Genomic DNA, 57,671 nt, shown 5'->3' on the forward strand with positions numbered 1-57,671 from the left:
CGGAACTGGCCCGCATCCTGAACGATCGGCTGGGTGAGGAGTCTTTCCGGCAGGCGATTGACCCCGAAGTGCGCGTGGCCGGTCACCTGGACGACCGGCCGAACGGTGACTGGCTGAAGTCGTGCCACACCGTCGGAATTAACGTGCGGACCGTCGGCAGCTTCTGGAACATGCTCAAGTACGCCCTCACGCTTCCCGATCACATCCGCGGGATCCACCTGCTACCGATTTGGGAGCCGGGCGTGGCAGGTAGCCTCTACGGTATGGCCAGCTGGAACCTTAACCCGGAGTTTCTGGACCATGATACATTGCGCATGTTTCCCGGGCTGCGTTCCGTGGAATCTCAGCTGCAAGTAACCCTTAACCTCCTCCACGCCCTGGGAAAGGTGGTGGGCGTGGATGTCATGCCCTATGCCGACCGCTACAGCGAGATCGTCCTGGCCAACCCCGCTTTCTTCGAGTGGCTGATCCGCGACGACCTCACCATTACCGATCACCGCATACACCTGCACGAGACCGCCGGAGCCGCCATACTCGACTGGCTGGAAACCACCGACCCCGGCACCCGCGTACACCGCCCTACCTTCTTTCGGGAAACCTCCGAAGCCGAACGCCTGAACGTACTCTTCGGCCCACCCGCCGACTACGACACCCGGCGGGAACGGCGGGCGGACCTGGTGGATTTTCTATACCACCGTGGCCTGGAACCCGTACCGGTCACGACGGCCCCGCCCTACCACGGACTCGAGGTGGACCCCTCGCCCGAAGCCCAGACCGTCGACGAGGCCGGCCACCGCCGGCGCGAGAATCTTTCCACCCGGCCCGGGGCCATGAGCCGGGTATTGGGATCGCTGGCCCGCTTCAAGTTTTACGGCCGCAAGGACGACAACCGCGACTGGGCCATCGATTTTGATCGTCCGCGCGCGGAGGTCTGGGACTACTTTACCGACAAATACGCCGAGCTACAGGCCCGCTACGGCTTCGACTTTATGCGCGGGAAGATGTCGCAGGTACAGATGCGACCGCAAGGCGTGCCGGGAGTGATCGACACTTTTTACGATCCGCTGCGCGCCGTCAAACACCGTATCGCGCGCGACGCGCCCCACTTCGCCTACTTTGCAGATGGCTCCCTGGGAGAATCAGGCACCGGTTCTTACGGCGATGGTTTAGAGCACCTTACGGCATCCGAAGCAGAAGTTACTTCAGGTAATTTGCAGCGTCTGGCACCCGGGACATCCGAGTTTCTCGACGCGCTGACCTCCTATCTGGAGATCGCCGAAGTCACGCCGGTCACGCCCGCTTCCACGGTGATTACGGGCAAGGAGGATGACCCCCGCTTCGATCACCTTTACCACCACGGGGAGGTGGCACGGCTGTTCACGGGTCTGTTCAACGGACGCCTCCCGCTCTACTTTTCCCTCGGCTACGAGCAACGCGACCGCCATTTTTCGCCCGCTCCTGATGCCTTTTACACCAACCGGTACGTCACCCTGGAGCGCGTCGGACCAAAGTCGGTCTCCGGCTCCTGGCGTTGGGGCGATAACCTCGAGCTGTTCCGGGGCCTGCAGTCGGTCCACCGCTTTGCGGAGGAGCATGCGGTGCTGCTGGGCGCGGACGCGGGTGCAGTATCCGTCGGCGATGACGGCGGGGTAAGCTGGTTCAAAACCCCACCTTCGGGCGACTCCACCTACCTCTTTCTGGTAAATTTTGCGTCTGAGGCCCGAACCCTGCAGGTAGTGATGCCCACGGGCGAAGGGGCGATTGAACTGCTCTTTCACTGGCCGGATAATATCCTACAGCCGCAGCACGAGTTGAACCAAGAAACCGCAAGCTTCACGCTGAGCTCAGGTGAAGTCCGCTGCTACCGGCTGCGGCGAGCCCACTCGTAGGAGTCGCCACGCAACCACCAACTGAGGAATTGCTTCCCGCTGAACCCAAATCACCGCCGGGCAGTTAGGCCGAAAACCTTTCCTGTGCCCTATTCCCGCCTGCGGCTCATCCTCGGCGACCAGCTGAACGAAAATCACTCCTGGTTCGCCAAGGTGGATGAGGAGACCGTCTACTGCCTTTTCGAGACCTACTCCGAAGCCACCTACACCCGGCACCATATCCAGAAGATCACCGGCTTCTTCCTGGCTATGCGGGCCTTCGCGGCTCGGCTGCGGGACCTCGGCCACGATGTCCTCTACTTCACCCTCGACGACACCCGGGAGGCCGGCTGGGAAACGATTACCGATGCCGTTGACGCGGTGCGCCAACGGGAAGGTGTAACCACCTTCGAGTACCAATACCCCGATGAATGGCGGCTGGACCAGGAATTGATAAAATATTCGGAAAAAGCTGGAGGAGTAGTTTGTGATTCCGAGCATTTTCTTTCCCGCCGCCACGACGTAGCCGACCTTTTTAAAGGAAAGGACCGCTACCTGATGGAGACCTTTTACCGCGAGATGCGTCGCCGGCACGATATACTCATGGACGCCAACGGGGAACCGGCCACGGGACAGTGGAACTACGACGAAGACAATCGTGGTCGGCTGCCGGCGGAACTTTCCATCCCGGCAGCCTCCACCTTTGAGCGGGACGCCGGAGAGGTGGTGGAACTCCTTGAGCGACACGACATTCCCACTATGGGGCGCATGCCCGGTGGCAGGTTCACCTATCCGGTAACGCGGGAGGAGTGTCTGGAGGCCTTGAAGGATTTTTGTGGTAACCGATTGGTATACTTCGGCACCTACCAGGATGCGATGACGCGGCGCGATCCCCTCCTGTACCACGCCAATCTGAGTTTCGCCACGAACACGAAACTGCTTTCGCCCCGTGAAGTGATCGACGCCGCCGTACGGTCCTGGAAGCAAGACCCGGAGCGGATCACCTTCAACCAGGTGGAAGGCTTCGTGCGCCAGATCCTGGGTTGGCGTGAATACATGCGCGGGGTTTACTGGGCCAAAATGCCTGAATTCGCCACCACCAATGCCCTTGAGCACCGGGCGGCGTTACCCGGTTGGTACTGGACGGGGGATACGAAGATGAACTGTTTGAACCACGCCATCAACCAAAGCCTGGACCGCGCCTACGCCCACCACATCCAGCGGCTGATGATCACCGGAAACTTCGCCCTGATCCTGGGGGCGCACCCCGACGAGGTAGACGCCTGGTACCTTGGCGTTTACATCGACGCGATCGAGTGGGTGGAGATCACCAACACCCGCGGCATGAGCCAGCGCGCCGACGGCGGACTGATCGCCACCAAGCCCTACTGCAGTTCGGCCAACTACATCAACAAGATGAGCGACTACTGCAAGGACTGCCATTACAACCCCAAGAAGCACACCGGAGAGAAGGCCTGCCCCTTCAACAGCCTGTACTGGGATTTCCTGGACCGTCACCGCGAACGCTTCGAGGGCAATTACCGTATGGCCTTCATGTACAAGACCTGGGAGCGGAAGGGTGCTGCGCAACAGGCCGCCATACTGGAACGGGCCGCCTGGGTCAAGGAGCACGCCGAGGAACTGTAACCCCTGCCCTCCCCAACTTTTTCCTACCTTCACGACCCACAAAAATCTACCGAATGAACCTCCACGAATACCAGGGCAAATCCATCCTTACCAAGTTCGGCGTTCCGATCCAGAACGGCTACGCCGCCGACTCGGTGGACGAAGCCATGGACAAGTACGATCAACTCGCCAAGGAAACCGGCAGCCCCTTTGCCGTCGTGAAGGCACAAATTCACGCCGGCGGACGCGGCAAGGGCGGCGGCGTGAAGCTGGCCAAGAACCGCGAGGAAGCGAAGCAGCACATCTCCAACATCCTGGGCATGCAGCTCAAGACGCCCCAGACCCCCGGCGGCATGGAAGGCCCCGGCAAGCAGGTCAACAAGATCCTCGTCGCCGAAGACGCCTACGCCCCCGACTTCGACGCCAACAAGGAGTACTACGTTTCCATCCTGATGGACCGCGAGCGCAAGCAAAACGTCATCATCCACTCTACCCAGGGCGGAATGGACATCGAAGCCGTCGCCGAAGAGACCCCACACCTCGTCCACAAGACCTACATCGATCCCGAACTGGGCATGCAGGGCTTTAACGCGCGCGAAGTGGCCTTCAACCTGGGCCTGGAAGGCACCGCCTTCAAGAACATGACCAAGTTCATCACCAAATTATACCAGGCCTACCTCGGTGCCGATGCCAGCCTGATCGAAATTAACCCCTGCCTCCACACCGGTGACGACCGGATCGTGGCGGTCGACTGCAAATTCAGCCTCGACGACAACGCCCTCTACCGCCACAAGGACCTGGCCGAGATGCGCGACACCACCGAGGAAGACGCCACCGAAGTAGAAGCCCAGAGCTACGGCCTGAACTTCGTCAACCTCGACGGCAACGTAGGCTGTATGGTGAACGGTGCCGGCCTGGCCATGGCTACCATGGACATCATCAAGCTCTCCGGCGGTGAACCCGCCAACTTCCTCGACGTAGGGGGTACCGCCGATGCGGCCCGCGTAGAGCAGGCCTTCCGCATCATTCTGCGCGACGACCGCGTAGAGGCTATCCTGATCAATATCTTCGGTGGTATCGTACGCTGCGACCGCGTCGCCCAGGGGGTAGTAGATGCCTACAAGAATATCGGCGACATCAAGGTGCCGATCATCGTGCGCCTGCAGGGCACCAACGCCGACATCGCCAAGGAACTGATCGACAACTCGGGACTGAACGTCCGCTCGGCCATCTCCCTGCAGGATGCCGCCGAGGAGGTCAGTGCGGTTCTGGCCTGAACGCCGCCGACCCGACCCTGAAAAAAGGGCCGCCGGAAATTCCGGCGGCCCTTTTTCTATTTTACTTCTTCCTCCGGGCGGATGGGAACGCTGATCTCCCGCACCCTCAACCCCAATTCGTCAAGGCCCGGGGTGTCGCTGTCAATCGGCACGTCTCCCACCAGTGAATCGGGCAGGGTTCCGGGCCCGAGCCGTTCGGGTGTGTAGGTCAGGCGGACCAGAATGTTCTTCAGCCGCCCACCCCGCCAATCGCTGACGGTACCGCCGTAATCCCAACCGAAGCCGCGAAAAACGAAGCCGCGACCGTTCATCCTCCGCAGATCTTCCAGGGTACTACCGATGATCAGACCGGTGGTAGCGTGCGTCCAGTTCGACCGCGGGTTGGTGAAGCGGGCCCGGGCTGGCTGTTTGTCCTCGCCAAGCTCGATGTACAGTTCGTCGTATTGGCCGGGGAAGAGTACGTAGCCCGGTATAGTGGTGCCTTCACCGGCCGGCAGATCACGGCTTTCCAGGTTATCGGATCCGTAGAGGTTCTCTACCCGCGACATGGGCATCCCGGGGGTGATGCCGCCTATCCGCTCACCGGGCACAAAACTGCGGTCGCTCTCCACGGGAAGGTTGGAACGCCCCTGAAAGATCGGAGCGAAAGGCTGGTCGGAGGCGGGAGGGTCACCACTCTCCATACAAGCGGCCAGGAGCAAGCCCACCGCCAGATAACATAAGCCCTTGTACATGCGCGATTTCGGCTTTTCATGGTAGACCACGCAAGGCGCGGTAAAGTTTAACGCACGATCACCCCTTTGCTACCTTAATGATCAAGTCGTTAGCTTCGACGAGGGTTTTCTCCTTCAGGGGTATTAGGGTAACCTCGCCCGACACCGGACTGGTGATGGTAGACTCCATCTTCATAGCTTCGATCACGAAGAGAGGATCGCCGGCCTCAACCTGATCGCCGACCTTGACCAGGATCCGGCTAAGGTTGCCTTGCAGGGGCGAACCCACCTCATTTTCTCCACTGGCCTTCTGGTGTACCGCCACCTTGCTTTCCAGCGACCGGTCGCGCACGGTGATACTGCGTGTCTGACCGTTCAAACTGAAGAACACCAGCCGGTTGCCCAGTTCGTCGGCGTTCGTCATGTTGAGGTACTTGATGGCAATGCGCTTGCCGGCACCGATGCGGACGAGGATCTCCTCGTTGGGCTTGAGGCCGTAGAAAAACGCCGGGGTCGGAATATTGGCTACCTCGCCGTACTCCTGCTGGAACTCTTTGAACTCAGCGAACACCTTCGGGTACAACTGCTGGCTGAGCAGGTCCATCATCCGGGGCTCCTCCTCAAATTCCTCGCGGTAAGCCTTGGCTACCGCCTCGAAATCCACCGGCTCCAGGTGAGCATTCGGACGGTCGGTGTAGGGCTGTTCGCCCTTCAGGACCATTTTCTGTACTTCCGGATCGAAACCGCCCTCGATCTGGCCGAGGTCGCCCCGCATCAGGCTTTTCACGCTGTCGGGAAAGTCCAGCTTGGCGCCCCGCTCGCGGATGTCGGCCTCGGTGAGGTTGTTGCTCGTCATGAACATGGCCATGTCTCCGACCACTTTCGAGGAGGGGGTCACCTTCACCAGATCACCGAAGAGCCGATTGGCGGCGGCGTAGTTCTCCCGGATGGTCGGAAATTGCTCCTCCAGTCCGAGCCCCCGGGCTTGTGGCCGCAGGTTGGAGTACTGTCCGCCCGGAATTTCCGTATCGTAGATCGTGGCGGTGCTAGCGCGCAGTTCCGTCTCAAAGGGGTAGTAATAGTTCCTGACCGTCTCGAAGTAATCGGCGTAGCGGTTGAGCAGGGGCAGGTCCACGGGGTTCTCCCGCGGGTGGCCCTGCATCATGGCCACGATGCTGTTGTAGCCCGGCTGGGAGGTCAGTCCGGAGAGGCTGTTGATGGCCACGTCGACGATGTCCACGCCGGCATTGATGGCCTCCAGGTAGGTGGCGCTCTGGATACCGCTGGTGTCGTGGGTGTGCAGGTGAATCGGCAGGGAGACCTCTTCGCGCAGGGCGGTGATCAGTTCCCGCGCGGCCAGGGGTTTCAGCAGTCCGGCCATGTCCTTGATCGCCAACAGGTGGGCTCCGGCACTTTCAAGCCGCTTGGCCAGGTCGATATAGTACTGGAGGGTGAACTTGGTTTTACCCGGATTGGTGAGGTCGCCGGAGTAGCAGATACAGGCTTCGGCCAGACTGTTGGTGTTTTCCCGCACGGTACGGATCGACACCTCCATGTTCTTCACCCAGTTCAGGGAGTCGAAGATGCGGAACAGGTCGATGCCACCGGCGTACCCCTTCTCCCGCCCCTCGGCGTCGTAGAGCATGGAGCCACGGGCCGCTTCTTCGATGAACTTGATGATGAGGTTGTCGGGATAGGCCTTGTACCCTACGGCGTTGCTACCGCGCAGCAGCATCTGGAAGATGGTGTTTGGTATGGCGGTACGCAGTTTGCGCAGCCGCCGCCACGGATCCTCCTTCAGAAAGCGGAGCGCCACGTCGAAGGTTGCCCCGCCCCAGACTTCCATACTGAAGAGGTCGCCCGGCTGATTGTAGGCGTAGCTCCGCGAGACGTTGAGCAGGTCGATCATCCGCATCCGCGTCGCCAGAAGGCTCTGGTGGGCGTCGCGGAAGGTGGTATCCGTATACTGAATGCGATTTTCCGATTTCAGCCAGTCGACGAAACCATCGCAACCCAGCTCCAGGAGCCGGTCACGGCTACCCGCGGGCACCTTGCCGTAAGGATCGAAGGGGGGCACCACCGGCTTGAGGAAGTTGCGCCCCGCTTCCTTGTTCTTTACGTCCGGATTGTCGTTGACGATCACGTCGGCCAGGTAGCGCAGGAGGCGCGTACCGCGGTCGCGGAAATTCGGCAGGTTCATCAGTTCCGGGTGATCGGGAATGAAGCGGACCGTAGCCTTTCCCTCCTGGAAATCCTGATTTTCCAGCAAATTGAGCAGGAAGCCAATGTTGGTTTTGACCCCCCGCACGCGGAACTCCCGCAGGGCCCGGTGGAGGCGCTCCGCCGCGCCCTTGAGGGTACGGCCCGATCCGGTCACCTTGACCAGGAGACTGTCGAAGTAGGGTGAAATGATGGCCCCGGGGAAAGCCGAGCCGGCATCCAGTCGAATGCCCATGCCGCTGGCCGAACGGTAGGCGATCAGCGTGCCGTAGTCGGGCTTGAAGTTGTTACTCGGATCCTCGGTCGTTACCCGGCACTGAATAGCGAAGCCGTTGGCCTGGATGTCTTCCTGACTGCGAATGAAGATGGTGGGATGGTCGAGGCGGTACCCCATGGTGACGAGAAACTGCGTCCGCACCAGGTCGATGCCGGTAATCTCCTCCGTTACGGTGTGCTCAACCTGGATCCGGGGGTTGACCTCGATAAAGTAGATGGATTCGTCCTGGTCGACCAGAAACTCCACCGTACCGGCACAGTAGTAGTCGACCGCCCGGCCAAGCTTGAGGGCGTATTCGTAGAGTTTGTCCTTGGTCTCCTGTGAGAGGTTGGCGGCCGGGGCCACCTCCACCACCTTCTGGAATCGGCGCTGCACGGAGCAGTCACGCTCGAAGAGGTGTACCAGGTTGCCGTGGCGGTCGCCGAGCAACTGCACCTCGATGTGCCGGGGATTCTCGATAAATTTCTCGAGGAAGATGGTGCCGTTGCCAAACGCCTTCTCGGCTTCGCTGCTGGCTTCCACCACTTCCGATCGCAGTTGCTTTTCGTTGCGGACCACCCGCATTCCACGCCCGCCCCCTCCGGCCGCCGCTTTGATTATGACGGGATATCCGATCTCTTCCGCCTCGGCCACCGCTACCTCCGGGTCCGAAATGTCGCGGTCGCTGTCCTGGATCAGGGGCACGCCCACCCGCCGGGCTAATTCCTTGGCAGCGACCTTGTCGCCCAGTTGGTCCATGCTGTCTGGCGATGGCCCCACGAACTCAATGCCCGCGGCCAGACATGCCCGGGCGAAGTCCACATTCTCCGACAGAAACCCATAACCCGGGTGTATGGCATCCACCCCTTTCTCCTGGGCAAGTTGGATGATGGCCTTGATATCGATGTAGGGGCGCAAGGGCTCGTCGTCGGGACCGATCTGGTAGCTCTCGTCCGCTTTATAGCGGTGCAGGCTGTACCGGTCCTCGTAGGTATAAATCGCTACCGTACGCATCTGCAGTTCGCTGGCGGCGCGCAGGATGCGGATGGCGATCTCGCCGCGGTTGGCAACTAGGATTTTTTTGAAACGCTTTCTGTCTTGGGTAGCCATGGGTCTTCTCTTGGGGTGGGGGAAGATAAGCAGGTAGCCCGGACTCCCCCACCTCGCCGGGCGCACATTCCAGAACCTTTTTACGAGTTTGTAATTTTATTTAGACAAATTAAAAATAGTGGCCGTTTGGCTTGGCCTTTCCGGGTAGGCTGTCCTACTTTTGCGCTTAATAAGACTGAATACAAATAACCAGCAGTATGACCCGTATTTCCCTGCTTCCGCTGGCCTTCCTGGCCCTGCTTTTCGTTGGCTGCGCGGATGATGAACCCAGCACTGTATCCTTAGACGTTCCTGAGACTTACTCTTTTTCCCGCAACGGTGCCTCCACCGTCAGCTTTGACGGGCAGTCTACGCGCATCGCCATGGCCGAAGAACTGGTTTCCGCCTTTCAGGATCCCACCAACGAGGAAGCTACCCTCGACGCCATGTTCCGCAACGAAGGACCGAACGGCGAAGACGTCTCCCCCTTTGCTTCCGCCGAATTGAACGCGGCGACCAAATCTATCCGCAGCAAAGTGGCCGCCAGCCGCGATTACTTCTTTGCCGACGCCACCACCGCCACCGCCATCCGCGATGAATTCGACGGCTGGATAGCCGCCCAGGTTAATGAGGTATTCCCCCGCTGGAACGAACTGGCTGCGCCGGGCGTCGCCGGACAGATCCCCAACGGCTCTTCCGCCCGCTACGTTTCCGCCGAAGGACTGGAGTACAACCAGGTCTTCGCCAAATCCCTGATCGGTGCCCTGATGCTCGACCAGACCCTCAATAACTACCTCAGCCCCCAGGTCCTCGACGAGGCCGACAACCGCGCCACCAATGACGCCGCCGCCGTGGAAGACGGCAAGCCGTACACCACCATGGAGCACAAGTGGGACGAGGCCTACGGTTACGTCTTCGGTGCATCCGTCGACCCGGCCGAGCCGCTCGCTACCCTGGGCGACGACGACAACTTCCTGAATGAGTACCTGGACCGGGTCAACGACGACCCCGACTACGCCGGCATCGCTCAGGATGTGTTCGACGCCTTCAAGCGCGGACGCGCCGCCATCGTCGCCGGAGATTACACGGAGCGGGATGCCCAGGCCGAAATCATTCAGGAGAAACTCAGCCGCGTAGTGGCCGTACGTGCGATCTACTACTTGATGCGCGGTGCCGAGACCCTCGACGGCTCCACCTCTCCGACCGACGCCTTCCACGCCCTCAGCGAGGCATATGGCTTCATCTATTCCCTGCAATTTACCCGCAATCCCGCCACCGGAGCCCCCTACCTCGACCGCCAGGAGGTGCTGGCCATCCAGCAGACCCTGCTCTCCGACGGTGAAAACGGGTTATGGGACGTTACCGCATCTACGCTTCGCGACCAGGCCGCCACCATCGCCACCGCCTTCGGTCTTTCCGTTGACCAGGCCGCAGACTAATACAGCATGACTCGTTACCTACTCTGCCTTGCCTTGCTCGCCGTCGGCTGTACCACCGACCCCACCGAACCGGCGGAATCCGCTTCCTTCGACCGCCAGGCCATGCTCGTACACTGGGCCGATGACATCATCGTTCCGGCATTTCAGGACTTCAAGCGCGACGCCACCGACCTCGAGTCGGCCGCGCGGGCGTATGAAAGCACCCCATCCGACGAAACCCTGGCCACGGTACGCTCGGCTTTCGCCACCGCATACCTGGGGTGGCAACGGCTGAGCCCGTTCATGACCGGGCCCGGTGAGGAGCATCGCCTGCGGGAGCAACTTAACATCTACCCCACCGATACCACCCGCCTGCTGAGCGGCAGCACCGGCTCCCTGGAATTGCCTTCCAATGTTGACGTACAGGGCTTCCCCGCCCTCGATTTTCTGCTGTTCGGCACGCAAGACCCCGCCGATCGCCGGGCCGAGGTCACCCGCCTGAGCGCCCGGATCACGGAACTGGCTTCGGTGGCCCTGGCCGACTGGACGGGTGAATACCGCGACGCCTATGTGGCCGCCTCCGGCAATAGCGCCACGGCGTCCGTCGACCGTACCGTGAACGACTTTATCTTCTGGTACGAGAAATACCTGCGGGCCGGTAAAATTGGCATCCCCGCCGGCGTCTTCTCCAGCGACCCCCGCCCCGCACTCGCCGAGGCCCCCTACCACGGCAACCTTAGCCGGGCACTCTTCCTGGAAGGCCTGGAAGCGGGCAACGATTTCTTCAGCACCGAAGCAGGCCTGGCCGACTACCTCGACGCCCTGCGGGTAGAACGTGGCGGTGAGTCTCTCAGCAGCCAGATTCGCGCCGGTTTCGGTACGGCTGCCGACCGCGCCGCCGAATTGAACGCCGACATCGCCACCCAGGTCCGCAACGACCCCACGGCGGTGCTGCAACTCTACGACGCCCTGCAGGCCAACGTCATCCTCCTGAAGGTCGATATGTTGCAGGCCCTCGGGATCAACGTAGACTACGTGGATGCGGACGGAGACTAGCGCGGCACCCCTGGTCGTCTTTCGATTCGGTTTCGGCCTGATTATGCTGCTCAGCATCATCCGCTTCTGGGCGAACGGCTGGATCGAAAAGCTTTACCTGTCTCCCGACTTCTTTTTTTCCTATCGCTATTTCGAGTGGGTCAAGCCCCTCGGCACCTGGACTTACGCACTCTTCGCAGTGGTCGCTCTGGCCGCGGCCTGCATCATGGTGGGGTACCGTTACCGCGCGGCGATGGTCGTCTTCTTCCTCGGCTTCACGTACATCGAGCTGATGGACAAGACCACCTACCTCAACCACTATTACTTCATCAGCCTGCTGGCCTTCCTGCTGATTTGGATCCCCATCCCCCCCGGTTTGGCGGCGGCGCGCGGGTGCCGTGTGAACCGCTTCTACATCCATATCCTGCGGCTCTTTGTAGCCGTGGTCTACTTTTACGCCGGTCTGGCCAAGCTAAACAGCGATTGGCTGTTGCACGCCCAACCCCTCGCCATCTGGTTGCCGGCCCGCTACGACCTGCCCTTCCTCGGCGACCTGCTGCAACAACGGTGGGTACACTTCGCATTTGCGTGGGGCGGCGCACTCTACGACCTGGCCATTCCCTTTCTGCTGCTCTGGCGCCGCACCCGGGTAGCGGCCTTTCTGTTGGTGGTAATCTTTCACGTCCTCACCCGGGTACTCTTCCCGATCGGGATGTTCCCTTACATTATGATCGTAAGTGCGCTGATCTTTTTCGGTCCCGAGCTACACGAGCGGATATTGGCTGTACTGGCGCGCGGCCGATCCTGGGTTGCCGGTCGCCGCTCCCTTTCCGCGCGGGTCCCGGTGTGGCGGTTGCTCCCCATTACGGGCGTGCTGCTCTTTCACCTGCTATTCCCCTTCCGCTACGTATTACAGCCCGGTGAGTTGTTCTGGACCGAGGCGGGCTACCGTTTCTCGTGGCGCGTCATGCTCATGGAGAAGGCCGGCCTGGCCACCTTCCGGGTGGAGGATGGTGCGAGCGACCGGCGGGCGGTGGTCGACAACCGCGAATTCCTGACGGCTTTCCAGGAAAAACAAATGGCTACCCAACCTGATTTTCTCCTGGAGTTTGCCCAGTTCATCGCCCGGGAATACCAGAATCGCGGTTTCCTACAGCCGCAGGTGTACGTCGACAGCTACGTGGCCCTCAACGGCCGCCGGAGCCAACCCTACGTAGACCCCGAATTGGACCTCACCACCGTATCCCGCAACACGCCCGTGCAGCAGTGGCTGCTCCCCTTTCAAGACACGATCTATGGCTTTTGACCGCTTACTTTTGATGGTCTGCTTGTTGGCGGCTGCCGGGGTAGCTACGGCCCAGCGCAGCGTGGAGTTGATCCTTACCGATACAGCCGGCGTATCCTTGCCCGACACCGAGCTGTTCGTCGCGGAGACCGCCCGGCTGTTTACCACGGATGCCGACGGCAGTGCCAGGATCGCCCTGCCGGTCAGCGGTCCGGCCACGGTGACCGTCTTCGCCGTAGGCTACGCCACCCGCCAGGTAGAGGTCAACGAGGCCCCCGATCCCCTACGCCTCGTGCTGCAGCCCCTTAGTCTTAACCTCAGTTCGGTTACGATTGTAGCCGAGACCCGGCGCCGCGAAGCCCTGACGCGCCTGCGCGCCGTGGAGGGCACGGCAATCTACGCCGGCCGCAAAACGGAAGTGGTCAGTCTCGACGCCCTGACGGTTAACCAGGCCACGAACCAGGCCCGCCAGATCTACGGGGAAGTATCCGGGCTGAATATCTACGAAAATGACGACGCCGGTCTCCAGCTCAACATCGGTGGCCGGGGCCTGGACCCCAACCGCTCGGCCAGCTTCAATACCCGCCAGAACGGCTACGACATCAGCGCCGACGTGCTTGGGTACCCGGAAAGCTACTACACGCCGCCGGCCGAAGCCCTGGAGCGCGTTGAAGTGGTGCGCGGAGCGGCCAGTCTGCAGTACGGAACCCAGTTCGGGGGGCTCGTCAATTTCAAATTCCGGGAACCGGAGCGCACCCGCCCCGTGAGCCTTGTCAGCCGGCAGACGGTCGGCTCCAACGCCCTTTTCACCTCCTTCAACAGCCTGAGCGGCCAACTGGGGCCGGTGGGCTACTATGGGTTCTATAACTTCAAGCGGGGCGACGGCTTTCGGCCCAATTCCGACTTTCAGTCGCACAATGCCTTCCTGCACCTCGACTGGTCGCCCGCCTTCCTGCCTGGCACAAAAATCAGCGCCGAATATACCTACCTGGATTACCTCGCCCAACAACCCGGCGGCCTCACCGACGCCCAGTTTTACCGCGATCCCTTCTCCAGCAACCGGCAGCGCAACTGGTTCGCCGTCGACTGGAAGCTCTACAACCTGAGCGTGGCGCACCGCTTTTCGGCCCGTACCAACTTTAGCCTTAACCTGTTTGGCCTCGACGCCGGGCGCCGGGCGGTGGGCTTCCGTACCAACCGCGTAAGCCAGACCGAAGACCTCGACGCGCCCCGCGACCTGCTCATCGGCCGCTTTCAGAATTACGGCGCCGAAGCACGTCTGCTGCACCGCTACCGCATCGGCCAGCAGGAAGCTATCGCGCTCATCGGTGCCAAGGTGTACCGCGCCAACAATTCCGCCGTCCAGGGACCGGGCACTGCGGCGGGCGACGCTGATTTCGGACTGGCAACCGACCGCTTTCCCAGCTACCCCAATCAATCGGATTTCACCTTCCCCAACCGCAACCTGGCCGTTTTTGGCGAGCACATCTTTTACCTCTCCGACCGGCTGAGCATCACCCCGGGTGCCCGCTACGAATACATCCGCACCGAGAGCCGGGGCAGCTACCGGCGTTTTGACTTCGACCTCGCCGGCAATCCGATCCGCGACGAGACCTTCAGCGACGACCGCGTCTTTGCGCGGAACCTGCTGCTCCTAGGCGTGGGCCTGAGCTACCGACAGCGGGAAGGTCAGGAGTGGTTCGCCAATTTCAGCGAGAACTACCGCTCGGTCACCTTCAACGACATCCGTACCGTCAACCCCAGTTTCCAAGTCGACCCCAACATCCGCGACGAGAGCGGTTACACGGCCGATGCCGGCTTCCGGGGCCGCCACGGCCGGTGGTCGTACACCGCCAACGTATTCGCGATCCGCTACGGCAACCGGCTCGGGGAGGTCCTCACGCCTGAACTACGCACCGACGCCAATGGCGAGGAAGTGGAAACGGGGCGCATCGTCCGGCGGCGCGGCAATATTGGCGCGGCGTTCCTGTACGGCGTCGAAAGTCTGCTCGAATGGCGGGTACTCGAACCGCCCGTCGGCGCCGACGGGTCTTCCCCCTACTACCTGACGGCCTTCGCGAATACCAGCGTGACGGATTCCCGCTACACCGAATCCGAGATCGCCGGCGTCAGCGGCAACGAGGTGGAATTTATTCCCCGACTGAATGCCAAGGCCGGACTGCGTTTCGGTTACGGCAATTTGCTGGGCTCGCTGCAGTACAGCGTACTGTCGCGGCAGTACACCGATGCGAGCAACGCCCTGCAGGACCGGGCCGATAACCAGAGCGGAATCGTCGGCAGCATTCCCGCCTACGGGGTGGCCGACCTGAGCCTGAGCTACCGGTGGCGTTTCGTTACCCTGGAATCCGGCGTGAACAACCTGACCAACGAAGTATACTTCACGCGCCGCGCCACCGGCTATCCGGGGCCGGGCATCATCCCGAGTGCGCCCCGGACGTATTACCTGACCGTGGCCTTTACCCTGCCCGCCGGCAAGTGATTGTCAAAGTTGCCTACTGAAGGACCGCCAGGTCCTCTTCCCCGAATTCAACGAGGATGTTATCCCCCAGGGTGGTAGACAGCACCATGCCGCTGTAGGTCACGTAGATCGGCCAGTTCTTGTGCTGGCGGTCGACCAGCACGGCCACTTCGATTTTGCTCGGCAGCACCCGATGCAGGGCACCGAGGGCGTAGAAGAGGGTCCTGCCCGTATTGGCTACGTCGTCGACTACTAGTACGGGTTTGCCGTCCAGCTCCTGCAGATCGTGATCGACCGTCGCGCCGGAGGCCAGAGGATCGGATGGATCGATGCGCAGGTTCCAGAGGTGGAGGGGGGCATCCGAGATGCGCCGTAGGTCATGCTCGAGGCGGCGGGCGAGCTCCATACCCCGACGGTTGATGCCGAGGATATAGAGCTCGCTTTCTTCCGTATTTCGCTCGAGGATTTCCATGGCCAAGCGGGTCACCTTGGCGTTGATCTGCGTGTGATTGAGTAACTGCATGTAGGGATTATTCCTGGATCATTTCCAGCAATTTACGCACCTGTTCGACAATGGAAACCTTGCGCTTGCCTTCTGTGGTGCGGTTGGCGGGCTGCAACTTGAGGCGGAAGAGGTACAGGCTGCGGGGCCCGAGAATGAATGGCTCGTCGGCCACATATTCCTTCGGTGCCGGCACCGCACTGGTGTGGGTGTCGACGAGCAATTCCCAGCGGGTAAATTCCCGGACGCCCGGCAGGTTAAATTCCACCCCTTCCCAGTATCCGTTGAGGATCATGAGAAAGATGTCGTCCTTGATTCTCCGACCGCGCTCGTCGTATTCGTCCATTCCCTCCCCGTTGAGGATCATGCCGATGCTGCGCTGGTTGCCATCGGCCCAGTTCTCGGCCGTCATTTCGTGTCCGGCGGGATTGAGCCACAGGATATCGCTGATGGCGGTATCCTTGATCTTGAGTCCGCTGAAGAAACGCCGACGGTGAAAGACCGGGTTCTCGCGGCGGAGGGTGATCAGGTACTGAGTGAAATCGTGCAGCGCCTTCTGGTCCTCGTCCCACTCCCAGTCAAACCAGCTGATGGGGTTGTCCTGGCAGTAGGCGTTATTGTTGCCCATCTGGGTGCGTCCGTATTCATCGCCCATACTGATCATCGGCACCCCCTGGCTGAAGAGCAGGGTGGCGAGCTGGTTGCGCTGCATACGCAGGCGCAGGGCCTGAATTTCCGGATCGTCGGTCGGGCCCTCTACGCCGCAGTTCCAGCTGCTGTTGTGGGATTCGCCGTCGTTGTTTTCCTCGCCGTTCGCCAGGTTATGCTTTTCGTTGTAGCTGTAAAGGTCACGCAGGGTAAAGCCGTCGTGGGCCGTGACGAAGTTGATGCTGGCCGCCGGCCGGCGGCCGCTCAGTTCGTACAGGTCGCTGCTGCCCGTAAGCCGGAACGCCAGGTCGGCTACGCCAGCGGCGTCGCCTTTCCAGAATTCACGGACGCTGTCGCGGTACTTTCCGTTCCATTCCGACCACAGTACCGGGAAGGCCCCTACCTGGTAGCCGCCGGGACCTACGTCCCAGGGCTCGGCGATGAGTTTCACCTGACTGATAATCGGGTCCTGGTGGATGGTGTCCAAGAAGGTGCTCAGTTTTCCTACTTCGTAGAGGCCGCGGGCCAGGGCACTGGCCAAATCAAAGCGGAAGCCGTCGACGTGCATTTCCGTGACCCAGTAGCGGAGGCTGTCCATGACGAGCTGCAGGGAGCGGTTGTGGACCATGTTGACCGTGTTTCCGGTACCGGTATAGTCCATGTAGAATTCCTTGCTGTCCTCCACCAGACGGTAGTAGGCCTGGTTGTCCAGTCCCTTCATCCCGAGCATGGGACCAAAGTGGTTGCCCTCGGCGGTGTGGTTGTAGACCACATCGAGGATCACCTCCAGTCCGGCCTTGTGCAGGGCCTTGACCATATCCTTGAATTCCTTTACCTGCTCACCGGCCCGGCCAGAGGCGGCGTAATCAGCGTGGGGGGCAAAGAAAGACTGGGAATTGTAGCCCCAGTAGTTGCGCAGGCCCTTGTCGACCAGGTGGCTGTCCTGCACGAAGTGGTGGACGGGCATCAGTTCCACGGCTGTAATGCCGAGTTTCTTCAGATAGTCGATGATCACGGGATGCGCCAATCCGGCGTAGGTGCCGCGCAATTCTTCCGGTACGCCCGGGTGTTGCTCGGTGAGGCCCTTGACATGCATTTCGTAGATCACGGTCTCGTGCATGGGTCGTTCCAGCTGCTCGTCGCCTTCCCAGTCGTAGCTGGTATCGATCACTACTCCTTTGGTAATGTAGGGGGCGCTGTCTTGCGTGTCCTGGACCAGGTACCGCTCGGGATCTTCGTCCGTGATGGGGTACGGAAACACGGCGCCGTGCCAGTCGATGGTACCGTCGATCGCCTTGGTGTAAGGATCGATAAGCAGTTTATGCGGATTGTAGAGTTTGCCTTCCTTGGGATTCCACTCGCCGTGGGCCCGGAATCCGTAACGCCATCCGGTCTCGAGATTGGGGATATAACAGTGCCATACCTGGTCGGTCTGCTCCATCATCTGTATCCGATAGGCTTCCACATTCGGTGTCTCGCGTCGGTACAGGCAAAGGTCCATGCGCGTAGCTCCCTCACTGAAAACGGCGAAGTTGGTTCCCTTTTTGGACCAGGTCGCACCCAGCGGATAGGGTCGCCCCGGCCAGATCTCGATATCCTCGAAAGACCCGTAGGGCTTTTTGATCTGTTGTTCCGCGATGGTCTTCTCTTTAGTCATATAGCTTTATTTGTCAGCAGTTGCTGGAACCGCCGACCCGGGGAGTAATCGGATATTTCGTAAAAGGGTTTTCAGGATAACCCCACCTGCTACCTCCGCGTTCACGCGCGTGGTTAGCTAACGCAACTTAGCCTACTAGTAACTGCCACCGGCCAGCATGACCAGCGTACAGCCGTGGACCACCTCAATGCCGTTCTCCCGGGCCAATCGGCCGAGTTCGGGATTTTCGGTGCCGGGATTAAAGATGATCCGACGGGGCGCCACGCGCAGCAGCCAGTCGTAGTATTCCGGCTGGTGCTGGGGGCCGACGTAAAGCGTCACGGTGTCAATTTCCGGAACGTCAGGCTTGCCGTGCAGGATCTCGCGGCCCTGGACGCGACCGTGTTTGACGCCGACGGGGACGATCTCGTGGCCCCGGGAAGCGAGGCGTTCGGCGGCGAGGTAAGCATATCTGGAGGGGTTGGGCGTGGCGCCCAGAATCAAGGTAGTCTTCACGGTCAGGGTTACATTCAGTACGTATTCCCGTAAGCAACAGTGCAAGGCACCCGCTTGTGCTGCTTCCGGGAGAAAGCCCGGCACCCGCACGCCGCTGGCCGCCCGAATGCTACTTGCGCATCAGTTCCACCTGGGGCCAGATGTCGCCGACCAGGCTCACGAGTCCGTAGATGAGCAACTGGATGCCGATGGCCATGACCAGAAAGCCCATGATGCGGCTGAGGGCCGAAAGACCCGCCCGGCCGAGCAAACGGAAGAGCAAGGGCGCGTACTGCAGGGTGATGAACACCAGCACTGCCATGACGACCACCACGCCGACAATAAGCAGGCTAACGTCCCAACCCGGCTCGCCCGCCGATAGACCGATCAGCAGCGAGATGCTGCCGGGTCCGGAAAGCATAGGCATGGCCATCGGGGTAAAACTGATGTCCTCCTTGGCCTGGGCCTCCTCCTCAATCTGGTGGCTGATGCGGCGGCGCTCGAACTTGCTGTTGAGCAATCCGTAGCCGCTGTTGATGATGATCAGGCCGCCGGCAATCTGCAGGGCGTTCAGGGAGATCCCGAAGAAATTGAGAATGACTGAGCCGGCAAAGAAGAAGGTGATCAGGATCACCATAAAGTACAGAGCCGTACGCCGGGCGGTATTCGACCGCTCGGCGTGGCTGTAATCGTTGGTCAGGGTGAGGTACATAGGTACCGCACCGAAGGGGTTAACCACCGAAAACAGCGAACCCAGCGTAGCGAAGAAGAAGCTAATCATACGGCCAAGAACGCCTCGCCGTCGGGCAAGTTGCCTACCCGCCCCGCCGCCACCGAAGGGACTGCTCGTTAAGGATTTTGCAGGTCACGGGGTCGGCCAATACTTGCTTGCCCAGGTCGATGGCCCGTCGCAATTGCGTTTCGTTCAGTTGACGGATGGCGGCTTTTTTGGGATCGAGCACCCGCTGCCACTTTTCGGAAAATAAGTTGTCGTAGACCACCCGCAGGAAACAGTGGTTGTGAACAATGGGGTAGCCGCCCAGGCGTGCCGCCGCGGGGAAATGGTAGTTGGCAAGCTCGAGTAATTCCCGCCGAAGTTGGTCTGTGCGATCGCGCTCCATAGTCGGTTACCTGATGACGGGGGAAAAAGCCCTCCGGACACCAACGCCGGAATAGGAAGCCACCGTCTACCCGGTAAAGTCCGGCGTGCCCAAACTGTTCATCATCACCTTGCTCCTCGCTTCCGCCTACGGCCACACCTGCAGTTGGGTAAACTCCAACACCTTCTGCGGGCAGGCGGAGAAACTCGCCGCAGAAGGCGCTGCGGGACAGGCCATTGTCCGGTTGCAGGGCGAAGCCGTACGGTGGGAGGAAAAGGTTGACGGCACCTTCTACGCCCCGGTATTCCGGGTGCGCATCCTACGTTCGGAGGCGGGCCCGTTCCGCACGGGGGAAGTGATCTACCTCTGGTCGGGCGACGCGTGGGACTGCAACGGTCCCATCGACTACCTCGAGCCGGGGGAGGAATACCTGGTGGGATTCCCCGCGGTGCCCACCGACCGCACATCGGTGACGGAACTGGCTCCGAATACTCCTGAAGGGCTATACACCCTCTGGGGCTTCGGCGGGCTGGTTCACCGCATCTACGAGCGCGACGGGCAAGACGTGGTTCATCCGGTGGAGTTCGACGGCAAGGCGGTGACCGTCGACCGGCTTTTGGCGCACATCGCTCCCTGCCACGGCGGCATCGATCCACAACTCGCGCTGTTCCCCAACCCGGCCAAGGAATGGGTGCGAGCCACCTTCCCCGAACAGCGGGTACTGGGCGCCGACGTATTCGACGGGCGGGGACGGCTGGTCGCTACCGGTCTTTCCGCTGTCGGGCCCACCACCCTACTGACGATCGACGTACGGAACTGGCCGGCGGGCATGTACTACCTCTCCCTCAGGTTGGAGGACGCGCTGTACCGCCGCCGGTTTTTGGTGCACTAGAGTCGCTCGTAGATGCCCGCAATACCCTGGCCGCCGCCCACGCAGGCGGTCACCATGCCGTACTTCAGGTCGCGCCGCTTCATTTCGTTGAGCAACTGGATGGATAGCTTCGCACCGGTACAACCCAGGGGGTGTCCAAGTGCGATGGCCCCGCCGTTGACATTGACAATCTCCGGGTCGATGCCCACTTCACGGATTACGGCCAGGGCCTGGGTAGCGAATGCTTCGTTGAGCTCCACCAGACCGATGTCCTGCAACTGCAGTCCGGCCTGCTTGAGGGCCTTGGGGATGGCTACGCACGGACCGATGCCCATGTAAAGGGGGTCGACGCCGCCTACCGAACAGCTCACCAGGCGGGCGATGGGCTCCAGGCCAAGTTGCTTGACCATCTCGCCACTCATCACGATGACGAAAGCTACGCCGTCGCTGGTCTGACTGCTGTTGCCGGCGGTCACTACCCCGCCCTGCTGGAATACGGGGCGCAACTTGCTCAGCGCTTCCATGCTGGTGGACCGGCGTACGCCTTCATCGACGGCCACGGTATGGCTGCTGGTCTGCCGCTTGCCGTCCTGCACGAACACCTCCTCTACCTCAATGGGCAGGATCTCGTCCGCGAAGCGCCCGGCATCGATGGCGGCCGCGGCCCTTTCGTGGCTGCGCACCGCGAACTGGTCGGCTTCCTCCCGGCTCACGTTATACTTTTTGGCCACCGCCTCGGCGGTGATGCCCATGCTCACGACGTAGTCGGGAGTGGTACTGGCCACCTCGTAGCTAGGGGCCAGCTTGTAGCCCGTCATCGGGATCTGGCTCATGCTCTCGGCACCGCCGGCCACGAAACATTCCCCCATGCCGGCCTTGATCTTGGCCACGGCCATGGCGATGGTCTCGAGTCCGCTGGCGCAGTAGCGGTTGACGGTGACGCCGGGAACGGATTTACCCAGGGCGCGCAGACTGATCTGGCGGCCGACCTGCAGGCCCTGCTCTCCTTCGGGATTGGCACAGCCCACGAGCACGTCGTCGACTACCTGGGGGTCGATCTTCTCGTTGCGTTCGAACAGGCCCTGAATGACCCGTACGGCGAGGTCGTCGGACCGGAAATTCTTGAATCCGCCGCGACCGGCTTTGCCTACCGCGCTGCGCAGGCCGCTGACTATATATGCTTCTTTCATGGTATTGACTTCTTTGGTTAGGAGGGCTAGTTGCGCAGCGGTTTGTTGGTTTGCAACATATGCTGGATGCGCTCCAGGGTTTTCTGTTCGCCGCAGAGGCTGAGGAAGGCCTCCCGCTCGATGTCGAGCAGGTACTGCTCACTTACCTGCTGGGTTCCGGTCAGGTCGCCGCCGCACAGAACCCACGCCAGCTTTTTCGCGATCTTGATGTCGTGGTCGCTGGCGTAGCGCCCGCGCCGCAGTTCGTTGGCGGCGGCGTAGAGGGCTGCCAGTCCGCCCCGCCCGAGCACGGTGATGTCCTCGCGCTGCCGGGGCATGGTGTAGCCGTCGTCGGCCAGGTCCAGCACCATACGCTTGGCTTCGGTGAGGTTACGGTCCTTGTTGATGACCACCTTGTCGCGGCCCTCGATGAGGTAGCCGTAATTGTAGCCTTCGTAGGCGCTGGTGGAGACCGATGCCATGGCGATGGTCTTGAAGCGGTCGATCAGGGTGGGGATCATCACGTCGCCTTCGAAGAAGCTGTCGCTCGTCCGCAGGGCGAACTCCTTGGTGCCCGCGCCGGCCGGGATCACGCCGATGCCGGCCTCAACCAGGCCGATGTAACTCTCCGCCGCCACGGCCGCGCCGTCGCAGTGCATGAGGCTCTCGCACCCGCCGCCGAAGACGTAGCCCTGGGTGGCGGCCACTACCGGGATGGCCGAGTAGCGCAGGCGCATCACGCTTTGCTGAAAAAGGTTAACGGCCATGTTCAGTTCCTCGAATTCCTGCTGGTAGGCCAGTTGGGCGATCATCATCAGGTTGGCGCCCACGCTGAAGTTGTCGGCGTTGTTGCCGAGCACCATCCCGCGCCAGCCTTCTTCCTCGAGTTTGGTGATGGCTTCCTGGTATCCGCGCAGTACGCCTTCGCCGATGCTGTTGTAGGCACTGGTAAATTCCAGACAGGCTACCCCGTCGCCGATGTCGTGCAGGGTCACCTCGCTGTTTTGGTACACGGGCTTCTGGTCGCGCAGGTTATCCAGGATGATGAAGGCTTCCGTACCGGGTTTGACGCGGTACGACTTGCTCTGCTGGTCGTAGTACTTCAGTTGCCCGCCTTCCTGCTTGTAGAAGCTGTCGTGACCGGCCGCCTGCATATCCCGCACCCACTGGGGGATGGTGGCACCGTCGGCTTCAGCGGCGTCGATGCCCGCCTGCAGTCCCACGGTATCCCAATATTGGAACGGCCCCATCTTCCAGGCATAGCCCGCCCGCATGGCGTCGTCGATGCTGTAGAGGTTGTCGCTGATCTCGGGGATCCGGTTGGCGGAGTAGGCGAACAGGCCGGCCAGCATGCGGCGGACGAACTCCCCGCCTTTATCGTCGGCTTCAAAGAGGGCCTTGACACGCCGTGGCAGATCGTCGATCTGTTTGGCGGTCTTCAGGCAGGCCAGGTCTTCGCGCGCCGGCGGTTCGTATTCGAGGGTTTTCAGGTTGAGCCCGAGGATCTGGCGGTTGCCCTCTTCGTCAAGGACCTTCTTGTAAAAGCCCTGTCCGGTCTTGTTGCCCAGGAAATTATTGTCAATCAGAAATTGGTAATACTGGGGAATCTCCAGTACGGCCGCGGACTCGTCGTCGGGGGCATTTTCTCGAATGCCGGTCATGACGTGGGCACCGGTATCGTGACCCACCAGGTCGCCGAGGCGGAAGGTGCCCGTCTTGGGTCGACCCAGCGCCGGGCCGGTCAGTTTGTCTACCGTTTCAATGCGCAGCCCGAGCTCGTCGGTCAGGGCATAGCTCTTCGAAAGGCTGTACACGCCAATGCGGTTGCCGATGAAGGCGGGCGTATCCTTCGCCATCACGGTAGTCTTGCCGAGGTACAGGTCGCCGTAGTGCATGAAGAAATCTAGTACCTCCTGCTTCGTATCCGGACCGGGGATGATCTCGAATAGGCGCAAATAGCGCGCAGGGTTGAAAAAGTGGGTACCACAGAAGTGCTGCCGGAAGTCTTCGCTCATACACTCCTGAATCTGCCGGATCGGGATGCCGGAGGTATTGGTGGTGACCAGGCTGCCCTTACGGCGCACCTTGTCTACCTGCCCCAGCACCTTTCGCTTGATGTCCAGTCTTTCCACCACCACCTCGATAATCCAGTCGTAGTCCCCGAGCTTGTCCATGTCGTCGGTGAAGTTGCCGACGGTGATCCGCTTGGCAAAATCCTTATCGTACAGCGGAGCGGGCTTCGACTTGATGGCCGTCTGCAGGGCCTGCGCGGCAACGGAGTTGCGGACGGCGGGATTGGTTTCGGTCTCGTCCATGTCACGCGGCAGGATGTCGAGCATCAGAACTTCCAGTCCTACATTGGCAAAATGGCAGGCGATACCGGAGCCCATGACGCCGGAGCCAAGCACGGCGGCGCGGCGGATGTGTTGGGAGGTGTGTTGGGTCATATCATGATCGTTTAGCGAAAATTCGCTGGCTAAGGTAAATAAAAAGGTGCCTACGACCCAAAAGTTGTCCTGCGACGTGATCACAGAGGGATCTTTGCGCATCGACATACCAGGGATACCCCGGCAATCCGCTACAGGAATCCCGGCGCACCCGGCAAGGCCAGGCGTAAAATAAGGTATGGATCAATGTACCCCGCTAAACGCTTAATCCCGACGCACCAGGGTCTGGTGCAGGATGACGCCCTTCTCGGCCTTCTCGTCCCAGGGCAGGTCGAGGCACTCGGCCGTGTTGCCGGCGCAGCAGTCGCGGCACTGGGTGTGCCGGGCGTCGATGTAGCGCTCCACCAACCCCAGGCCGGGGGCGTAACGCTCGTAGGCGGTGCGCAGGTCGATCAGGTTGTCGACCGCCGCCTGGTCCACCGTAACCACGCTGTCGAGTTGCAGGCCGGTGGGTAGCGTCAGATTTTCACCGACGGTTGTGTAGACGTAGTTCCAGCCGTTGTATACGTCCAGGAACTCCGGTCCCACTGATACGTCACGCGTAGCGTCGAAAGCCGCGTGGCCGTCCCAGGTCACGCCCTCCCGCAGGGGCAGCACCAGCTTGGTGAACGTCAGGTTATCCTCACTGCGCACGACCGCGCTACCCATGCGGCTCACCGTGAAGGTTTGCTTGAAGACGTACGACTGGTTCTCATCTGCCCGCTCCCAGCGTTCTCCGCGATAGACTGTCGCGCCGTCAGCGCCGACAAAGGTTTCCACCAGGGTTTCCCGGGCTTCCAGGCTTGCCGTATCGTAGCGGATGCCGGAGACGGTCGGCGTCAGCACGATGCTGTCGACGCGGTAGTAGGCGGGGCGGTTCAGCTCCAGGGGGTAGTAGGTCTCCAGGGCCGAACCGGTGGCCGGGGTGAGTACTTCCTCCTCGCAGCCGGTGGCCAACAACAGCAGCAAAGTCGGGAACAACAGGGTCAGGATATTTCTCATGCGGTAGGTCTGCTCGGGGCAACACGGTAGCGGTAGACAACGGCACCGATAACGCCCAACAGAATCAGAACGCTGCAAATGAGGGAGATGGTACGCCCGAGGGCATAACTCCGCGGCGCAAACCGCATGGTGATGGTATGATCGCCGGCCGGAACCCGTAGCGCGCGCAGGGCGTAATTGGCGCGGATCAGTTCGGCCGGTTCGCCGTCAATGGTCGCTTCCCAGCCGAGGTCGGGCCCGTACCAGATCTCGGAGAAGACCACGAGTTGCTCAGCCGGTGCGCTGTAGCGGTACTGCAACTCATTGGGTTGATAGCTCGTCAGTTCGATGCTTCCCGCCCCCGTAGGTTCCAGGGCGGCGAGCGCGGGTGCGAAGGACTCATCCACGATCGCGGTATTGCGTAGGTCCTCCACCGTGCCCAGGGCGGCAAACTCGGCGTCCGGCCCGTTCACAAACGCAATGTCACTGACCAGCCAGGCATTTCCGTAGGCATCCGGGTTGCGTTGGGCGGTAAGTTGACCGTCCTCCCCCGGTACCAGGAAGTATTTGGTGTTCAGCATGTTGATGACGTCCATGTCGCGGGGCGCCAGGTAGCCGTCGATCAGGTCCTGGTACCGCCGCATCTTGACCGCTGAGTACCCCCCGAGGCTTTTATGAAAGAAGCTGGTAAAGGCGTCCTGATCCAGGGGCCGCGAGAGGTTGAGTACGCGGTAGTTGGGGTCGGGGTCCTGCAGTATCTGTTGATCCGCGGGACTGGGCTGAATGGGATTGGCTACCGCCCGGTTGGGCTGAAAGTCATCGTGCGTGAGGTACCGTCCGTTGATGCCAACAAAGTCGACCAGGCCCAGCAGGGCAATGCCGATAGCGGCCCAAGTGAAACCAAGGGTGCCCTTCCAGAGCAGGTAAAGCACGCCGTAGGTAAGTCCGACGAAGAGCAGGCTGCGCATCGCGTCCGAAAAGTAGGCATCGGCGCGGGTAGCCTCGAGGGCGCCCACCAGTTGGTTGACGTCGCCCTGCCCCCCGGTAAAGCGGGCGATCTGTGCGGCGTCCTGGGCTCCCGAATAGTCGAGCGTCATACCCAGGATGACCACGAAGGCGCCCAGACCGGCGGCGGTAAGTCCGGCCCTTTTAAGCTGGCGACCGGGGAGGTCCGACGGATCACCCGACAGTCGCCACCAGCGGTGTACGCCTAGCACGCCCAGGGCCACCATGAGAAAGGTCGTGATGCTGAGGGCGGAGTTCGGCGTCCGGAAATTATTGAGCAGCGGGAGGTTGTCGAAAAAGAAGCGGTTGATCCACCCGGCGTTACTGCCCAGGCTGAGCAGGAAGATGAACAACGTGCCCCCCGCCAGCCAAACCCGGGCGGTGGTGGAGGCGGTAAATAGGCCGAAGATGAACAGCGCCCAGGCCACCGCACCCAGGTAAATGGGGCCTTCCGTAAACGGCAGACTGCCGTGGTAAAGCGGCGCGGGGAAGGTGGCCGGCACGCGGAAGCCCGAACGCGTCATGGCCTGCCCGAACTCGGTGTCGCGGTCGATCTCCTGTCCGCTGCCGCCGCCCGCGGCCAGTGGTGCGTAGGTGGCCAGCATATCCTTGAAGCCATTGCTCCACTGCATGGCGTAGCCGTAATCCAGACCACCGGCGGGATTGGTGGTGCCGCCCTCACCCCCCGCGGAATTGGCCGATAGTACCGCGCCGCCGCGCATGGATTGCGGCAGGTATTCCGTAGTGGTGAGCAGGTTACTGGCCCCCGCCCCGATGGCCAGCGCCAAACCTATCAACAGCACGCCCATCGCTTTAGCAAATTCTCCGAGGGTGCCCCGCTGCAGGTGGCGAATGAATTCGGCCACCCCAAGGAAAGGCAGGGTGAGACCAAAATAATACAGCATTTGCGGGTGGTTGACCAGGATCGCCAGGCCCATTCCCAGGGCAAAAATTGCCCCCCCGATGAGGTAGCGGCGCCGGAACGCCAGCAATACCCCGGCGGCCACCAACGGCAGGTACATGATCACGCCGAGTTTACTGACGTGGCCAGCGTCGTACAGCACGATATTGTTCGTGGCGATGCCCACCGTGACGGCGCCCGCCAGACTGAGCCAGGGACTCACCCCGAGCAGGATCATCATCAAGTAAAAGGTGAGCATGCCGCAGAAGACGTAGCCCGCCGGCCCGCCCAGGAAGCCGAAAAAGGCGCGGTGTGCCCATTTGAGTTGATTGCCCTCCGTCACCTTCGCGATCTGGTAGGTGGGCATACCACCAAACATGGCGTTGGTCCAGTTGGTCCGCTCACCGGTGGCCTCCCGGAATTCGGTGAGCTCCCGGGAAGCACCGCGGAACTGCACGATGTCGCCCTGTTGCAGCCCTTTACCCTGAAACTGGGGCAAGAACATGACCAGCACGGTCAGGTAAAAAACGACAACGGCAATCAGGTGCGGCAGGAAAGTCTTGGGCTTCATGCGGGGGGCTTAAAGGAAGTCGACGTCCACGTCGTACGGGTACGTGATAAGGTAATTCATGGCTTCATCAACCGGGTAACGCTCAAAAACGATCTGGTAGAGCATCTCCGTAATGGGCACGCGCAGGCGGAGGCTTCGGGCCAGGTGACGGGTGATCATCAGGGTGCGCACGCCCTCGGCGAGTTCCTGACTGGTGGCAGTCACCTCCTCCAGGCTTTCGCCGGAACCGATCCGGTAGCCGAACATGTAGTTTCGACTTTTTTTGGAGGTGGCCGTGGCGATCAAATCACCGATACCGGCCGTGCCGAAGAAGGCCCGCTTGTCGCTGCCCAGCGCCTGACCAAAGTGGACCATCTCCACCAACCCGCGGGTAATGAGCATCGCCTGAATATTCTTACCCAGGCCCACGCCCTTGAGGATCCCCGAACCCAGGGCAATGACGTTCTTTAGTACACCGGCGAGTTCCGCGCCCAGCAGGTCATGGGTACCGAACACGTGAAGCTGCTTGGATTTAAGCACCAACTTTGCCCGATTGATCACCTCATCAAATTTGCTGGCAATCACCGAGGCGGAAGGCTGTCCGTCGAGCAGTTCCCGGGCCAGGTTAGGCCCCGTGAGGGCCCCTACCCGTACCACCACGCTCTCCTGACGGATCACGTCAGTCATGGTATGCACGTTCTTGCGTTCGATGCCGGTGGTGGGGATGTGCCGCTCGTCCAGGCCCGTCACGTCCAGTCCCTTGGTACCGTGGATCAGGACGTGGCTCGGCCGCAGATGATCGGTGATGCTCTGCATCATGTCGCGGAACTTGTCCGACGGGACGATGGGCAGGATCAGCTGGCAGCGATCGGCCACTTCGGCAAAGTCGTTCACCAGCCGGATACGCGCGTTGAGCGGAACCCCGAAACGGAACCGCTCCCGGTTCAGTCGCTCGGTCAGTTCCGGATTCCGGCTGTATACAAGTACGTCCGTGTTGCGGGCCAGCAAGTTGGCCATGGCGGTACCGAAGGTACCGGCCCCGATCACGCCTACGGGTTCCGCTTTTGGCATATTGTGGATTATGGGTTGCGAAGGTAAGGTGTGCGGAGCAGCTGGGCTACCCGGCCCGCCGCGGCCGTGGCGAGGTCATTCGTCGCCGTCGTCCCAGAGCTGGTCTTCCTTGAACGACTCGATCTCGCGCCGCTCCCGCTTGGTGGGCCGGCCGAGGCCCTTTTCGCGGAACTCACCCTGGGTCTTGCCGACGAACCAGTCCTTATACTTGTTCATCTCTTCCTCGGTGGTGTGGTTGACGTAGCAGGTGACGGCCAAGGGGGCGCCCACCCGCTTGTTGAGCAACTTCACCACTTCCAGGTCCAGATTAAAGCCCTCTTTCTGCACCTGCAGGCGATCGCCGACGGCGACATTGGTACTTGGCTTGACCGGCTCGCCGTTCAGGCGCACCTTCCCCTTCTTGATGACGTCCGCGGAGAGCGTCCGGCTCTTGAAGATGCGGACGGCCCAAAGCCATTTATCGATTCTCACTTTATCCATACATACGAATAACGGGACCCCCGGCAGGGACGATCCCTTGCTTTTGCGCAAAGGTAGGGGAAGGCGACAGGAAGCCGAAAGGACTTGGGAGTAGCCTATTCCTCCAGTTCGTACTCGATGTCGAGTTTGCGCAGCGCGCGGAAGGCGGAACTGGTGTTGAAGCTCACCTCGATCTCCACCGGTGAGCCGGCCAAGAGAATATCCGTGTATTCGGTAGCCAGGTTACTGTCAAGGTCATCGGCAATGTCTTCCAGGGTACGGGAGATGGCGCGGCGGTCGGGACGCAGGGCGTCGCACTGGATCAGCTTGATGGTCATGACCGCAAGATACGCATGTCCGCAAAATAAACAAAATGTTTCAAGTTATTCCCTTTGCCTGTTCCCACTCGCGGCGCAGGATCCGGTACTGTATTACGTCCCACGCCTGGCCCTCTTTCTGGAGGAACTGCTCGAGGCGTGCCTCGCGGATCAGGCCACTTGCCTGGAGTACGCGTCCGGAGGCCTCGTTGTCGACGCGGTGATTGGCGTGCACCCGCTGGATCGGCAGGTGCTCGAAACCGTAGTCGATCACGGCCGCGACCGCTTCCCTTACGTATCCCTTTCCGCGGAAGGGTCGACCCATCCAGAAACCAAGCTCGGCATAGCCGTAACGGGGATGGAGGTGGATGCCCGTCGCACCCATCAATTGCTCCGAGGCCCGGTCCCGGATCGCGAAGACCAGAGCGGTGCCATCGTTCCACCCGGCGTCGACTGCGTGCAACCATCCGACCAGATCAGCCTCGGAATAGGGGTATGGGACCGAGACGGTAAACTCAGCGATCAGGGGATCGTTGGCCAGCCGAATCACGGCGGCGGCATCGCCCAGGGCCGGAGGGCTGAGCAGCAGGCGACGGGTGGTAAGTCGTGGTCGGTCCATGGGAATACGGGTATGTACCCACCAAATTACACCGCATTGGCGCCTGATGCGGCACCGGCGCGCCGCCGCCCCGGATTTACCAGTGGCCGGCGTACCTTTTCGGTAAATTCCTATCCCATGCGACGCCGCCGTTTTCTGGCCACCACCGGGGCCCTGGCCCTCGGTTCTACTTTCTCCCCACTGCTCGCGCGGACGCGCCCGCTCATCCCGGAAGTCCACCTCATCCGGAACAACGTGGGGTACTTCACCGACCGCGGCGGCACTATCGGTTTTTTCCGGCCGGACGGGGGCGTGGGTGGCGTGGTCGTCGATTCCCAGTTTCCGGAGCAGGCCTCCGCTTTCCTAACCGAAGTATTTGAGGCATACAAGGAACTGGACCTGCTCATTAACACCCACCACCACGGCGATCACACTGGCGGCAACGGCATAGTAGCGCCTCTGGCCCGGGCCTACGTGAGTCACGAAAGGGCCAAACTAAACCTCCAGGTTAATGAGGCGAAACGGACGGAAGGCGAAGCCGTGCCCCTGCCCGATACAACCTTCGCCGATGAGTGGTCCATGGCCCTGCCCGGCAGTACGGAAACCGTGACCGCCCGGCACTTCGGCGCGGCCCACACGGGCGGGGATGCGGTCATCCACTTCGAGAATGCCAACGTGGCCCACCTGGGCGATCTGTTGTTCAACCGCCGCTTTCCGTACATCGACCCCGGCGCCGGTGGAAATATGACGAACTGGATAAGCGTCCTGCGCAAGATCCGCAAGACCTACGACCGCGATACGGTATTCATCTTCGGCCACGCCGCGGAATCCTACCCGGTAACGGGCGACCGGGCCGACGTCAAATCCTTCGAAGACTACCTGCTGGCCCTGCGCGACTACGTCAAAACGGAAAAGCGTAAGGGAACCTCCCTGGAAGCCCTGAAGCAAAAGACCGTGACCATCCCCAACGCGCCGGAATGGCGGTTCGGCGAGCGGCTGCGCGACGTGAACCTGGAAGTGATGTACTCGGAGGTATAGGACTCACCCGTTCTAACATTTAGCCTGCAATTCTCACCACGCCACAATTTCCGTCCGGTCGACCAAGGCACTACGCGTCGGTATTCCTATATTGCCCATGTAAAGTCAACCGATTGCATGCAAAATCCGATTGTCGCCGAAAATTTCCTCCTGGAGTCCGACGCCGCCCAGGAACTCTACCACGGCTACGCCGCCGGCGCCCCGATTATTGACTACCATTGTCACCTCCCGCCGGAGCAAATAGCGAGTGATCATCGCTTCACCAACCTGACGGATATCTGGTTGCGGGGCGACCATTACAAGTGGCGGGCGATGCGCGCCAACGGGATTGCGGAGGAAGGCATCACCGGATCGGCCACCGACCGGCAGAAGCACCACAACTGGGCCGCTACCCTGCCCTACACCATGCGCAATCCGCTGTACCACTGGTCGCACCTCGAACTGGACCGCTACTTCGGCGTCGACAGCCTGCTGGGGCCCGAGAACGCGGACGCCGTTTACGAGCACTGCAGCGAATTGTTGCAGGGGCCGGACTTTTCGGTCCGCTCCCTGGTAGACCGGATGAACGTAAAGGTGATCTGTACCACGGATGACCCCACCGACTCGCTGGAGCACCACCGGCGGATACAGGACGAACCCTTTAGTTGTCGGATCCTGCCGGGGTTCCGGCCCGACAAGTCGATCCTCATCGCGGCGGAAGGGTACAACGAATACATCGAACTCCTGGCGGAAGCAAGTGACCGTGAGATCGGTTCCTACGATGACCTCCTGGAAGCGCTGCAGCAACGGATGGACTACTTCCACGGGATGGGCTGCCGCATCTCCGACCACGGGCTAAACGAACTCTTCGACGTTTCCTACACCGACGGGGAGGTGCGAACCATCTTCGCCGGCCGTCGTGCCGGCCGCACGGTAAACCTGGAAGAAGCCCAAAAATTCCAGACCGCCCTGCTGGTCGACCTGTGTCGGGCCTACCACCGCCTGGGCTGGACGCAACAGTTCCACCTCGGCGCGCTGCGCAACAACAACCAGCGCATCCTGCGCCAACTCGGGGCCGACGCCGGCGTGGACAGCATCGGTGATTTCTCGCAGGCCCGGGGCCTGGCGCGCCTGCTCAATACGCTGGACAACAGCGATCAACTGACGAAAACCGTAGTGTACAACCTCAACCCCGCCGACAATGAGGTCATAGCCACCATGGTGGGCAACTTCAACGACGGCAGCGTAGCGGGCAAAATGCAGTACGGTTCGGCCTGGTGGTTCCTCGACCAGCTCGACGGGATGGAGAAGCAAATGAACGTGCTGTCGAATATGGGCCTGCTGAGTCGCTTCGTGGGCATGCTCACCGACAGCCGGTCTTTCCTTTCGTTCCCCCGCCACGAATACTTCCGGCGCTTGCTCTGCAACATGTTCGGGCAGGACATCGAGCGCGGCCTTCTGCCCGATGATCGGAAGTTTATCGGTACTATTATCGAAGATATCTGCTACAACAACGCTAAAAACTATTTCAATTTCCCCGCATGAAAGTTGTCACCTTCGGAGAGATCATGCTCCGCCTTACCCCTCCCGGCCATCTGCGCTTCTCACAGGCCGCCAGCTTCGACGTAGTCTACGGCGGCGGCGAAAGCAACGTGGCGGTCGCCCTGGCCAACTTTGGTCTGGACGCCCATTTCGTGACCCGTCTGCCCAATAACGACATCGGCGACTGCGCGCTCATGGAGCTCCGCAAGCGCGGGGTGCACACCGAACACATCATCCGCGGCGGGGAACGCCTCGGCATCTACTTCCTGGAGATGGGTGCCGTACAGAGGGGCAGCAAGGTGGTCTACGACCGGGCCTACTCCGGGATGGCCACCATCGAAAAGGGAATGATCGATTGGGAGGAGGTCTTCCAGGACGCCGACTGGTTCCACTGGACGGGCATCACGCCGGCCCTCTCGCAGGGTGCCGCCGATGCCTGCCTCGAAGCCATCCAGGCCGCCAACCGGCTGGGCGTACCCGTGTCCACCGACCTCAATTACCGCGCCAAGCTTTGGAAGTACGGTAAGGACCCCCGGGAAGTGATGCCCGACCTGGTAGAGGGCTGCGACGTTATCCTCGGCAACGAGGAAGACGCCGAAAAGCACTTCGGCCTGCACCCCGAGGAAGTGGACGTGACCGCCGGCGGTGAAATGGACGGCAAGAAATACCTGCCCGTGCTGCAGGAACTTATGAACCGTTTCCCGCGCTGCAAGATGACGATCACCACCCTGCGTGGATCGGTCAGCGCCAGCCACAATTCCTGGTCGGGGGTCCTTTACGACGGCGAAACGCTTTACGAGACCGAAACCTACCAAATCACCGATATCGTAGACCGCGTGGGCGGCGGCGACAGCTTCATGTCGGCCCTGATCTACGGCCTGCTCACCTTCAAAGATGATAAGCAGAAAGCCCTCGACTTCGCGGTTGCGGCCTCCTGCCTCAAGCACACCATTTACGGTGATGCCAACCTGGTGACGGTAGACGAGGTAACCAAACTTATTGAAGGCGACGGCTCCGGCCGGGTAGCCCGTTAATCTTATCTTTCTCGCCGGGAGCCGCGGTTATGCGGCTCCCTACCCCGATATAAGAAAACCCACCATGGCCACCCACTCCCGTCTACACACCCTTTCCGTCATCCACGACCAGGGCGTCATGCCCCTCTTCTACCACCAGGATGCCGCGCTCGGCAAGCAGGTCCTGCGGGCCTGCTACGATGCCGGCGGCCGATTGCTGGAATTTACCAACCGCGGCGATTTCGCCCATGAGGTATTCCGCGAACTCAACCAGTACGCCCGCCAGGAACTTCCCGAATTGGTCATGGGCGTCGGCTCCGTAAACGATGCCCCCACGGCCGCCCTCTTCCTGCAGCTCGGCGCCAGTTTCATCGTGTCGGCATCCCTGCGGGAAGATGTAGCCCTGGTCTGCAACCGCCGTAAGGTGGCCTACCTGCCCGGTTGCGCTACGCTGACCGAGATCGGCCGGGCCGAGGAATTGGGGTGCGAGATCGTAAAACTATTCCCGGGCAGCGTGTACGGTCCGGAATTCATCAAGTCGGTCCGCGGCCCCCAACCCTGGACCAGCATCATGCCCACCGGCGGCGTCACCACGGAGAAGGACAACCTGCACGACTGGTACAGCGCCGGTGCGGTCTGCGTCGGACTCGGTTCTCAGCTCATCGGTAACGCCGTACTGAAGGAGCGGAAGTTCGACGAACTGACCTCCGCCGTCCGCCAGGCGCTGGCCGACGCCAAAGAAATTAGACAATGATCGCTCTATTACGTGTGCTTCCCATTCTGCTGTTGTTGGTATTCACTGGCTGCGCCGATGAGGAAAAAACCAGCGTATTGCGTCTAGCCCACGGCCTCGATACCGGTCACCCCGTGCATTTGGGGATGGTTTTCATGGCCGAACGGCTGGAGGAAAAATCCGGCGGTGAGCTCACCATCGCGATTTACCCCAACCAGCAGCTCGGCACCGAACGGCAGGCCCTGGAACTATTGCAGATCGGCAGTCTGGCCATGACGAAGGTATCGGCGGCCGTACTGGAAAACTTTTCCCCGGAAGCCACCGTCCTTTCCCTACCCTATCTGTTCCGCGACCGCGAACACGTTTACCAGTTCCAGGACAGCGAACTCGGTCGCAAGGTGCTCACCACCAGCGAGCAGTTCCGCTTACGGGGGCTGGTGTACTTCGACGCCGGCCAGCGCTCCTTCTATACCAAGGACCGGCCCGTACACACTCCTGACGACCTGCGCGGCACCAAGATCCGCGTGCAACTTAGCGCCACGGCCATCAACCTGGTCAAGGCCCTCGGGGGGTCTCCCACCCCAATTTCCTACGGTGAACTCTATACCGCCCTGCAGCAGGGCGTAGTGGACGGGGCGGAGAATAACCCACCCAGCTTCTATACCAGTCGCCACTACGAGGTCTGCAAGTATTATACCCTTGACGAGCACACGGCTACCCCTGATGTTCTGCTCATCGGCACCGGGGCCTGGGAACGGCTGAACCCCCAGCAGCGGACGTGGCTGCAGGAAGCCGCCGACGAGGCCGTTGTGTATCAGCGCAAGGTTTGGCAGGAAGCCGAGCAGGAAGCCCTGGAGGCGGTCGAGGCCGCCGGAGTGGAGATCATCCGCCCCGACAAGACGCCCTTCATCGAGCAGACCGCCCCCATTCTGGAGAGTTACCGCGACCAACCCGCCATTTACTCCCTAATCGAACGAATCATTGCAATGGCCCCCGAGAATGAAGGATAAGGTAGACAAGATACTCGGTCACACGCTGGCCCTCATGCTGGCCGTGATGACCGTCGACGTACTCTGGGGCGTCTTTACCCGCTACGTGATCGGTGACCAGGCAAGCTGGTCGGAGGAGATGGCCCGCTTTCTCCTGATCTGGATCGGCATCCTCGGTGCCGCCTACGCCACCGGACAGAATATGCACCTCTCCATCGATCTGCTGAAGAACAAACCGGTCAAGCTTATTGCCGCCCTGATCATCCTGTTCGCGCTGGGCGTGATGGTGATCGGTGGTACGCGGCTCGTGTTGCTCACCGCCGAATTGGGACAGACCTCCCCGGCCCTCGGCCTGCCCATGTCGCTGATCTATCTGGTGGTCCCGATCAGTGGCCTGCTCATCATCTATTACCGTCTTCACGACTTTAAATCCAACTGATGGAAGTTGCCATCCTCGTTCTCACCTTCGTCGTGCTTATTGGTCTGGGCATGCCCATCGCCTGGTGCATCGGCATCAGTGCCACGGTGACCATGCTGGTCAGCATTCCCACCCTGCCGGCGCTCACTACGGTGGCCCAGCAGACGGCGACGGGGCTCGACAGTTTCGGATTGCTGGCCATCCCCTTCTTCATCCTGGCCGGTCAGATCATGAACCAGGGGGGCATTGCCCGACGGCTCATCGCTTTCGCCCGCTCGCTGGTTGGCAGTCTGCCCGGCGGGCTCGCCCACGTCAACATCATCGCCGCCATGCTCTTCGGGGCCATCGCCGGTTCCGCGGCCGCGGCCGCCTCCGCCATCGGGGGCACGGTCGGCAAAGCCATGGAAAAGGAAGGCTACAGCAAGGAGTTTGCCGCCGCGGTCAACATCACCTCCTCCACCACCGGGCTGATCATTCCGCCCAGCAACATCCTCATCGTCTACAGCCTCGCCAGCGGCGGCGTCAGCATCGCGGCCCTCTTCCTGGCCGGCTACCTCCCCGGCCTCCTTGTAGGTTTCCTGCTTATGATCGTGGCCGCCATAATGGCCAGGCGCAAGGGCTACACCACGCGGGGCATATTTTCCCTGCGCGAGGTCGGCCGCACCTTCGTTCGTGCGCTGCCGAGCCTACTGCTGCTCGTGATCGTCATCGGCGGCATCGTAGTGGGCGTATTCACCGCCACGGAAGCTTCGGCCGCCGCCGTACTGTATTGCCTGGCGCTGTCCTTCATCTACGGTGAGGTAAAAGTCAGCGAGTTGCCGCAGGTTTTCCTGAGCGCCATCGGCACCACCTCCATCGTCATGATCCTGATCGCCACCTCGATCTCCATGTCGTGGATTATGGCCTTTGAAAATATCCCCCAGGACATCACGAGTTTCCTGCTGGCCACCAGCAATAACCCGATCGTGATCATGATCATCATCAACCTGATCCTGCTCTTCGTGGGCGTCTTCATGGACATGACGCCGGCGGTGCTGATTTTCACCCCCATCTTCCTTCCGGTGGCCGTCCAGATCGGCATCGATCCGGTCCACTTCGGCATCATCATGATCCTCAACCTCTGTATCGGACTGTGTACCCCGCCCGTGGGCTCCGTACTTTTCGTCGGGGTTGGCGTGGCCGGAACCACCATTCAGAAGGTCATCCGCCCCCTGCTGCCCTTTTTCGCGGCAATGCTGGTGGCCCTGCTCATCGTCACCCTCGTACCCGAATTGAGTACCTGGTTGCCCGCCAAGTTCGGATTCTAGGGCGCGTACGCGGGTGCCGTATCGAGATACCCACCGGGGTGCCGGGACCGGCGGTGCTTACCAGGGCACCGGTTGGCCGTCCTTGTAAAAGCCCCCCGAAGGACCGTCGTCCGGTAGGATGACCGCCCAGAGAATGCTACTCGCACCTTCCGCCACACTGCGGTTGGCCTCCGGACCGCCCATATCCGTCCTTACCCAACCGGGGCAAACGGCGTTGACGAGGATGGCGTCGTCGCGAAGGTCATCCGCGAGCTTGTACGTGAGCATATTCAGGGCCGTCTTCGTGATGGCATAAGCCGGGGTGCCGGGCCACGACTCCACGAATGATCCACTTGAACTCGACACATTGACTATGCGTCCGCCACCTCCTTTCCGGATCAGTGGGTAGAGGGCCTGGGTTACCCGCCAGGGGCCAAGGGCATTCACCCGCCAGGCTTCCTCCACAATAGAGAAATCAGCCGTGAGGGTATTTTGAAAGGTGTCGTAGTGGATACCGGCGTTATTGACCAGTACGTCTATCGTACCGTGCGACTCGCGCAGGTGCCGGGCCAGTGCGGCAATGCTCTCCGGATCAGCGACGTCCAGCGGGTGGTATTCCACCGGTAGTCCTTCGTCGCGAAAGGCCGCGGCTACTGTTTCGCCGGCTGCGCTCCGGCTGGTCAGCACCACGTGGTATCCCCGGCCGGCCAGCTGCCGCGCCACTTCCTTTCCCAGGCCCCGGTTCGCTCCGGTGACGATTGCAATCTTCATGCGCCCGAAGGTAAATAGTACGAACAAAAGCCGCCGGTACTCCGTAAGGGACGTATAAATAAACAACACATGAAACGTACCGCATCCGCCGTATGGCAGGGCTCCGGAAAGGAAGGCTCTGGCTACCTCAACACCAAAAGTGGTGTGCTAGAACGCACCAGTTACTCCTACAAAAGCCGTTTCGAAGACGGCAAGGGCACAAACCCCGAAGAGCTTATCGCCGCCGCCCATTCGGGCTGTTTCACCATGGCGCTCACCTTCAAACTGGGCGAAGCCGGCTACACGGCCAAGGAGCTTCACACCGATTGTTCCATCGACTTCCAGAACCAGACCATCGTGGAAAGCCACCTGAAGGTCCGCGCCGAGGTTCCAGGCATCGAAAAGGAAGAGTTCGACAAGATCATCCACGACGCTAAGGAGAACTGTCCCATTTCCAAAGTCCTGGATACCGAAATCACGTTGGAGTACACCCTCAATTGATCCTTCGCCCCTCAGCGAAAACAGAAAGCCCCCCACCAGTCGTCCTGGCGGGGGGCTTTTACATACATCCGGTTGAGTAAGACCGGTAAATAACAATAGGCCTGAAGCTTTATCAACCCGCGGGATCAACCCGTGGGTGGTGTAGAGGACTCCTGTTATCAGAGGTTTACCCAGGGGATATATGTTCGAACTTATTAATCGCCCTTCAGCGACGAGGCCCGGATACGGAGTTCTCCGGGGATGATTATTTCCCCCATATCCATTGGCTTGTCGCGACTGTCAATTTGTTTAAAAAGCAGTTCGGCGGCGGCGGCCCCCATCTTTTCACTGTTTTGTTCCACGCTGCTCAGGGCCGGACTCATCAGGCTGGTGAAAATCTCGTTGGCGAAACTGACCACGCATAATTGGTCGGGAATGACTATCCCATTTTCCCGGCAGTAGTGGAATACCCCAAGTGCGGCGTAGTCCGATGCGGAAAATATGGCGTCGGGAGGGTTCGGCAATTCCAGCAAGCGCTTGGCGGCGGCGTAGCCCTGCTCTTCGTTGATGCAGTTCAGGTCGACGTACTCCTCCCCGACCTCCTGTTGCGCGGCGGCCAGAGCGGCACGGTACCCCGCATACCGGTTCGTGAAGACGTTGAGGCTCTGCGGGCCTCCGAGGTGGGCAATGCGGCGCGCTCCACCCTCAATGAGGTGTTCGACGGCCCCTCGCGCGGAACCATAATCATCCAGCACCACCCGGTGCACGGGAAAATCACCGGCCACCCGGTCGAAGAAGACCAGCGGGAACTGTTGCTTCTGCAGATTGGCGAAGTGTACGGCCTCAACCGTCTCGACGGTCACACTGGCAATAATACCGTCGACGCGCGCCGCCGTAAGGGCAGCCACGTTTTCCATCTCGGTGCTCAGTTTTTCGTTGCTCTGGGTGATGATCACCTGGAAGCCCCGCTCGCGGGCCACTTCCTCGATTCCGCTGATGGCCTTGGCGAAGAAGTTGCGGCCAATCCGTGGCACAATTACGCCGATGGTGCGCGTGGAGCCTCCACGCAGCCCGGCCGCCACCCGATTGGGATGGTAGTTCAGCAGTCCGGCCGTTTCGGAGATCAACCGGCGGGTTTCCTTGTTGATGCGCGGGTCGTTTCTCAGGCCGCGGGATACGGTGGACGGACTGAGCTTCAATCGCTCCGCTATGTCGTATATGGTAACTGCTTTCTTTCTCATAGTTCCGGGGAGGTCAGTAAGGTAAGATATACCCCCAATACTTCCCGAAATTTGACCTAATGTGGTTTTCGGATCCGGTTTTGTCCATATCCGGGCCGGGTCTTATATCCCCGCAGACATTATGTCGGCACTTACTCGAAATACAGGGTAAGCACTTCCGGTTGCTCCCGCCTGTACCGGGGGCCGGGGGGCAAAAAAAATGCGGGCAGCGAGATTGACCCCTCGCTACCCGCTTCCAAAGCTAAAACGGTGTGAATGCCTAGGCCGCTACCAATCGGCAACAGCTTCGGCAAGGATATAAAGACAAATAGATTGGATATTGATTACCTAGTCGACGTTATCGTGAAGGAAGGAGTTGTTGCGGCGCAGGGGCATCTCATCGTCGTCGGTGATGCTCCAGCGGCTCATTTCCTGATGGTCGCTGCTCTTGGTCTGGTCGAGCTGGATGTTGCGCCGCAGGTACGCGGGCTGGTTTTCCAGTTCGTTCACCACTTTCGGGTTGCTCAGTTTGGGCAGCTCGGTACGCTGGCGCAGGGCCTCACGGCGTTCCTGGTCGCGCAATTCCATTTCGCGGCGCTGGGCTTCCCGGCGGGCGTCCTCTTCTTCCTGCATAAAGTTCTGGGTGAAGCTGCCCCCGTCGCGGCGGCGGGCCCGTAGCCGGGCCTTGGCTTCTTCCATGTCCTCGAATTCGAAAGTATTGGCCTGGCTGGGTTTGCCGTAGCCGGCGGGATCTTCCTCACCGGTGATCTCCTCCAGGGAGGTACGACGGCCGGCGGGGGCCTTTTTCTCTTCTTCCAGGTGAACCACCTGCCGCTCCGGTGCAACGTTGCGGTTGGCGGCCTTCTTATCGCCGAATCCGGTGGCGATCACGGTAACGCTGATCTTGTCGCCGAGCGACTCGTCGAAGCAGTTACCCCAGATCAGGTCGGTGCCGTAGCCGGCTTCCTCCTGTACGAATTCGGTGATCTCGAAGATCTCATCCATCGTCACCTCACGGGTGCCGCTGGTGATGTTGAGCAGGATGTGGTTGGCACCGCGGATGTCGTTATCCTCCAGCAAGGGGCTGTGCAGGGCCTGGTCTACCGCTACGCGGGCCCGGTCGTCGCCGTCGGCGCTGGCGGTACCCATGATGGCTACACCGCTGTCGCGCATGACGGTGTTCACGTCCTCGAAGTCAACGTTGACGTAACCGGCCACGGTGATGATCTCGGCGATGCCCTTGGCGGCCGTGGTCAGGATATTATCGGCTTTGGAGAAAGCCTCGCTGAGGTTCAGGTTACCGTGGATCTGCCGCAGTTTGTCGTTGGAGATGACGATCAGGGTGTCAACGTTCTCCTTGAGCTCCTGCAGGCCGTCCATTCCGTTGTTGGCCCGTCGGCGCCCCTCGAAGGTGAAGGGCAGCGTGACGATTCCGACCGTGAGGATATTCATCTCCCGCGCGGTGCGGGCGATGATGGGGGCGGCTCCGGTTCCGGTACCACCGCCCATTCCGGCGGTGACGAAGAGCATGCGGCAGTTGTTGTCGAGGTACTTGCGCACCTCCTCAATGCTCTCTTCGCAGGCCAGTTTGCCGACGTTGGGCTTGGAGCCGGCTCCGCGGCCTTCCGTCAGGTTGGGACCGAGTTGCACTTTGGTCGGTACGTTGCTCAGTTCCATGGCCTGGTGGTCGGTATTGCAGATGGCGAAGTCTACGCCGACAATGCCCTGGTTGTACATGTGATTGACCGCGTTGCTGCCGCCGCCGCCGACGCCGATCACTTTAATGATGGGAGATTCTCCCTGTGGAAAGTCGATTGTCATGGTATATATCTTTTTCTCGGTCAGCGCCGAGGATTAGTTAGGTTGAAAATGGAGGGGAAGGATGCTTCCGCCGGGTTAAAAGTCGCGGTCGGGCTCGGCCTCAAACCATTCCTTGGTACGCTTGAAGACGTTATCGAACCAGCTGGGGCTGTTCACTTCCTCCTTGATCTGCTCCTCCAATTCGAGTTCCGTTACCGGTTCCTCTTTCTTGACGGGCGGGGGTACGATGCGGCCGGCGTCGATGTCGGCGAAGCCCTGCAGCAGCAAGCCGACGCCGGTGGCGTAGATGGGACTGGTGAGGCGCTCGGTGTAGCCGTGGGCAAGGTGCTCCACGGGCGATCCGATGCGCGCACTCATACCCGTATGCAGTTCGGTAAGTTTGTCAAAGTCACGCAGCAGGGCGCCGCCACCGGTCAGAACAATGCCGCCGATGAGCTGGCTGCCGTCGAAGCCCGCACGACGGATCTCCCAGAGTACGTGGTCGAGGATCTCCTCCGCCCGCGCCTGGATGATGAGCGCCAGGTTCTTTTCGCTGATCTCCTTGGGCTCGCGGCCGCGGAGACCCGGAATGACGATCACCCGGTTCTCGTATACCTCACTGGCCAGCGCGCTGCCGTAATTCACCTTGAGCTTTTCGGCGTGCTGCTCCATGACCGTGCAGCCTGCCTTGATGTCTTTGGTGATCACGTGACCGCCGAAGGGGATCACGGCCGTGTGCCGGATGATGCCTTCCTGGAAGATGGTAATGTCGGTGGTACCGCCGCCGATGTCCACCAGGGCCACGCCGGCCTGCTTCTCATCCTCGTACAGTACGGAGGCGGCGCTGGCGATGGGCTCCAGGGTGACGTTGGCCATGTGCAGGCCCGACCGCTCCACGCAGCGGTTGATGTTGTTGCTGGCGGTGATCTGTCCGGTGATGATGTGGAAGTTGGCCTCCAGCTTGGAGCCGGACATGCCGATGGGATCCACGATGCCCTGCTCATTGTCGACGGTATACTCCTGCGGGATCACGTGCAGGATCTTGTCGCCGGGAGGGAGTACCAGTTTGTGCATGTCTCCGATCAGGCGGTCGATGTCGCGCTGCCCGATTTCGGAGTGGGAGTTGTCGCGCATCAGCATGCCGCGGTGCTGCAGCGATTTGATGTGCTGTCCGGCGATTCCGACGTGTACCGTCTGAATAGATTCGCCGCTGGCCTGCTCGGCCAGGCGACGCGCCTCGGTGATGGCCCGCACGGTCTTCTCGATGTTGGAGACCACGCCGCGCATGACGCCCTCCGAATCGACCTTCCCGGTGCCCAGGATTTCCACCCGGCCGTGTTCGTCGCGCCTGCCTACGAGGGCGCAAACCTTGGTGGTGCCGATGTCGAGGGCGGCAATAATTTGTGTTTGAGTGGTATCAGTCATTATATCCAATAGTTTAGCAAAAAAGTGAAGGAGCGATTAGGGTCATAGTCACTCCCCTGAGATTGTTAATTATGCTTTTTTGGCTACTACCTGATCGGCGTAGCGCAGGTCGAAGCTCCGGTATTTCCTCCAACCCTCGTAGGGAAGACCTTCGCGGTAAAAGATTTTAAGTCGCTCCAGACGCTGGGGCGTTATTTTTTTGTCGTAGCGCCCCAGGTAGATCACCTGGTCGCCCACCTTTGGGGCCAGCACGAGCTCGCCGCTGTCCGTCACGTCGATCTGTTCGATCAGGGCCGAAAGAAACGCATCTTCTCGCAGTTGGTGGCCCAGTGCCATCAACTGATTTAGGGGATGTTCGGGATCTTCCGCAAAGTCATCCGACCACGGCACCACGCTCCCCGTCACCACCGGCACCCGTACCGTATAGTTGGTGCTGAGCGGCAGGCGTACCCCCTCCAGATCGAGGTAGTAATTCTGACCATTATCGGCGATGATCCGCAGCAGGGGAACACGCTGGTACACGGCGATATTCAGCACCATGTCCGCATCGACGTAGGCCTCAGCGTCGCCTACGAAGGCCTGCTGTTCCAGCACCTCTTCTACGCGCTCCACGTCGATGTCCGACAGCTTCAGCTGGTCAAGCGGCTTGGTAAAGCTGGCCGCCAGCAGGTCCAGCAGTTCGTCGGCCTCCACCAGATTGGCGTTCTCGGCCAGGGGGTGTACCATAGGCCGGATGGCCAGGATGTGCCCGGCCTCGCGTTCGGAGATAGCAGACACGGCAAGGACCGCCGCCCCCAGGGCAACGAAGATCCAGCCGTAGGTCCGGATTCCGATGAAGATTCCGGCGAAGAACCGTCCAATCTTTCCCGTCACGCGATTAGTAGCCATGGTCCTTGTTTTTGCGGTGCTGCGCCACAACCCGCGGCACCAAAGTATCAATGTCACCCGCTCCGAGCAACAGCAATACTCCATCCTTTAATTCAGCGGTGGCCTCCAGCATCTGGGTGTTGCTCAGCAACCGCCGCTTTTCGTTTTTCATGAGGCCGTAGACCAATTGGCTGGTCACGCCCTCGATCGGTTCCTCCCGTGCCGGGTAGATCGGTACGATGATGGCCTCGTCAAGCAGGTCAAGCGCCCTGGCGAAGCCAGGCGCAAAATCTTGCGTCCGGCTGTACAGGTGAGGCTGGAATACCCCGCGGATCGTCCGGTTGGGGTACAGCTCCCGGGCCGCCGTGATGGCCGCCTGCAATTCCGTGGGGTGGTGGGCGTAATCGTCGATGACCACCAGGTTGCCGTTCTTCAGTACCGTCTCGAAACGACGGGCAATGCCCTGGAAGTTGGCCAGGCCCTCCCGCAGGTCGTCTTCGGCTCCTCCCGCAAGGCGCGTCACGGCACAGGCGGCAATGGCGTTCTCGACGTTGTGGCGTCCCGGCAAGGTGGTGCGCAGATTGGAGATGAGGTGACCGTCCGGTTCGCGCAGGTCGAAGTGGAAGGCTCCATCCACGACGCGGATGTTCTGCGCGCAGAAATCACCGCGCCCGATTCCGAAGGTGGAGATCATGACGTTGTCCAGACCACGGAAGTGCTCCTCCACGTCGTAACGCACGATGAGTTGCCCCCCGGGCTTGATCCGTCGGGCGTAGGCGCGGAAACCCGTTTCAAGCATCTGCGCGTGATCGCCGTAGATGTCCAGGTGGTCCGGATCAGTGGAAAGCACCACGGCGATTTCCGGGCTGAGGCGCAGGAAGCTGCGGTCGTATTCATCGGCCTCCACCACCACCCAGTCGCTATCACCGTGCACATAGTTTCCATCGAAGTCGCGGGCGATCCCTCCCAGGAAGGCCGAGGGGTCCAGCCCCGCCGTCACCATCAGGTAGGTGGTCATCGTAGTCGTGGTAGTCTTGCCGTGGGTACCGGCAATGCCTACGCACCGCATGTCGAGGCTGATGAGGCCCAGCACTTCCGACCGCTTCATCAGGGCGTACCCACCCTCGCGGGCCTTGACCAGCTCGGGAAAATGCGGTGGCACGGCCGGCGTGTACACGACCAGCAGGTCGTCGGCCGGATCGGGCATGGATTCCGGGGCGGCGGTGTAATGGATGTCCATTCCGGCCGCCGCCAGCTTTTTGGTCAGTTCGGTCGGGGTACGGTCGTAGCCCGACACGGGTATGCCGCGGTAGTGGAAATAGCGCGCCACGGCCGACATACCAATGCCACCGATCCCGATGAAATAGACCCGTTTGACGTCAGACAGTCGCATGTACGGAGTTCTTGTTGGTGGTGGAGGGAATGAGGTTCAGGGCTTCGGTGGCGATACGGTTCACGGCACCGGGTTTGGACAGGGCGCGGGCGTTGCGGCCGAGCCGGTCTCGCCGGGCGGGGTCGTCGAGCAGCGCAAGGGCTTCGGAGACCAAGCGGTCTTTCACCTGACCGTCGGGGACCAGCAGGGCGGCCTCCGAGCGCGTCAGGGCTTCGGCGTTCTTCGTCTGGTGGTCTTCGGCTACCCAGGGCGAGGGCACCAGAATGGCGGGTTTTCCCAGGTATTCGATTTCGGCGATGGTAGTCGATCCGGCCCGCCCGATGACGACCTGGGCGCGGGCGTAAGCCTCGTCCATTTTATCGAGGAAGGCGGTAATCGTCACGTTCGGCAGGCGGGCCGTGGCGCAGTCGGCGTAGGTAGCCAGATAGTGCTTGCCGCACTGCCAGATCCATTGCACCTGCGGCCGCGCCCCAATTTGCTCGGTGCTGGCGGCCATGGCCTCGTTAAGGGAGCGCGCACCGCCGGAGCCGCCCATTAGCAAGACGGTGGGCGGACCATCAAGGGTGAGTTCGCGGGCCCGGTCGAGCAACTGTTCGCGGACCGGGTTGCCGGTGATGATCAGCTTGTGGGCGGGGAAGAACTTGGCCATCCCTCCGAAAGCCACGCAGATCTTGTCGACCCGCTTGCCGAGCCACTTGTTGGCCAGACCGGCGAAGGCGTTAGGTTCCTGGATGAGGGTGGGAATGCCCATACGGGCCGCCGCGTAGAGCACCGGAGCACCCGCGTAGCCCCCCGTGCCGATGACGACGTCGGGGCGGAATTCGTTGAGGAGGGTGCGCGAGCGGAACAGGCTGCTGAGCACCTTCACTGGAAAGCTCAGGTTGTCGATCGTGAAATTGCGCTGCAGGCCACTGATCCACAGCCCTTCGATGCGGTAACCCGCCGCCGGCACCTTCTCCATTTCCATACGGCCCTTGGCCCCGACGAAGAGGAATTCGGCTTCCGGACGGAGGCGACGCAGCTCGTCGGCAATGGCGATGGCGGGAAAGACGTGGCCACCAGTGCCGCCGCCGCTGATCACGAATCTGGGGGGTCGGTTAAGTGGCATCGGCGGTCACGGCTTCTATGTACTTCGATACCGACATCAGGATGCCCAGCGAAATACAGGTGAACAATGTACTGGTACCCCCCATGCTGATCAGGGGCAGGGTAAGCCCCGTCACGGGCAGGAGGTCCAGGTTGACCGCAATATTCAGGAAGGCCTGCAGGAGCAGCGACAGGCCGATCCCGAAGGCTACCATGGCCCCGAAGGCCTTGCTGCTGCGCGTCACCAGGCGTATGACCCGGAAAAACAACAGCAGGTAGATACTGATAACGATGATGCCCCCCACGGCACCGTACTCCTCCACGATGATGCTGTAGATGAAGTCACTCTGCGCGCTGTATAGGGTATGGCGTTGGGTGGAGTTGCCGGGTCCGACGCCGATCACTCCCCCGTTGGCGATGGCGATCATGGCCCCGGTGATCTGCCGGCGGTCGTCGACCTTGGCGGCGGCGGGGTTGAAGTAGGTTTCGATGCGCTTCTCCCAGGTAGCCGCGCGGGGCACCAGGTTGGGATATTTGCTGCCCACCATGACCAGTATACTGAATACGCTGATGCCCAGCAGGATCAGCATCAGGATGTACTGCATGGCCACCCGACCCACGATCATCATCAGGATGCAGATCAGGAACAGCATGATGGCCGAGGAAAGGTCGCTCAGCGCAATGAGCAGACAGATGCCCAGTACCGGCAGGATGATGGGCACGAAGGCCTCCTTGAAATCCTTGATCACGTCCTGCTTCGAGCCGATGGCCCGGGCTACGAAAATGATCAAAGACAGCTTCGCAAAATCGGAGGTCTGAAACGTCAGATCAATCCCGGGGATGGTAAGCCAGCGCCGCGCGCCGTTGATATCCGTACCGAAAGCCTGCGTCAGCACCAGTAACACTATCGATATGACCAGCAAACTGGGGGCCCACCGGCTGTACTTGGTGTAGGCCAGCAAGTGACCGATGTACACCACGATGAGTCCGAACCCGAGGATCACGGCGTGCTTGAACAGGTAGCCGCTCACCGCTCCGCCGGAGTTCCGGTAAGCCAGGTTGGCCACGGCACTGTACACGGATACGATGGAAATAAGCGCCAGCAGGACGATGATGGCCCAGAGAACGCGGTCGCCCCGCAACTCGGTTGCTATGCGCGTAGAGAGGTTCATGCGGCAATCGTTTGGACGCAGGCGCGGAACTGGTCGCCCCGGTCTACGTAGTTCTTGAATAGGTCAAAGCTGGCGCAGGCCGGACTCAGCAGGATGCGGTCGCCGGCGCGGGCGTACCGGTCGGCGAGTTCCACGGCTTCCCGGGCACTGCGACACTCCACCACCCGCTCGAGGTCGGCGAAGGCCGTGCGCAGTTTCTCGTTGTCCTGCCCCAGGCAGATCAGGGTGTGCACCTTGCCATCCACCACTTCCCGCAGCGGTTCGTAGTCGTTGCCCTTGTCGGTGCCGCCGGCGATCCAGACGGTCGGTCCGTCCATGGCTTCCAGGGCAAAGTAGGTGCTGTCCACATTGGTGGCCTTGCTGTCGTTGATCCAGGTGCGGCCATCGGCGGTGGGGATCACCTCCATGCGGTGGGGTGCGGGCCGGAAGTTATCCAGCGCCAGTTGTATTTCTTCGTCGCTCACGGTGAGCAGTCGGGCGATCCGCACGGCAAACAGGGCGTTCATCGCGTTGTGGCGGCCGGTGAGGCGGCCGGTGTGCAGGCTGAAGGTGTCATCGTCGACGCGCAAGGTCGTTCCCTGAATATCGCGGTCAGGGTCTATCGTCGTCACGCGGGCGCGGGTCGGGTTGCGGCGGAGCGCGGGTGCCAGGGTCTTGTCGTCCTGCAATACGAGCAGGTGATCGACCGAACGTTGGTTGCGGCCAATGCGCAGTTTGCTGTCGGCGTAGCGATCCAGCTCGTAGCCGTAGCGATCGAGGTGGTCCGGGGTAATGTTGAGCACCACCGCGATGTCGGGCCGGAAGTCAACGATGCCATCGAGCTGGAAACTGCTCAGTTCGAGTACGTAAATGTCCTGCGGCTCGTGGTCCAGCAGGAGGCGCGCGAAGCTGTCACCGAGGTTGCCCCCCGCCACGGCCTTTTCGCCGGCCTCCTGCAGCAGGAAGTGGGTCAGCAGCGTGGTGGTGGTTTTGCCGTTGCTGCCCGTGATTCCCACGATGGTTGCCTCGGGATGCACGTAGCGGAACGCGAATTCAATTTCGGAGACCACGGGGATGCCCGCCCCGAGGATGGCCTTCACCACCGGAGCCGTATCGGGGATTCCCGGACTCTTCACCACCACCTCGGCCTGCAGTACGCGGTCGAGGGTGTGTCCCCCGGTTTCGTACGCGATACCCGCTTCGTCGAGTTCCGCCAGGTACCGTTCGCTACCTGCTCCGAAGTCGCTCACGAATACGTCGTACCCCTGCTGCTGCCCGAGGCGGGCGGCGCTGGCTCCGGATTCTCCGGCCCCGAGGACGACTAGGTGTGGCTTGGACATGGTGGATTAGCGGAATTTGAGGGTAAGAATGGTGGCTACGGCGAGCAGGATACCGATGATCCAGAAGCGGATCACGATCTTGACTTCGGACATTCCCGCTTTCTGGTAATGGTGGTGCAGGGGTGACATGCGCAGGATCCGGCGCCCTTCGCCATACTTCTTGCGGGTGTACTTAAAGTAGCCCACCTGCGCCATGACGGATACGTTCTCGATCACGAAAATGCCGCAGAGAATAGGGATCAGCAATTCCTTGCGCAGCAGAATAGCCAGGGCAGCGATGATGCCACCGAGGGCCAGCGAGCCCGTGTCGCCCATGAATACCGCGGCCGGATAACTGTTATGCCACAGGAAGCCGAGGCAGGCGCCCACGAGACAGCCGCTGAAGACAATCAGTTCCTGCGTCCCCGGCAGGTGCAAAATGCCCAGGTAGTTGGCGGCTATGGCGTTACTACCGACGTAGGCAAAGACGGCCAGGGTGGCGGCCACGATGGCCGAGGTACCGGTAGCCAGGCCGTCCAGGCCGTCGGTCAGGTTGGCCGCGTTGGACACGGCGGTAACGATGAAAACGATCAGGGGGATAAAGATGATCCAGACCAGCTGGCGGCCGATGTTGAAGACGTCGGCGTAGGTCATAACGCCGTTCTTCAGGAAGGGCACGTTGGTCAGGGTGGTCTGGTAGTTAGCGCGTTCCAATACGGCACCGTTGGAGAGAGTGACCGCCGAAACGTCCCCCACCCGCTGGGCATCCGTGATGCCGACCGATTCGGCCTCGGCCACGGTCATACGCACGACCACCTGCTCGTTGAAGAGCATGATGAGCGCGATGAGCAGCCCGAGCCCAATCTGGCCCATCACCTTGAATTTACCGGCCAGGCCATCCTTGTTCTTGCGCTTGATCTTCAGGTAGTCGTCGACGAAGCCAATGGCGCCCATCCAGACAGTAGCCACCAGCATGGTGAGCAGGTAGACGTTGTCGAGACGGGCGAACAGCAGACACGGCAGAAGGATGGCCAGCAGGATAATCAGGCCGCCCATGGTCGGGGTGCCCTTCTTTTCCATTTGTCCCTCCAGGCCGAGGTCGCGTACCGATTCCCCGATTTGTTGCCGGCGCAGGTAGCGGATGATCCGCCCACCGGTAACGATGCTCAGCAGCAGGGATACGATGATGGCCGACCCCGTGCGTACACTGAGGAAGTCGAGCAGGTTGGCGCCCGGAAAATCACCGAAGGTGGCCTTTAGCCACTCGAAGAGTTCAATTAACACCGGCGTATTCTTTAAGGGCGTTCGCTAATTCCTGCCGGTCGTCGAAGGGCAATCGCTCGCCCTTGATCTCCTGGTAGGTTTCGTGGCCCTTGCCGGCAACGAGCAGCACCTCGAATCCGAGGCGAACCGCCGTACGGATGGCCTGGCGGCGGTCGGTGATGCGCAGTACGCGGCGGGCGGCGGCCGGGGGAACCCCGGCTTCCATTTCGTCCAGTATCGCTTCGGGCGATTCCGAGCGCGGGTTGTCGGTGGTCAGCACCACCTGATCGGCCAGTTCGGCGGCGATGCGGGCCATTTCGGGGCGTTTGCCGCGGTCGCGGTCGCCCCCGGCCCCCACCACGCAGGCCAGCCGGTGGCCTTCCGGCAGCAGGGCGCGCAGGGTTTCCAGCACGTTGCGCAGGGCGTCCGGTGTGTGGGCATAATCGACGAGAGCGGTGATGCGCCCCTCCGGATCGTACACGTGCTCCAGGCGTCCTTCGGCGCCGCGCAGGGCGCTCAGGGCGATCAGCACTTCCTGGCTGTCAGCACCGAGCAAAATGGCGGTGCCGTACGCGGCCAGCAGGTTGTAGGCGTTGAATCTGCCGAGCAGTTTGAAGAATACTTCGGTACCGCCCAGGTCGAGTTGCAATCCCTGCGGGGTATTCCCGACGAGGCGGGCGTGAAAATCTACGTTCGAGCGCAGGCTGTAGCGGTACACGCGGGCGGCGGTGTTCTGCACCATCACCCCGCTGCGACGGTCGTCGGCGTTAATCAAGGCGAAGGCCCCGGCGGGCAGTTGATCGAAGAAGCCCTTTTTGGCTTTGATGTACTCGGCAAAGGTGCCGTGGTAGTCCAGGTGGTCGTGACTCAGGTTAGTGAACACTCCTCCGTTGAAGTCCAGTCCCAGGGTACGCTGTTGGTGCACCGCATGGCTGCTTACTTCCATGAACACGTAGTCCACTCCGGCGTCGCGCATTTCGGCCAGGTTGCCGTGGATGGCCAGCGCGTCGGGCGTGGTGTGGGTGGCGGGGCGCTTCTCAGCACCGATCCGAATCTCTACGGTCGAAAGCAGCCCTGCCCGGAAACCCAGTTGGGTGTAGAGTTCGTACAGCAGCGTGGTTACCGTAGTCTTTCCGTTGGTGCCGGTGACGCCCACCAGCGTCATTTCCCGGCTCGGCGAACCGTACCAGGCATCGGCCAGGCGGGCCAGCGCGGCGGTAGAGTCGTCAACGAAGATGGCCGCCGCCCCGGTTTCGGACAGCGTATCCGGTGCCAACCTACCTTGCTCCGCCACTACGCCTACTGCACCTGCGTGCAGCGCCTGCTCAATGTAGTCGTGCCCGTCGACGCGGGTTCCGCGGACGGCTACGAAGAGGGATCCCTCCTGCACCCGCCGACTGTCGAAGGCGATGCCCGTCACCTCGCGGCCGGCCGTCTCCCCAATCAGGGAGCGCACGTCAAGCGGAGATATGAGGTGATCGAGTTGCATGATTTATCGGAGGATAAGTTCTACGTCGCGGCCACGCTTTCCGTTGCCGTCGCTTTGCCAGCGCATATTGACTACCCGCCCCACCCCGCGGGGGTGCACGGTGTAGCCGTCGTTTTCCAGCACGTACAGGGCGTCGCGCAGGCGCATGCCCCGCACGTTGGGAAATTGTTGTCCGGCCGGATGGATCGCGGAAAGCTCCACGGCCTCGTCGCTGGCGCTGACCACCGCAAGTTCGGACTTCGGTAGTGTATCGATGGCGACGTTTACGTAATCGAGTACGGTGAGCAGCTCGGGAAGGTAGCCGGCGTCGCGACTCGGCAATTCTCCCGCGTAGAGCACCGGCCGCGGGCCGCGGTTGAGGGGCTCGTGCACCTCGATCATGCTATTGTAGATGTTGTCGGCGATCTCTTTGAAGATCGGTCCGGCCACGTCACCGCCGTAGTAGGCGCCGTTGCTGGGGTCCTTGACGACGACGATGATGCTGTAGGTAGGATTTTCGGCCGGAAAGTAACCGGCGAAGCTGGCCTGGTATTCCTTCTTGTGGTTGCGTTGCCCGTAGTTCTGCTGGCTGGTGCCGGTTTTGGCGGCGAAGCGATATTGATCGGACTTCAGGCGCTTGGCCGTGCCGCGCTCTACTACCCCTTCCAGGAGCGACTGCAATTGCTCGATGGTTTCCGGACTGGCGATCTGCTTGTCGATGACCGTGGGCTTGTATTCCTCCAGGATTCGGCCGCCGCGCTCCACCTGGGTGACCAGGTAGGGCTTCATCAGACGGCCGCCGTTGGCCACTGCGTTATAGAAGGTCAGCATCTGCAGGGGGGTCAGCCGGCTCTCGTACCCGATGGCCATCCACGCGCGGGAAATGCCGGAGAATTCAGCCCGACTGGTGTCGTTCAGGAAAGGCGCGCGTTCGCCTTCCAGCTCGATGCCGCTCTCACTGTCGAGGTGGAAACCGCGCAGGCGCTCCGTAAATTCATTTTCCTTGTACAGACTGTCGACCAGTTTGGCCATACCCACGTTGGACGACTGCTCGAAGGCATCGCGCACCGAGATGACGCGCCAGCCGCGGCTCTGGCTGCTGGCGTCTTCCATGGTCAGGTCGTAAAATTTCTTGACGCCGTTCTCAACGTCCACTTCGCTGTCGAGGTCCACGTAGCCATCTTCCAGCAGGGCCATCATGGTGGCCAGTTTGAAGGTCGATCCGGGCTCGTTGGAGCGCGAGATGGCATAGTTGTACTGCTCGGCGTAGCGGTTGCGTCGGGCGTTCACCGCACCAAGATTAGCCATGGCGCGGATGGCGCCGGTCTTCACGTCCATCACGATGGCCGCTCCCCATTCGGCGCGGTGCCGGAGCAGTCCGTTCTCTAGGGCATTCTCGGTGATGTCCTGAATGTTGACGTCCAGGGTGGTATAGACGTTGGCGCCCGAGGTGGGCTCCACGATGGCCAGGTTGTCGGTGGGCAGCCAGATGCCGCCGCCCATGTTAAACATCTCCTGTTTGCCGCTCTCGCCGGCAAGTTGCTCATCGAAGGCACCTTCCAGTCCGACCCGGGCACCGCCCTCGCGGCTGTATCCGATGGTACGCCGGGCCAGCCAACCGAAGGGCCGCTTGCGGGCCGCCCGCTTTTCTACGATCAGGCCGCCGCCCATACGGCCCTGGTTGAAGATGGGGAACTTGCGAATGCGCGACAGCTCGCTGTAGCTCACGCTTTCGGCCAGTTTGAAGTAGTGATTGGCAACGCCACCGGCGCTGTCGCGCATCATCAGCAGGCTGTCGCGCCAGGCCCCGGGCGTGTGGTCGTTGTCGACGTGGCGGGACAGCAGCAGGGCCAGGCTGTCGATGTTGTCGTAGTAGTCGCGCGGACTCGCCACGTAGGGATCGAAGTGCAGGCTGAAGTAGGGCACCGAAGTGGCCAGCAGGTTGTCGTTATGACTGTAGATGTTGCCGCGCTCGGCCTGCACGGTGACGATGCGGAAGCGTTCCTGACCCAGCTCCTGAAATTCCGCCTGCCGCAGCACCGCGATGTCTACCGTACGGTACATCAGCAGCGCAGCCACCGGCACGATGGTCACCGCCAGGATGGCGAAGATGCGGATGAGAACCTCGTCTTTAAAATTGACGGCCACGTCGGGTTGATAAGGAGATTAGGGGGAAAGTGGTGAAAGGTCTGTGCTTATTTGGCCCGCGGAGGAGCGTAGATCTTTTTGGGCTTGCCGCGGTGCAACCGCAATCCGGCCGGACGGACCTGGTCGACCACTTCGGAGCGCAGTCCGTTGTACATGTTCTCGCTTTCGAGCGACATGTATAGCCAGCGTTTTTCCTTGATATCGGATTCGAGTTCCTGGATGCGCCGGACGTTGTATTCCGCGTAGTGGGCGTTGCCGATATACAGCAGGGCGAGCACTCCCAAAAAGGAGAGGTAACCCAGGTTATCCAGAATGAGGGCGGGCACGGAGGGTACCGTGGCGCGCTTGCGTTTTGCTGCCATATCACTTCACACCTTTAGCTGGCTGGTTGTATTCCCCCGGTCAAAATGACCGAATAAATGCTAGCCTCTTAACTACCTGACTGCTTACCGACGCCCCGACGAGCCTTCCGAAGTGCGGTGCACTTCGGAAGGCCATCGGCCAACGGCGACGCTCAGAGTCGTTCCCCCGCCCGCAGTTTAGCGCTACGGGCCCGGGAGTTTTGCCGAATTTCTTCGGCGGATGGTAAAACGGGTTTCTTCGTGAGGACTTTGTAAGGGCGGTCAATTTTCCCGTAAAAATCCTTGTTCACGATTCCTTCCGCGTTACCGGTTTTGAGAAAGTTTTTGGTGATGCGATCCTCCAGTGAATGATAGCTGATCACGCTGAGTCGGCCGTGTGTTGGTATCAGTAAGTCGGTGGCTTGTGCCAATAAATCAGAAAGTGCGCCGATCTCATCGTTAACCTCAATGCGAAGTGCCTGAAACACCTGCGCCAGATAGCGCGGGCGCTGCCCTCTTACCCAGGGGTTCACCACCTGCAGGAAATCCTCAATGGTGGCAATGGGTGATTGTTCCCGGGCTTCGGCGATGGCCAAGGCCAGGGAACGGGCGTTGCGTACTTCGCCGTATTCACCAAACACCTTCTGCAGGTCCTCCGGACTGTAGTTATTCACTACGTCGGCGGCCGTGCGGTCGGCGATCGCTCCCATGCGCATATCCAGCTCGGCGTCGAACCGAAAGCTGAACCCGCGCTCGGCCTGATCGAACTGGTGGCTGGAAACCCCCAGGTCGGCCAGCAGGCCGTCAATCCGGTCGACTCCGTAGAGTCGCAGAAAGTTGGTCAGGTTGCGAAAGTTGGCGGCTACGAAGGTAAATCTGCTGTCGTCCAGGGCATTGGCTGCAGCTTCTTCATCCTGGTCAAAGCCGAAGAGACGAATGTCTTTCGACCCCGCCTGTTCGAGGATAAAGCGACTGTGGCCGCCGCCACCGAAGGTAGCATCAACGTAAACTCCTCCCGGGCGGAGGTTCAGCAGACCGACGCTTTCGCCGGCCAGTACGGGTACGTGGTAGGCCATTATGCCGACTCCGGTACCTCGTGACGTGAACCACCGAGTACTTCCTCTGCCAGCTGGGAGTAATCTTCATTCTCCTCGCTGAACAGCGCTTCGTATTCGGCTTCCGCCCATATTTCAATGCGATCGTTCATGGCATTTAACACCAGGTTCTTGTCGGTCCGGGCCCAGGCCAGCAACTGCTTGGGAAGCAGCAGCCGGTCGGCTGAATCGGGGACAAGCTCCGTGGCGCCGCGGTAGAAGAGCCGGGTAAACCGGAGGTTCTTCTGGTTAAACTTGTTGAGCGCGTCCACTTCGGCCTTGATCGTGTCCCATACCGGCTTCGGGTAAAGGGTGAGACTGTTATCAAATCCGCGGTTGACGACAAACTTCAAGGTATCGCGATCACCGAGCGCTTTCAGCAGTCCACTGGGAAGACGAAAACGGCCCTTGGAATCAAGCGCTACGTAATACTCGCCCAGCAAATCATACTGTTGTGCCATAAATCAATCGACAGCAGGTACGCTTACCTACCGTATGCGCTAAGGTAACACCTTGTACCACTTCCTCCCACTTTTCACCACTTTTTTTGGCCGATTGTGGTGACTTTCTCTTCCCGTCCCATCCGTACCGCCACGCCCTGAAAGCATACTGTTGTAAGCGCGCCGATTATTCGCTTATCGCTTACGGAAGTGTAGGTAGTTTCCGGTAGAGAACGCAAAATGTTGTGAGTTGCGCAACGGAGTACGGGGACTGGGTGGTGGTAAAAAGTGGGTAAACCATCCTTCCCTGCCGCTGTTTGACCTCCGTATGGAAGTCCTGCTGTATATCCTCATCACCCTCGCCACCGTAGCCGGCATGGAATTCGTAGCCTGGGCGGCCCATAAGTACCTGATGCATGGCTTGCTCTGGAACTGGCACGAAGACCACCACCGGCCGCACCACGACAAGGAGGGGTTCTTCGAAAAGAACGACCTGTTCTTTCTGGTCTTCGCCATACCCAGCGCCGCGTCCTATATAATAGGTCTTAATGTATCTGGCTGGTTCTGGCTCACGTTCGTGGGCGTCGGAATCAGCATTTACGGGGCCATCTATTTCCTGATCCACGACGTCTATATCCACCGGCGCTTTTCCTGGTTCCGGCAGCTCGACAACAAATACAGCCGTGCCATCCTGCGCGCGCACGGTCACCACCACGCCATCACCGAAAAGGATGGCGCCGAGAGCTTCGGACTCCTCGTCGTAGCCCGCAAATACTTCGGAAAACGCACGGATTGGGCCCGACAGGAGACTAAGGCGTAATTTAGCGTCCGTATGGACGATCGCCTCCTAGACAAGATTGCCGAACCCTTTAACCTGCAACTCCCCGAGTACGCTACCCTCGAGGAAATGATCGAGAGCGTACTGCCCGCCGTAGCGCAGTTCGGTGAGCCCAACTTGCTACCGGAAGACAGTCCGCTCTACACCGTCAACTGGGTCAGAATGACCGACCGCCCCGGTGCCACCGAGGTTCAGCTTTACACTTTTCAGGACTACATGCGCGGAGAGATCCGCGTGGTGATCGACGGTAAGGTCGACGCCCAGGCCTACGAAGTGGAAGAAAGTGGGGAACGCATCATCATCGGCCAGAGCGTGATGCGCGACAGCTTCCTCTACGAGCTGGCCTTTTTGGACGAAGATTTCCTGATTCTGCGCCGCCACGGCAACGCCGCCAACATCACGGAACGCTATCTCTTTTTCTGCCGCGAGGCCCTGGGCACCCGGCTGACCTGGAACGAAGCGCTGGAACGGTTGGTGGATAAGTACCGCAACAGCCAGTTCCCCCTGCTGGCCGTAGGACTGGTAGTGGCCGCTCTCATCGCGCTGATGCTCTACTTCCGTTAGTCGTACAGGCTCGCCGCCACGCGAAAGGTGTTGGCGTGGGCTTCAATAATCGTAGCCAGCCGGTCGCTGTATCCTCCTCCCATACTGACGGCCACCGGCAGATTCCGGCGGTGACAAGCCTCCAATACGAAGCGGTCCCGCTCCTTGCATCCCTGGACCGTCATTCCCAATCGGCCCAACTTGTCGGTCTGCAGTACGTCAACCCCGCTCAGGTAAAAGACCAGGTCAGGCTTGAGGCCGTCCAGCAGCCCCGGTAGGTGCCAACGCAGGGTATCGAGGTAGATCTCATCGCCGGTTTGGTCGGGCAGGCCGATGTCGAGATCCGATTGTTCCTTTCGCGCGGGATAATTGCGCGCGCCGTGCATACTGAAAGTGAATACCCGGGGCTCATCCCGGAAGATGCGTGCCGTGCCGTTGCCCTGGTGCACGTCCAGGTCCACGATCAGGATGCGGTTTACCTCGCCCGCATGCAGCAGTTCGTTGGCCGCTATCGCGATGTCGTTGAATACGCAGAATCCTTCCCCGTGGTCGGCGAAGGCGTGGTGGGTGCCGCCGGCGATGTTGAGGGCTACCCCGTCGCGAAAGGCGAAGCGGGCACAATCCAGGGTGCCCCGGGCGATAATCCTCCCCCGCGCTACCAGTTCCGGCCGCATAGGGAAGCCGATCGCGCGGGCATCCTTCCGGCTCAGGCCGTTATCCCGCAGCTTGGCCCAGTAATCCGGCGTGTGGGTCCGCAGGATTGCTTCCTCCGACAGTGGCTGGGCGGTAAAGAACTGGCTCTCGGTGACCGTACCCTCGTACAGAAGTTGCTCCGGCAGGAGGGTGTACTTGTCCATCGGGAACCGGTGGCCCGCAGGCAGTCGGTAACGATATACGGGGCTGAAGGCGACCCGCATGGTTTAGTTGACCCGCTTGTAGGAGTAATCGGTGTACCGCAGGATATTCACGAAGGTGTTCTCGAAACGGTCGATCACCGCCTCTTCCATACTCGCCGCATCGGCCGGGATCACGGCTACCGGTGTAAAGCGGAA

Annotated in this window: 50 protein-coding genes (2 of these 50 only partly in view); 18 read left to right on the top strand and 32 right to left on the bottom strand. The window is 60.9% G+C overall.

Translation table 11 applies throughout. The features are described from left to right. From E4021_RS04525 to sucC, 3 genes are all read left to right on the top strand, one after another. Positions 1 to 1,889 carry the 3' portion of a hypothetical protein gene (locus E4021_RS04525; protein WP_136456760.1) on the top strand. It extends 133 nt beyond the left edge of the window, so the window shows 1,889 of its 2,022 coding nt (coding positions 134-2,022); its start codon lies beyond the left edge, outside the window; its stop codon occupies positions 1,887 to 1,889. An 84-nt stretch (positions 1,890 to 1,973) separates the two neighbouring features. Further along, positions 1,974 to 3,515, top strand: coding sequence for a cryptochrome/photolyase family protein (locus tag E4021_RS04530; RefSeq protein WP_136456762.1), 1,542 nt, complete (start codon positions 1,974 to 1,976; stop codon positions 3,513 to 3,515). Positions 3,516 to 3,568: 53 nt separating this feature from the next. After that, positions 3,569 to 4,771 (top strand): ADP-forming succinate--CoA ligase subunit beta, encoded by a 1,203-nt coding sequence (gene sucC / locus E4021_RS04535; protein ID WP_136456764.1) that lies wholly within the window; start codon positions 3,569 to 3,571, stop codon positions 4,769 to 4,771. A 56-nt stretch (positions 4,772 to 4,827) separates the two neighbouring features. Here sucC and E4021_RS04540 read toward each other — a convergent pair whose 3' ends face one another. Both E4021_RS04540 and E4021_RS04545 read right to left on the bottom strand, forming a co-directional pair. Continuing rightward, positions 4,828 to 5,505, bottom strand: coding sequence for a hypothetical protein (locus tag E4021_RS04540; RefSeq protein WP_136456766.1), 678 nt, complete (start codon positions 5,503 to 5,505; stop codon positions 4,828 to 4,830). A gap of 58 nt (positions 5,506 to 5,563) precedes the next feature. Beyond that, entirely contained in the window at positions 5,564 to 9,070 is a 3,507-nt protein-coding gene (locus E4021_RS04545) for a pyruvate carboxylase (protein WP_136456768.1), read from the bottom strand. A 197-nt stretch (positions 9,071 to 9,267) separates the two neighbouring features. Here E4021_RS04545 and E4021_RS04550 point away from each other — a divergent pair, with 197 nt between their 5' ends. The 4 genes from E4021_RS04550 to E4021_RS04565 are packed head-to-tail and all read left to right on the top strand — an operon-like array spanning position 9,268 to position 15,287. Further along, positions 9,268 to 10,488 carry a DUF4856 domain-containing protein gene (locus tag E4021_RS04550; RefSeq protein WP_136456770.1) on the top strand — a complete coding sequence of 407 codons (1,221 nt, stop codon included), beginning with the start codon at positions 9,268 to 9,270 and terminating at the stop codon, positions 10,486 to 10,488. A gap of 6 nt (positions 10,489 to 10,494) precedes the next feature. Beyond that, complete coding sequence (locus tag E4021_RS04555; RefSeq protein WP_136456772.1) at positions 10,495 to 11,523, top strand: imelysin family protein; 1,029 nt, start codon at positions 10,495 to 10,497, stop codon at positions 11,521 to 11,523. Further along, complete coding sequence (locus tag E4021_RS04560; protein WP_136456774.1) at positions 11,507 to 12,808, top strand: HTTM domain-containing protein; 1,302 nt, start codon at positions 11,507 to 11,509, stop codon at positions 12,806 to 12,808. The genes E4021_RS04555 and E4021_RS04560 overlap by 17 nt, the downstream gene beginning before the upstream one ends. Then, positions 12,798 to 15,287: a TonB-dependent receptor domain-containing protein gene (locus E4021_RS04565; protein ID WP_136456776.1), complete on the top strand. Its 2,490-nt coding sequence runs from the start codon at positions 12,798 to 12,800 to the stop codon at positions 15,285 to 15,287. Before E4021_RS04560 ends, E4021_RS04565 begins: the two co-directional genes overlap by 11 nt. Before the next feature lie 13 nt (positions 15,288 to 15,300). Here the strand turns inward: E4021_RS04565 and E4021_RS04570 are convergent, their stop codons facing one another. The 5 genes from E4021_RS04570 to E4021_RS04590 form a co-directional block, all read right to left on the bottom strand. Next, positions 15,301 to 15,789, bottom strand: coding sequence for a phosphoribosyltransferase family protein (locus tag E4021_RS04570; RefSeq protein ID WP_136456778.1), 489 nt, complete (start codon positions 15,787 to 15,789; stop codon positions 15,301 to 15,303). Between the two features lie 7 nt (positions 15,790 to 15,796). After that, the gene (glgX, locus tag E4021_RS04575; protein WP_136456780.1) at positions 15,797 to 18,073 is read right to left on the bottom strand and encodes a glycogen debranching protein GlgX; all 2,277 of its coding nucleotides are present in this window, start codon (positions 18,071 to 18,073) and stop codon (positions 15,797 to 15,799) included. 135 nt (positions 18,074 to 18,208) lie between these two features. Next, positions 18,209 to 18,568, bottom strand: coding sequence for a CoA-binding protein (locus E4021_RS04580; RefSeq protein ID WP_136456782.1), 360 nt, complete (start codon positions 18,566 to 18,568; stop codon positions 18,209 to 18,211). Between the two features lie 109 nt (positions 18,569 to 18,677). Further along, positions 18,678 to 19,328: a MarC family protein gene (locus tag E4021_RS04585; RefSeq protein WP_136456784.1), complete on the bottom strand. Its 651-nt coding sequence runs from the start codon at positions 19,326 to 19,328 to the stop codon at positions 18,678 to 18,680. Positions 19,329 to 19,362: 34 nt separating this feature from the next. After that, positions 19,363 to 19,668 carry a hypothetical protein gene (locus E4021_RS04590; protein ID WP_136456786.1) on the bottom strand — a complete coding sequence of 102 codons (306 nt, stop codon included), beginning with the start codon at positions 19,666 to 19,668 and terminating at the stop codon, positions 19,363 to 19,365. An 85-nt stretch (positions 19,669 to 19,753) separates the two neighbouring features. Between E4021_RS04590 and E4021_RS04595 the strand changes: the two genes are divergently transcribed. After that, a complete protein-coding gene (locus E4021_RS04595; RefSeq protein WP_136456788.1) occupies positions 19,754 to 20,539 on the top strand; it encodes a T9SS type A sorting domain-containing protein in 786 nt (261 codons plus the stop codon). Here E4021_RS04595 and E4021_RS04600 read toward each other — a convergent pair. The 8 genes from E4021_RS04600 to E4021_RS04635 all read right to left on the bottom strand — a co-directional run bounded on the left by E4021_RS04600 (position 20,536) and on the right by E4021_RS04635 (position 30,016). After that, positions 20,536 to 21,708 carry a thiolase family protein gene (locus tag E4021_RS04600; RefSeq protein WP_136456790.1) on the bottom strand — a complete coding sequence of 391 codons (1,173 nt, stop codon included), beginning with the start codon at positions 21,706 to 21,708 and terminating at the stop codon, positions 20,536 to 20,538. The genes E4021_RS04595 and E4021_RS04600 overlap by 4 nt on opposite strands. A 26-nt stretch (positions 21,709 to 21,734) precedes the next feature. Beyond that, on the bottom strand, positions 21,735 to 24,134 hold the full coding sequence (locus E4021_RS04605; protein ID WP_136456792.1) for a 3-hydroxyacyl-CoA dehydrogenase/enoyl-CoA hydratase family protein: 2,400 nt from the start codon (positions 24,132 to 24,134) through the stop codon (positions 21,735 to 21,737). A 204-nt stretch (positions 24,135 to 24,338) separates the two neighbouring features. Then, positions 24,339 to 25,115, bottom strand: a complete 777-nt coding sequence (locus E4021_RS04610) for a hypothetical protein (protein ID WP_136456794.1) — start codon at positions 25,113 to 25,115, stop codon at positions 24,339 to 24,341. After that, positions 25,112 to 27,571 carry a YfhO family protein gene (locus E4021_RS04615; RefSeq protein WP_136456796.1) on the bottom strand — a complete coding sequence of 820 codons (2,460 nt, stop codon included), beginning with the start codon at positions 27,569 to 27,571 and terminating at the stop codon, positions 25,112 to 25,114. The genes E4021_RS04610 and E4021_RS04615 overlap by 4 nt, the downstream gene beginning before the upstream one ends. Before the next feature lie 9 nt (positions 27,572 to 27,580). Beyond that, complete coding sequence (locus tag E4021_RS04620) at positions 27,581 to 28,621, bottom strand: NAD(P)H-dependent glycerol-3-phosphate dehydrogenase (protein WP_136456798.1); 1,041 nt, start codon at positions 28,619 to 28,621, stop codon at positions 27,581 to 27,583. A 75-nt stretch (positions 28,622 to 28,696) separates the two neighbouring features. Further along, positions 28,697 to 29,101: an RNA-binding S4 domain-containing protein gene (locus tag E4021_RS04625; RefSeq protein ID WP_136456800.1), complete on the bottom strand. Its 405-nt coding sequence runs from the start codon at positions 29,099 to 29,101 to the stop codon at positions 28,697 to 28,699. Between the two features lie 95 nt (positions 29,102 to 29,196). Beyond that, positions 29,197 to 29,418: a hypothetical protein gene (locus tag E4021_RS04630; protein ID WP_136456802.1), complete on the bottom strand. Its 222-nt coding sequence runs from the start codon at positions 29,416 to 29,418 to the stop codon at positions 29,197 to 29,199. A gap of 40 nt (positions 29,419 to 29,458) precedes the next feature. Continuing rightward, on the bottom strand, positions 29,459 to 30,016 hold the full coding sequence (locus E4021_RS04635; protein ID WP_136456804.1) for a GNAT family N-acetyltransferase: 558 nt from the start codon (positions 30,014 to 30,016) through the stop codon (positions 29,459 to 29,461). Positions 30,017 to 30,133: 117 nt separating this feature from the next. On the opposite strand from E4021_RS04635, the gene E4021_RS04640 reads away from it, so the two are divergent. From E4021_RS04640 to E4021_RS04670, 7 genes are all read left to right on the top strand, one after another. Beyond that, positions 30,134 to 31,033: an MBL fold metallo-hydrolase gene (locus tag E4021_RS04640; protein WP_168797466.1), complete on the top strand. Its 900-nt coding sequence runs from the start codon at positions 30,134 to 30,136 to the stop codon at positions 31,031 to 31,033. A gap of 117 nt (positions 31,034 to 31,150) precedes the next feature. Next, complete coding sequence (gene uxaC, locus E4021_RS04645) at positions 31,151 to 32,557, top strand: glucuronate isomerase (RefSeq protein ID WP_136456808.1); 1,407 nt, start codon at positions 31,151 to 31,153, stop codon at positions 32,555 to 32,557. Then, positions 32,554 to 33,588 (top strand): sugar kinase, encoded by a 1,035-nt coding sequence (locus tag E4021_RS04650; RefSeq protein WP_136456810.1) that lies wholly within the window; start codon positions 32,554 to 32,556, stop codon positions 33,586 to 33,588. The genes uxaC and E4021_RS04650 overlap by 4 nt, the downstream gene beginning before the upstream one ends. Positions 33,589 to 33,652: 64 nt before the next feature. Beyond that, entirely contained in the window at positions 33,653 to 34,321 is a 669-nt protein-coding gene (locus E4021_RS04655; RefSeq protein ID WP_136456812.1) for a bifunctional 4-hydroxy-2-oxoglutarate aldolase/2-dehydro-3-deoxy-phosphogluconate aldolase, read from the top strand. Then, positions 34,318 to 35,310, top strand: a complete 993-nt coding sequence (locus tag E4021_RS04660; RefSeq protein WP_136456814.1) for a TRAP transporter substrate-binding protein — start codon at positions 34,318 to 34,320, stop codon at positions 35,308 to 35,310. Before E4021_RS04655 ends, E4021_RS04660 begins: the two co-directional genes overlap by 4 nt. After that, positions 35,300 to 35,728, top strand: coding sequence for a TRAP transporter small permease (locus E4021_RS04665; protein ID WP_136456816.1), 429 nt, complete (start codon positions 35,300 to 35,302; stop codon positions 35,726 to 35,728). The genes E4021_RS04660 and E4021_RS04665 overlap by 11 nt, the downstream gene beginning before the upstream one ends. Next, the gene (locus tag E4021_RS04670) at positions 35,728 to 37,014 is read left to right on the top strand and encodes a TRAP transporter large permease (protein ID WP_211096962.1); all 1,287 of its coding nucleotides are present in this window, start codon (positions 35,728 to 35,730) and stop codon (positions 37,012 to 37,014) included. The genes E4021_RS04665 and E4021_RS04670 overlap by 1 nt, the downstream gene beginning before the upstream one ends. A 57-nt stretch (positions 37,015 to 37,071) precedes the next feature. Here the strand turns inward: E4021_RS04670 and E4021_RS04675 are convergent, their stop codons facing one another. Further along, positions 37,072 to 37,764, bottom strand: coding sequence for an SDR family NAD(P)-dependent oxidoreductase (locus E4021_RS04675; RefSeq protein ID WP_136456820.1), 693 nt, complete (start codon positions 37,762 to 37,764; stop codon positions 37,072 to 37,074). Positions 37,765 to 37,833: 69 nt separating this feature from the next. On the opposite strand from E4021_RS04675, the gene E4021_RS04680 reads away from it, so the two are divergent. Next, on the top strand, positions 37,834 to 38,244 hold the full coding sequence (locus tag E4021_RS04680; RefSeq protein ID WP_136456822.1) for an OsmC family protein: 411 nt from the start codon (positions 37,834 to 37,836) through the stop codon (positions 38,242 to 38,244). A gap of 194 nt (positions 38,245 to 38,438) precedes the next feature. On the opposite strand, the gene E4021_RS04685 is transcribed toward E4021_RS04680, so the two are convergent. From E4021_RS04685 to E4021_RS04750, 14 genes are all read right to left on the bottom strand, one after another. Continuing rightward, positions 38,439 to 39,464 (bottom strand): LacI family DNA-binding transcriptional regulator, encoded by a 1,026-nt coding sequence (locus E4021_RS04685; RefSeq protein ID WP_136456826.1) that lies wholly within the window; start codon positions 39,462 to 39,464, stop codon positions 38,439 to 38,441. A gap of 327 nt (positions 39,465 to 39,791) precedes the next feature. Further along, positions 39,792 to 41,264 (bottom strand): cell division protein FtsZ, encoded by a 1,473-nt coding sequence (gene ftsZ / locus E4021_RS04690; protein ID WP_136456828.1) that lies wholly within the window; start codon positions 41,262 to 41,264, stop codon positions 39,792 to 39,794. 75 nt (positions 41,265 to 41,339) lie between these two features. Continuing rightward, positions 41,340 to 42,668: a cell division protein FtsA gene (ftsA, locus tag E4021_RS04695; protein WP_136456830.1), complete on the bottom strand. Its 1,329-nt coding sequence runs from the start codon at positions 42,666 to 42,668 to the stop codon at positions 41,340 to 41,342. A gap of 69 nt (positions 42,669 to 42,737) precedes the next feature. After that, entirely contained in the window at positions 42,738 to 43,556 is an 819-nt protein-coding gene (locus E4021_RS04700; protein ID WP_136456832.1) for a cell division protein FtsQ/DivIB, read from the bottom strand. Beyond that, positions 43,546 to 44,928 (bottom strand): UDP-N-acetylmuramate--L-alanine ligase, encoded by a 1,383-nt coding sequence (murC, locus tag E4021_RS04705; protein WP_136456834.1) that lies wholly within the window; start codon positions 44,926 to 44,928, stop codon positions 43,546 to 43,548. Before murC ends, E4021_RS04700 begins: the two co-directional genes overlap by 11 nt. Further along, positions 44,915 to 46,036 carry an undecaprenyldiphospho-muramoylpentapeptide beta-N-acetylglucosaminyltransferase gene (gene murG, locus E4021_RS04710; RefSeq protein ID WP_136456836.1) on the bottom strand — a complete coding sequence of 374 codons (1,122 nt, stop codon included), beginning with the start codon at positions 46,034 to 46,036 and terminating at the stop codon, positions 44,915 to 44,917. Before murG ends, murC begins: the two co-directional genes overlap by 14 nt. Continuing rightward, positions 46,026 to 47,186, bottom strand: coding sequence for an FtsW/RodA/SpoVE family cell cycle protein (locus E4021_RS04715; RefSeq protein WP_136456838.1), 1,161 nt, complete (start codon positions 47,184 to 47,186; stop codon positions 46,026 to 46,028). Before E4021_RS04715 ends, murG begins: the two co-directional genes overlap by 11 nt. Continuing rightward, positions 47,183 to 48,505, bottom strand: a complete 1,323-nt coding sequence (gene murD, locus E4021_RS04720; RefSeq protein ID WP_136456840.1) for a UDP-N-acetylmuramoyl-L-alanine--D-glutamate ligase — start codon at positions 48,503 to 48,505, stop codon at positions 47,183 to 47,185. Before murD ends, E4021_RS04715 begins: the two co-directional genes overlap by 4 nt. A gap of 6 nt (positions 48,506 to 48,511) precedes the next feature. After that, positions 48,512 to 49,768 (bottom strand): phospho-N-acetylmuramoyl-pentapeptide-transferase, encoded by a 1,257-nt coding sequence (gene mraY, locus E4021_RS04725; RefSeq protein WP_136456842.1) that lies wholly within the window; start codon positions 49,766 to 49,768, stop codon positions 48,512 to 48,514. Next, positions 49,758 to 51,236 (bottom strand): UDP-N-acetylmuramoyl-L-alanyl-D-glutamate--2,6-diaminopimelate ligase, encoded by a 1,479-nt coding sequence (locus E4021_RS04730; protein WP_136456844.1) that lies wholly within the window; start codon positions 51,234 to 51,236, stop codon positions 49,758 to 49,760. Before E4021_RS04730 ends, mraY begins: the two co-directional genes overlap by 11 nt. 3 nt (positions 51,237 to 51,239) lie before the next feature. Continuing rightward, positions 51,240 to 53,363, bottom strand: a complete 2,124-nt coding sequence (locus tag E4021_RS04735; protein WP_136456846.1) for a penicillin-binding transpeptidase domain-containing protein — start codon at positions 53,361 to 53,363, stop codon at positions 51,240 to 51,242. Between the two features lie 47 nt (positions 53,364 to 53,410). Continuing rightward, positions 53,411 to 53,725 carry an FtsL-like putative cell division protein gene (locus E4021_RS04740; protein WP_136456848.1) on the bottom strand — a complete coding sequence of 105 codons (315 nt, stop codon included), beginning with the start codon at positions 53,723 to 53,725 and terminating at the stop codon, positions 53,411 to 53,413. Between the two features lie 152 nt (positions 53,726 to 53,877). Beyond that, positions 53,878 to 54,780, bottom strand: coding sequence for a 16S rRNA (cytosine(1402)-N(4))-methyltransferase RsmH (rsmH, locus tag E4021_RS04745; RefSeq protein ID WP_136456850.1), 903 nt, complete (start codon positions 54,778 to 54,780; stop codon positions 53,878 to 53,880). Further along, on the bottom strand, positions 54,780 to 55,259 hold the full coding sequence (locus E4021_RS04750) for a division/cell wall cluster transcriptional repressor MraZ (RefSeq protein WP_136456852.1): 480 nt from the start codon (positions 55,257 to 55,259) through the stop codon (positions 54,780 to 54,782). The genes rsmH and E4021_RS04750 overlap by 1 nt, the downstream gene beginning before the upstream one ends. A gap of 307 nt (positions 55,260 to 55,566) precedes the next feature. Between E4021_RS04750 and E4021_RS04755 the strand changes: the two genes are divergently transcribed. Both E4021_RS04755 and E4021_RS04760 read left to right on the top strand, forming a co-directional pair. Beyond that, positions 55,567 to 56,058: a sterol desaturase family protein gene (locus tag E4021_RS04755; RefSeq protein WP_136457284.1), complete on the top strand. Its 492-nt coding sequence runs from the start codon at positions 55,567 to 55,569 to the stop codon at positions 56,056 to 56,058. A 12-nt stretch (positions 56,059 to 56,070) separates the two neighbouring features. Further along, entirely contained in the window at positions 56,071 to 56,640 is a 570-nt protein-coding gene (locus E4021_RS04760) for a hypothetical protein (protein WP_136456854.1), read from the top strand. On the opposite strand, the gene E4021_RS04765 is transcribed toward E4021_RS04760, so the two are convergent. Beyond that, on the bottom strand, positions 56,637 to 57,536 hold the full coding sequence (locus E4021_RS04765) for a histone deacetylase family protein (RefSeq protein WP_136456856.1): 900 nt from the start codon (positions 57,534 to 57,536) through the stop codon (positions 56,637 to 56,639). The genes E4021_RS04760 and E4021_RS04765 overlap by 4 nt on opposite strands. Positions 57,537 to 57,539: 3 nt before the next feature. Further along, on the bottom strand, positions 57,540 to 57,671 hold the 3' portion of the coding sequence (locus E4021_RS04770) for an ABC transporter substrate-binding protein (RefSeq protein WP_136456858.1). The gene runs 1,377 nt beyond the window's last position; the window shows 132 of its 1,509 coding nt (coding positions 1,378-1,509); its start codon lies beyond the right edge, outside the window; it ends in the stop codon at positions 57,540 to 57,542.

Origin of the sequence: Neolewinella litorea (assembly GCF_004803465.1) — a bacterium.
GTDB lineage: Bacteria > Bacteroidota > Bacteroidia > Chitinophagales > Saprospiraceae > Neolewinella > Neolewinella litorea.

Bases quoted from the DNA above. Each gene is read 5' to 3' on its own strand.
- E4021_RS04570 (WP_136456778.1), bottom strand. From the start codon at position 15,789: ATGCAGTTACTCAATCACACGCAGATCAACGCCAAGGTGACCCGCTTG.
- rsmH (WP_136456850.1), bottom strand. From the start codon at position 54,780: ATGGCCTACCACGTACCCGTACTGGCCGGCGAAAGCGTCGGTCTGCTG.
- E4021_RS04585 (WP_136456784.1), bottom strand. From the start codon at position 19,328: ATGATTAGCTTCTTCTTCGCTACGCTGGGTTCGCTGTTTTCGGTGGTT.
- murG (WP_136456836.1), bottom strand. From the start codon at position 46,036: ATGCCACTTAACCGACCCCCCAGATTCGTGATCAGCGGCGGCGGCACT.
- uxaC (WP_136456808.1), top strand. From the start codon at position 31,151: ATGCAAAATCCGATTGTCGCCGAAAATTTCCTCCTGGAGTCCGACGCC.
- E4021_RS04700 (WP_136456832.1), bottom strand. From the start codon at position 43,556: ATGGCTACTAATCGCGTGACGGGAAAGATTGGACGGTTCTTCGCCGGA.
- E4021_RS04650 (WP_136456810.1), top strand. From the start codon at position 32,554: ATGAAAGTTGTCACCTTCGGAGAGATCATGCTCCGCCTTACCCCTCCC.
- E4021_RS04685 (WP_136456826.1), bottom strand. From the start codon at position 39,464: ATGAGAAAGAAAGCAGTTACCATATACGACATAGCGGAGCGATTGAAG.
- E4021_RS04670 (WP_211096962.1), top strand. From the start codon at position 35,728: ATGGAAGTTGCCATCCTCGTTCTCACCTTCGTCGTGCTTATTGGTCTG.
- E4021_RS04730 (WP_136456844.1), bottom strand. From the start codon at position 51,236: ATGCAACTCGATCACCTCATATCTCCGCTTGACGTGCGCTCCCTGATT.
- E4021_RS04675 (WP_136456820.1), bottom strand. From the start codon at position 37,764: ATGAAGATTGCAATCGTCACCGGAGCGAACCGGGGCCTGGGAAAGGAA.
- E4021_RS04540 (WP_136456766.1), bottom strand. From the start codon at position 5,505: ATGTACAAGGGCTTATGTTATCTGGCGGTGGGCTTGCTCCTGGCCGCT.
- E4021_RS04600 (WP_136456790.1), bottom strand. From the start codon at position 21,708: ATGAAAGAAGCATATATAGTCAGCGGCCTGCGCAGCGCGGTAGGCAAA.
- E4021_RS04715 (WP_136456838.1), bottom strand. From the start codon at position 47,186: ATGAACCTCTCTACGCGCATAGCAACCGAGTTGCGGGGCGACCGCGTT.
- E4021_RS04590 (WP_136456786.1), bottom strand. From the start codon at position 19,668: ATGGAGCGCGATCGCACAGACCAACTTCGGCGGGAATTACTCGAGCTT.
- E4021_RS04615 (WP_136456796.1), bottom strand. From the start codon at position 27,571: ATGAAGCCCAAGACTTTCCTGCCGCACCTGATTGCCGTTGTCGTTTTT.
- E4021_RS04550 (WP_136456770.1), top strand. From the start codon at position 9,268: ATGACCCGTATTTCCCTGCTTCCGCTGGCCTTCCTGGCCCTGCTTTTC.
- E4021_RS04610 (WP_136456794.1), bottom strand. From the start codon at position 25,115: ATGAGAAATATCCTGACCCTGTTGTTCCCGACTTTGCTGCTGTTGTTG.
- E4021_RS04560 (WP_136456774.1), top strand. From the start codon at position 11,507: ATGCGGACGGAGACTAGCGCGGCACCCCTGGTCGTCTTTCGATTCGGT.
- sucC (WP_136456764.1), top strand. From the start codon at position 3,569: ATGAACCTCCACGAATACCAGGGCAAATCCATCCTTACCAAGTTCGGC.
- E4021_RS04750 (WP_136456852.1), bottom strand. From the start codon at position 55,259: ATGGCACAACAGTATGATTTGCTGGGCGAGTATTACGTAGCGCTTGAT.
- murD (WP_136456840.1), bottom strand. From the start codon at position 48,505: ATGTCCAAGCCACACCTAGTCGTCCTCGGGGCCGGAGAATCCGGAGCC.
- E4021_RS04565 (WP_136456776.1), top strand. From the start codon at position 12,798: ATGGCTTTTGACCGCTTACTTTTGATGGTCTGCTTGTTGGCGGCTGCC.
- E4021_RS04680 (WP_136456822.1), top strand. From the start codon at position 37,834: ATGAAACGTACCGCATCCGCCGTATGGCAGGGCTCCGGAAAGGAAGGC.
- E4021_RS04665 (WP_136456816.1), top strand. From the start codon at position 35,300: ATGAAGGATAAGGTAGACAAGATACTCGGTCACACGCTGGCCCTCATG.
- E4021_RS04635 (WP_136456804.1), bottom strand. From the start codon at position 30,016: ATGGACCGACCACGACTTACCACCCGTCGCCTGCTGCTCAGCCCTCCG.
- ftsZ (WP_136456828.1), bottom strand. From the start codon at position 41,264: ATGACAATCGACTTTCCACAGGGAGAATCTCCCATCATTAAAGTGATC.
- E4021_RS04640 (WP_168797466.1), top strand. From the start codon at position 30,134: ATGCGACGCCGCCGTTTTCTGGCCACCACCGGGGCCCTGGCCCTCGGT.
- E4021_RS04555 (WP_136456772.1), top strand. From the start codon at position 10,495: ATGACTCGTTACCTACTCTGCCTTGCCTTGCTCGCCGTCGGCTGTACC.
- glgX (WP_136456780.1), bottom strand. From the start codon at position 18,073: ATGACTAAAGAGAAGACCATCGCGGAACAACAGATCAAAAAGCCCTAC.
- ftsA (WP_136456830.1), bottom strand. From the start codon at position 42,668: ATGACTGATACCACTCAAACACAAATTATTGCCGCCCTCGACATCGGC.
- E4021_RS04760 (WP_136456854.1), top strand. From the start codon at position 56,071: ATGGACGATCGCCTCCTAGACAAGATTGCCGAACCCTTTAACCTGCAA.
- E4021_RS04660 (WP_136456814.1), top strand. From the start codon at position 34,318: ATGATCGCTCTATTACGTGTGCTTCCCATTCTGCTGTTGTTGGTATTC.
- murC (WP_136456834.1), bottom strand. From the start codon at position 44,928: ATGCGACTGTCTGACGTCAAACGGGTCTATTTCATCGGGATCGGTGGC.
- E4021_RS04545 (WP_136456768.1), bottom strand. From the start codon at position 9,070: ATGGCTACCCAAGACAGAAAGCGTTTCAAAAAAATCCTAGTTGCCAAC.
- E4021_RS04755 (WP_136457284.1), top strand. From the start codon at position 55,567: ATGGAAGTCCTGCTGTATATCCTCATCACCCTCGCCACCGTAGCCGGC.
- E4021_RS04605 (WP_136456792.1), bottom strand. From the start codon at position 24,134: ATGACCCAACACACCTCCCAACACATCCGCCGCGCCGCCGTGCTTGGC.
- E4021_RS04625 (WP_136456800.1), bottom strand. From the start codon at position 29,101: ATGGATAAAGTGAGAATCGATAAATGGCTTTGGGCCGTCCGCATCTTC.
- E4021_RS04740 (WP_136456848.1), bottom strand. From the start codon at position 53,725: ATGGCAGCAAAACGCAAGCGCGCCACGGTACCCTCCGTGCCCGCCCTC.
- E4021_RS04630 (WP_136456802.1), bottom strand. From the start codon at position 29,418: ATGACCATCAAGCTGATCCAGTGCGACGCCCTGCGTCCCGACCGCCGC.
- E4021_RS04765 (WP_136456856.1), bottom strand. From the start codon at position 57,536: ATGCGGGTCGCCTTCAGCCCCGTATATCGTTACCGACTGCCTGCGGGC.
- E4021_RS04620 (WP_136456798.1), bottom strand. From the start codon at position 28,621: ATGCCAAAAGCGGAACCCGTAGGCGTGATCGGGGCCGGTACCTTCGGT.
- E4021_RS04655 (WP_136456812.1), top strand. From the start codon at position 33,653: ATGGCCACCCACTCCCGTCTACACACCCTTTCCGTCATCCACGACCAG.